Genomic DNA, 57,671 nt, shown 5'->3' with positions numbered 1-57,671 from the left:
GGGTAAGTTTAAAGAAAAGTATCCAGCAATTATCCTTTCTATCGATAATTGCTTTGCAACGCCCTATTTACAGAAACCTCTGGATTACGGATTTGATCTATCGATACATTCTGCGACAAAATATATGGATGGCCAAGGCCGCGTACTTGGGGGTGTTGTAGTGGGTAAAGAAGAATTAATTAAAAAAATGATGTTTTTCATCCGCCATACGGGGCCTGCAATGTCTCCTTTCAACGCATGGATTATCTCAAAAAGTTTGGACACCCTAGCACTTCGCATGGATAGACATTGTTCAAATGCATTGGCATTAGCTGAAGCTTTGGAAAATCACTCTGAAATTGAAGATGTAAAATATCCATTTTTACCGTCGCATCCGCAATATGCCTTGGCAAAAAAACAAATGAAAGCAGGCGGCGGTATTGTTACGTTTGAAGTTAAAGGCGGTAAAGAAAGAGCTTTCCGATTTTTGGATGAATTAAATATGATATTATACACGTCCAACTTGGGAGATTCCAGATCTATAGCAACACATCCGGCAACAACTACTCACGCTAAATTGACCGAAGAGGAACGCAATCACCTAGGTATAAAACCCGGAAGTGTTCGATTGTCCGTAGGTCTGGAAGACAAAGAAGATATCATAGGCGACATTCTGCAAGCATTAGAAAAGACTAAATAAAAAAGACCTGATAAAATCAGGTCTTTTTTATAAATAGAACATAATGTCCTTCCTATTTTCCAACTTTTGTAAAGTTAAAGACTAAGTTACCTTGCTGACCATTATCTAGCGGAATCGGCATCTTCATCACCAACGTTTCTCCATCAGCAAACGATAGGTTCATACGGTATCCCGTCGTCACATTTGTCGCTTTATCACCAGCGTAAATTTTCTTAAATTGAAATTGCGGTTCCTCAAGCGCTGAACCAGGATAGATAGACCATACAATTGTACGTACGGCGCCGTTTGCACACAACGTTCCATCCGCATTGAAGGTGATACTTCCTCTATAATTACCTCCGGGTAGATTCCAAGTACTTCCAACAAAACAATCCACAGGTGCTTCATCAAAAATATTTTTAATAGTATAAGCCGCAGGAATATTTTCCCTTGTAACGGTGTTTAACACCCAGTCACCCTTCACACCAGATCTCCATTGAGAAGCAGAAGGCCCTGAAACAGAAGTCGACGTACCAGAAGAAGAACCTGAAGTTCCTTTTTTTGGAGCACCACACGATGCTAATAATAATACCACTGTAAAGAGTGAGACTATGGACAGAATATGTTTACGCATAAGATAAAATTTATTAAAAATCTATTGATGTATATATTTGCAAACTTAGATATATTTGTCTTTATATTCAATGTAATTATAACCGCGACGAACAAAAAAGAAAATATATCATTTGTCATGACATCCAAAAATCATACCATAAGCATAATTATCAATTCACATATTCTCGTCGGTTACACAGAGTAGTATATACATGGATACACCCACTATTATAAAGAAATCATTACTTTTGCCTACTTAATATATTCAATTTAAATGGACAATAAAAAAGTCTGGAGCATTACGAAAAATATTTTTAAAGTCATCGTGACATCCGGCGCACTCTATTGGGTATCACGAAAGATTGATTTTGTAGAATTAAAAAATGCATTGGTAGACTGCAATTGGTGGTTTCTAATTCTCGCCTTATTAAGTTATATCATTTCTCAGGCTATAGCCTCCTCCCGGCTTAATAGTTTCTTCAAAACCATACGTTTAATACTTTCGGAACGTTATAATCTACGATTGTATCAACTGGGACTACTCTATAATTTTTTTCTACCCGGTGGAATCGGAGGCGATGGGTATAAAGTATATTTCCTAAAGAAAAACCATGATATTTCCGGCAGAAAGGTATTAAGTGCCGTGTTTTTCGATCGGTTAAGTGGGCTCTGGGCTTTAGCTATTATTATTTGTGCGCTGGTTGTATTTATGCCCCGTCTCGCTATCCCCCATGCCGCGACCATTACTGTCGGTGTGATTGGCACGATATCCTACTATTCCTTTTTGCATGTATTCTTCAAGCCTTTTGCAAAGCGATTTTTTCAAACGCATACCAAGGCGTTGCTTGTACAGAGCTTCCAAACCTTATGCGCTATTTTTATATTATACGCGTTAAATTTTGACGGCAAATTCTCACCCTACCTATTGATATTTTTAGTTTCGTCACTTGTAGCAATTATTCCTTCTATAGGAGGTGGAATAGGTCTTCGTGAGCTTTTTGCACTTGAGGCCGCAAAATACATACAGATTGAAGAGCATACAGCAATACTTTTAAGTTTATTTTTTTATGTAATTTCTTTAGTCACTGCCACATCCGGGATCTATTATATATTTAGACCGCAACGTCTAGGAGCCGAAAAACTACCCAGTGTTGCAGAGGTAGAACAAGAAATTGACAACGACAATACAAACGAAGAAATTTAAATGGCAAATATCATCATCACAGGGGCAAGCAGTGGAATAGGTTTCGAAACTGTCTTAGATCTTACAGCAAATAAAGAACACCATGTCATTGCACTCGCGAGGTCTGGCGATAAGCTTCGGAAGCTTCATGAAATTGCTTCATCACTCAACTACGACGGTGGAAAACTATATCCAGCACAATTTGATATCGTATATGACAACTATGCTGACTCGCTGGTACCGTTCATCAAATCAAAGTTTGAAACAGTCGATATTTTGATCAACAATGCCGGCGCCTTAGTAAACAAGCCTTTTTTAGAGACCTCTCCAGAAGAATTCGCCCTGATGTTGCAGACGAATGTATTAGGACATGTAAACATGATAAAACATATTGCCCCACTGATGACAAATGGAGGTCATATCGTAAACATAAGCAGCATGGGCGGATTTCAAGGTTCTGTAAAATTCGCCGGGCTAAGTGCATACTCAGCTAGCAAAGGAGCTTTGGGAATATTAACAGAATGCTTAGCCGAAGAGTTTAAAGATCAAAACATTAAAGTAAACTGTCTTGCGTTAGGATCGTCGCAAACGGAAATGTTTGAAGCGGCCTTCCCAGATCTAGTTGCGGGCACATTAGCTTTTGAGATGGGAAGATATGTCGCCGAATTTGCACAAAATGGAAGCAAATACTATAACGGAAAGATACTCCCCGTTTCTAATACTACTCCTTAGGTATGTATAGACGGGGAGACTTTATAAGTTCGTAATCCAATCTGCCATATCACGCAATACGCGTTCATTAAATGTTTCTTTTATCTGTGCGTATTCGGTGACCTGACCAGTTTTGGCTTGCTGGAATAAATGATTTAGTCCTTCATATTCTTTCAAAACAGACTTCGGATTTTTGGGGAGAAGGCGGTGCAGACTTTCTAAATTTCGAGTAGATGGCACCTGTACATCCAGAGATCCAAAAGCGGCAAATACCGGTATTCTTATTTTTTTTAGATATTTTTCTGGTTCGATGCGTAGGAAGTAACGATATGCTGGACTAACCATAGCTAACAAATCAGGATTTTCTACAAATCCCGGCACCATCTTCATATTCTCCATTAGGCCTTGGTAAGCTTCTTGATTACCTAAGTCACTCTTTACGATAGCGAAATTTTTCTCATTTATTTTCCGAGCAGCTTCCAGCGCAGGTTCACTCATACCCGCAGCTTTTCCAATGGCATATAGTTGATCGACCATCAACTGATCAATAGAAACAGCCGGACCTGCTAATGATACAATAAAAGATAAATCAAGCACATTCTGCCCAGCTAGCAGCGCAGCGATCAAGCCACCCTCACTATGACCAATAAAACCAATTTTATGCACATCAACTTGAGCTTGTTTTTTCAGAAAAGATAATGCAGCAAGCGCATCCTTACTAAAGTCTCCTATCGTGCTATTATCAAATTGCCCCGTACTCCTTCCTACACCTCTATCGTCATAACGAAGTACCACAATTCCACGTTGCGTCAAATAATCCGCGATAACTTTAAAAGGCTTGTGACCTAATATTTCTTCATCCCGATTTTGTGCTCCGGATCCGGTCAACAAAATTACAGCCGGGAAACTACCCCTTTGCTTTGGAAAAGAAAGCGTACCAGCAAGCTGTACATCATCATATGTATTCGTAAACACAACTTCCAATGTATCATATGAATGAGGAACACTGGGATCATGAACAGATTTAGCATATCCTAAACACGAATACACTACCAAGAAAAAGACAAGGTAAAATTGTTTCATATATTAAAGTCTAACATTAATAAAACGGCACAGCAGGTCCGCTAGTAAAACAACTAATACAATAACTACACCATGATGAAACTTCTTCGCATTTATAACAAATTTTAACCCCACGACAATAAGATAGAAAAAATAAAGCAACAGGACTAGGGAAATTAACGAAAAAAATAACAGCAAAAACATATCCGAGGGAGTGATCGTAGACAATTTCATATCACCATCTTCTATAGCCTTTAATATATTATTCGTAAGTTCTTTCGCAAAACTTATGGCAGAGAGTAAACCGATCATGTATATCACAATAAAAGAAATCAATACCACGTTTAACACGTCTATAAATCTTGTTTTTTTGTTAACGGAATAACCGAACGAAAACAACGATAAGGTTAGCACCAGTACATTCACAAGGAGGTGTACAAATGTCGAAAAAAGATCATATGTGTTTGTAGGGATAACCTTCAGTATACCGTGGTAATCAAACTGTCCACAATAAGCTAAAAATCCACCGACAGCAAAGAATATTACACCTGCCGTCAACAGGATGTTTTCGGAATATTCCTCAAATGGATTTACAAATAACCTTCCTACATTATGCTTCATCTTTATTCGGTTTATAGTGATTAAGTAACTCTTGAACATTTTCGGGGTGCTGTGTACCGACCAATATGGCTTTACCATTTTTTAACACGATCCAAATTCCATAAAAACCCTTTGTCGTATATGCCACTCCTGGCCCACCAAATCTCCACCCCCATCCTCCATATTCCCAAGGAGAATATTTTTTAACATAAACCTTACCTATATCCTCCCATTTCCATTTTTTCTTCTTCCATATAAAAGGAATGAACCGAATATGAATTCCCTGCTCGTCTATGCACGTTCTTAATCGCATGAATAAAAACAACAACGCAACGGAGCTTCCTACCCAGAATCCAGCAGAAAAATCACGCCAGCCTGTATAGCCATTAGCTTTCCATCCGGCATATAGTCCAAGTCCGAGAACAAAGACAAAGCCCAAGACTAACCACCAAGTCAAAAAATTCTGACTTTCCCTATACACCCATCTATTCTTCATTTTGTAGCATATTAAGTTTAACTATCAAATCATCTAATTTATTTCGAACAGTAGGATAACTTTTTCCCATCTGATTCGCCATTTCTTTTAAACTACCGGAATTCCGTAGAAACTGAAGAACAAACTCCTGTTCATCCACATTCAACAGCATTAAAACCGGCAGATTATATTTACCTGAAACTTCGGTTTCGCAACTCGAGCAGACCAATTTCGACACGCGCAGTTGTTCATCACAACTTGGACACTTAACGGGAAGCTTTATCATAATACATTTAAATATAAATATTATTAAAACAAATATAAATAAAATTAAAAATACAATCACTATTATTTACAACTATTTATAAATTTATTGACTTTGGGAGTAAGGGGCTAATAAAAATGAAACTTTAAATTAATCAAATTTCTTTTGTCGCTTGGACCGCGACAGGTCCACACTTTTGACCGCAAAAGTGTCCAAAACTCGTCGCTGTGCCGGCTCGACACGACGGTGCACCATTCCTGCTATTGTCGACCCGCCAAGGCGACATTTGTCCAGTTTGTAAGGGTAGTGCATTTATTATATTAACCTTATAATGCAGTACCATTTAAAGGACGACCTAGGTCGATGTAGCGTTAAGAAAGCTTTGGATTTGCGTTAAGAACAGATCCCCTAAGTGAAACGGCTTGGAGCTGTTTAGTAAATCCAAAAGCTTTTAGCGTAACATTGACCAAGTCTTGGTTTTTGCTTCTTTTGGCCAAGCAAACCCTCGAAGAGGTCTCTTGAATACCTTTGAAAACAAACAATAAATGAAAAAAGAAGTCGCCCCGCGCCGGCGAAAGAGGTGCGAAAAAAGGTTCCTTTACATCAACACCCCTTATTAACTAAAATACAAAAGCTAATTTCCTTGATGCTTCGCAATCTGATTTATCTACCCCCCTAAAAAAGTTAATAAATTTTTCTAAGTTTGCGACTTTGTAACATATTATGAGAAAGTTTATAGGCTACTTCTTAACTCCTATTTTTTACACCTGTTTCGCACTGGGACTAATATTATTTCATCCGGTCCAATGGTTATGTTTAAAGATTGGCGGATACACTGCACATAAAAAAAGTGTCGATATCCTCAATTTCTTTTTAGTCGCTTGTAATTATACGTTATTCAACACGGTAAAGTTTAAAGACAATAAAAATCTGCCGACCGGCCAACCGATTATTTTTGTCTCGAATCATCAAAGTACATTTGATATTCCACCTCTTATTTACTTTCTACGCCGATTTCACGGCAAATTCATTTCCAAAGTAGAATTAGTACACGCCAATATCCCAAGCATCTCGTTCAACTTAAAATATGGTGGCGCCGCTAATATCGACCGCAAAGACCCTAAACAGTCTATTGCCGAGATATTAAAATTGGCTAACAACATGAAACAAAAAAGATGGTCTGCATTTATATTTCCGGAGGGTACCCGTACCAAAACGGGCAAAATAAAGACATTCTCTGTTGGTGGAATTGCAACCTTATTAAAGAAGAATCCTGACGCTTTGGTCGTCCCAATCGCGATAAATGGATCCTATTTAATGGTAAAATACGGTCTGTTTCCGCTTCGCCCGTTTACCTCATTATCCTGGGAAGTGCTAGAACCATTACAGACAGCCGGATTAAATGCCGAAGAGATTGTAAAGCTAGCCGAAGACACGATCCGACTCAAAGTGGAGCCTAATTAATTTACGTTTCGACCTTTCCAATCGTATTTACCGATATTTCCGGCAAGGCCGATATACACAATGTAAAAAGCGTGCACAATTGAAAGCAAAGGCAAGAATTTCAACAATGAGGTACGCTCTGCAAATTTTGTAAGGGGGATCATAAACTGAAACTCAGCCGTTATCTTCAGCGCAAAAGCCGTTAATAATATCCAGTTGCAATACGGTAATTGAAAGAGGAAATAGAACAAGGACGTGATTAAAGCCAAGTTAAAAAACCAAATAACTACACCTAGAAAAACAACTTTTTTATCTTTATATTTTGTGCTTTTTGACGCCCAACGTTTACGCTGACTAATAAAAGACCGCAAATCAGGCTTGGCATCGGTATAGACTATAGCTGCTAAAGATTTACAAAAGCCGATCCTGTCGGCATATTTTTCAGCTACTTTATGCAAAAAAAGCTCATCATCTCCAGAAGCCAGCTCATCAATACCTTTAAAACCACCCATTTCATGAAAAACGTCCCGCCGGTAAGCCAGGTTTGCACCATTACACGTGGTAGGAGTTCCATTTCCAATACCCGCAGCACCTAACCCAATCAGATATAGAAATTCCAATGTCTGCAATTCTTCAAAGAAACCCTTCTCTTCAGAATAGATCACTGGAGAAGAAACCATATACAATTGATGTTCCTCAAAATACTGCACAATAGTTTTCAACCAATTCGGGCCCATTCTACAATCTGCATCTGTTGTCACGATGATCTCCCCATGAGACTTTTCAATTGCCTGACTGATTGCATATTTTTTATAAGAATTCATCGTATCTCCAACATTGAGACGAATCAGCTGCACACCCCGATCAGCATACAAAGACACGATATCGGAAGTACGATCGGTTGAATGGTCGTCAACAACAATAATTTCGAAAAGTGACTTTGGAAACTCCTGCGCCAATAAGCAATCAATCGTGCGGGCGATATTTTGCTCTTCATTCCGCGCTGCGATTAAAATCGACACACGTGTACCGACATCTTTTGACGAGTAGAAAAAAGGAATATTCGACCACGCCCTTCGCATGAAGAGAATCAATAACATGTAAATCCCCGCAAATAAGATTAATAAAGAATTAAGAATTGTTGTCACCTAAATAATTTACATTCAACACAAAAAAAGAACCAATAATAGCCGGTAATATCAAATTGACAAACCAAATGCAAGAAACGATCGCCATCACAGCAATCTCCTGCGTGGTAATATAACCGTATAGATTACTTGCTACGAAACTGCGGACACTAAAATCAAATATATCCAAAGATGGGACAGCAGATTGGACAAAGAAAAGGATAAAAATCATCAATACCATAGAAACAAAAGGTAATTCCGGCAAAAAGACCAACATAAGAATTACGTATTGCGAGGTAAAAATAATAAAGCGTGCAGCAGAAATCAGCAACACCTGCAACAATTCCACCTTTGTAAAATCCTCCAATATAGAAAAAAAAGATTTCACCTTATCCAGCACCTTAATTTTACCAACCACATAATCCACCCAATGCACATTAAAGTAAAGGATAATAAAAGCCAAGGCATATATTAGCGCTATAACCCAAATCCCAAAAGTAACAGACACCGGCGTCTCGAGAAAAGTAGAAACAAACCAGGCTATACTCAACGCACCAAAAACACTCGTTAGCACCAACTGACCAAAAAGACCTACCCCCATCGCTACCGCACCTTTAACTCTATTTTCAGGCTTTAGCAATAGAACACGACCACCGTATTCCCCAATTCGATTGGGTGTAAAGATCGCCCAAGTCAAGCCACAGAAGACAGACTTTGTAGCCTTCCAAAAACCTAACTTCTCAATACTGCGACTTAAAAAGATCCATTTCCCTACCTCCAAAAACCAGTTTACCAGCATTAAGACTATTATCGAAGCCATGGTCCAATACATGGTCATCGTATCCACTCCGGAGAGCAAATTTTGAAATTCAGAAAGGTTCTTTTGGTTATTAACTTTACTGTAAATAAACCAAAATGCCAATCCTACGATGGCAATCTTAATGCAATAATTGAGATATTTTTTCTGGCTTTTAGTCAACGCTTTTTCAAATCAAAGCACAATTTTACTAAATTTTATGTAATTAGATGGAGATATTCTAAAACAGCGTATCTATTTACGTAATATTGTATCATGCAAATGGAGAAAGCGAAGGAAAGAATCATATTAGGCATCGACCCGGGAACAGTTGTATTAGGTTACGGTATCATAAAAGAACTGGGAAGTAAAATTACACTAGAGACTCTGGGCGTGATTAAAATGAACCATCTGGATGACCATGGTTTGAAATTACAGCGCATCTTCAAAAAAACAACTGCGCTGATCGAACAATATAAACCCGACTGTGTCGCTTTAGAGGCTCCCTTTTATGGTAAAAACATTCAGGTCATGCTAAAATTAGGCCGAGCTCAAGGAGTAGCTATGGCAGCAGCCTTGAATTTTGACATTCCAATCTTCGAATACTCCCCACGTAAAATCAAACAATCCGTAACCGGGCATGGCAACGCGAGCAAAGAACAGGTCGCAGCCATGCTACAGACACTTCTAGGATTTAAAGAAGCTCCCGAATTTTTAGACGCTACAGACGGACTGGCAGTAGCAGTTTGCCATTCCTTTCAACAAAAAACGGCAACTAAAGGTAAATCATACTCTGGATGGGAGGCCTTTGTAAAAGATAACGAAAAACGCGTACGCTAAAGCTTGACTTGACGAATGACGTTCTTCACATTCAGTTCCACAATATCTGTCATCGTTTTACATTTATGGTAATTTTCATTTTGATGGAATACGGCATATCCCTCTCTAAGCTGCTTAATATTCTCTTCCGTCGACAACTGCTGTGTTTTAGAAGCATCCCGTAAATCTTTAATACGATGACGTTCGCTGCGTACCCGATGTACAATAGAAGATCTTTCTTCCTGTTGATACTGCAATACTGTTTTTTCAGTAAGATGTTCCATAGACAGTTTTACATAGGCGAAATTTTCCTTAAAGAACTGCGGCATATACACCTTGGGATTCCCCTCAAAAAATTGCTGATCAAAGTCGATTGCACGGATTCGAAATTGGAAATCATCAAAATCAGGAGTGATTTGCATAACAAAATTATAAGCGCGCATATCGCCTAACAAAGAAATAATACAGCGTTCGTTAAATTTCACAAACTCTTTCGCAATACGCGTTTGATTATAATCAGGTGTGTACATCCTCCCCTTGCTAAAAAGATCCCCAGGTATACCCACGATATGTTCTTCTACCAGCGTATCCCGATCGTAAATATAGTTCACTTGGTTAGGAGACAGAATTTCCTCCAATTCCAATCCGTATATCCGTGACGCATCGGCCTGTTTAATGTAAAAATAATCGTACACGTCATTCAAGCGATTAATAATTCGGACTCGGAAAGGCCGTGTATTCCCAAAAGCACAATACTCTATACGGTCAATAATTTTATGTTGAACGATCCGCGTATTTCCCGATGCTTTAAGTTGCGCATAAATTATTTTTAAGCCTTCGTACAATTGATCTTGAAGATAAGGCGGATAAAGAGGGGTTTCCCAAAGCGTGTCGTTCCCAAATTTATCCACAACAGGCATCGTCTCCTGAAAATTCAACAGGTCAAAATAAGACATCGGGAGCTTCCCGTCACGCTGGTACAACTTGAGATATTTAAACAACCCAGGTGCTACAGGGTAGATTGGTTTCTTTCTAGATATCTTTACATCTTCAACTTCCATAAAACACAGCGAATTAACTACGTTAAAGATACAAATTAATTAACGGTTAGAATGGGTAAACTAAGCGTCTCGTAAAAAATTTACAATTTTAAAACGTTTTTTATAATAAAATAGAAAACATTTCACAATTTTTGTTGTTATTTTTGCAAAAATCTTAATGACAAATCAGGGCAAACGATTGGTATAAAAAGAAGAAGCTCTCCGGGCGAAGAGCTTCAACGCTAACCAATTATAAACCTATGTTATTTTGAGGGAGTAACATGCTATTTTTAAGAGATTTTTATCATTTCATCTCTTTTGATAAAACAAATATACAGCAAGAAACAATTATTTGCAAATTTTTTATGAAATATTTGTAAATTTTTCATAATTTTTAAAAAAAATAGGATTTTATATAAAAATAAGACCATTTTCATGGAAAAAAACTATACAAATTACGATTTAGACAATTTAGATGTCCAAATTTTATCAATTTTAATGGAAGACGCATCAATTCCATACACAGAAATAGCAAAAAAGCTCATAGTTTCAGGCGGAACTATACATGTTCGCATGAAAAAGATGGAAGAATTAGGAATAATTCACGGATCTAACTTAATTATCAATCCACAAAAGGTTGGATTTGACATAACCGCCTTTCTTGGCATCTATTTAGAGAAGGGATCACAGTATTCCGACGCTGTAGAACAATTACGACAGGTAAAAGAAGTGGTAGAATTACATTATTGTACAGGACAATATAGTATGTTTGCCAAAATAGTATGTCGTGATACCGCACATCTACGTAAAGTATTGAACGAAGATATTCAGGGACTGAAGGGAATACAACGTACAGAAACAATTATATCCCTAGAAGAAAGTATAAAAAGACAAATCACTTTATAAGGCATACATTGACACGTGTCGCAAAAAACCTTCATGAAGCGTTCGTTGCAGTTGGCATTCCCGCTAATCATGAAGGTTTTTTTTGTAACTTCGCAACTGTATGTCTGATATTATACAATTACTTCCAGATTCTGTTGCCAATCAAATTGCTGCAGGAGAAGTCGTTCAGCGACCTGCCTCCGCAGTTAAAGAATTAATAGAAAACGCAATTGATGCTGAGGCCGGCCGGATTAAACTTATTGTAAGAGAAGCAGGAAAAGCCTTGATCCAGGTAATTGATGACGGCCGCGGAATGAGCATAACGGATGCTAGACTTTGCTTTGAACGACATGCTACAAGTAAAATTCGAAAAGCGGAAGATTTATTTGCTATCCGTACGATGGGATTTCGGGGTGAAGCCATGGCATCCATTGCCGCAATTTCACAAGTTGAACTCAAAACTCGCCGCGAAGCAGATGAACTCGGAACAATTATACAGATTGAAGGATCCAAAGTCGTAGACCAATATCCCGAATCTTTGTCCGCCGGCACAAGTATTTCAGTAAAGAACTTATTTTACAATATACCTGCTCGACGTAATTTTTTAAAAAGCAATTCCGTCGAGATGCGTCACATTATCGACGAATTTCAACGCGTTGCACTAGCTCATCCCGAAATATTCTTTAGTTTACACAGTGATGGCAATGAAATTTTCCATCTAACGACCAGCACCTTAAAACACCGTATCGTACATCTTTTCGGCAACAACTACAATCAGCGCCTCGTTCCAGTTGAGGAAGAAACTACTATAATTAATGTAAGTGGTTTTGTAGGAAAACCCGAATTTGCGAAGAAAACCCGTGGTGAACAGTTTTTCTTTGTCAACAAAAGATTTGTTAAAGACCCCTATCTGCATCATGCAATTATGAATGCCTACGAGGAAATCTTACCAGCTGATTCGTATCCTTTATATGTACTTTTTATTGAGATTGATCCCTCAAAAATTGACATTAACGTACATCCCACAAAAACGGAAATCAAATACGAAGACGAGAAAGCAATTTATGCCATTTTAAGATCCGCCGTAAAAAGATCACTGGGAAGATATAATATTGCCCCTTCTTTGGATTTCAATCAAGAAACGAGTTTCAGCAACTTCATCACACAGAAGCCACTAGACGAAATCCAAATGCCTACTATTTCTTTTAATCCGAATTTTAATCCCTTCGAATCGGATAAACCTAGCACAGCTTCCCGATCCAGTAGTTATGCTGCCGGATTGGAAAAAAAAACCGGCATACCCCAGAACTGGGATACACTTTATCAGATAACGGAGCAAGAATCTGCAGAACAACTTCCGTTACTTCCTTTTGACAAAGACCAATCTGAGGAGAAGAACATGTTGAAGTCAGAAAGCAGAAAGCAATTCTTCCAAGTTCACAATCGTTATATCGTTTCTCAAATTCATTCCGGATTCCTCTTGATTGATCAACAAGCGGCGCATGAACGTATCCTATTTGAGCAATACAAAGAACAATTGGACAACAACAAAGGATCTAGCCAACAAAGTCTATTCCCACAAACGGTAGAACTCAGCATTGGAGATTTCGAATTAATGACTGATATTTTACCGGAGTTACATACCTTGGGCTTTCAACTGAGACCTTTCGGAAAAACTACGTATATTGTGGATGGAATTCCGGCAGATTTAGGCAATAATGTAAATGAGGCCAAAATTATTGAACAGCTTTTGGAAGATTTTAAAAACAATAAATCTGAATTAAGGCTTAATAAAAGAGAAAATCTAGCCCGCAGCCTTGCAAAAAGTGCAGCATTGAAAAGCGGAACTGCCCTCGACAATGAGTCTATGGCAGATTTGATTGATAAATTATTTGCCTGTGAAAGTCCAAATATATCTGTTCATGGAAAACCAACGTTAATTACGTATACGTTACAGGATCTTATGGAACGATTCGATAAAATACAATAGAATACTATAATTTATATATGAATAACCTATTTTCAAATTTAACACCGGTTGTAAAAAACCTGCTTATTATAAATATTATCTGTTTCGTGGGATCAATGATTTTCACACCAGCGAATAAATTATTTGGTGTTTATTACCCAGACTCACCCTCTTTTCAAATTTGGCAGATTATCACCTATATGTTTATGCATGGCGGTATTGGTCACATCTTTTTTAATATGTTTGCTTTGGTGATGTTTGGATCTATTCTTGAACGGGTGTTTGGTCCCAAACGATTCCTAAATTATTATATTATTTGTGGCTTGGGGGCATTGGTATTGCAATACGGTGTACAGGCTTGGGAAGTAACGGAAATACTAGGATCTCCGTTTGGCAAAGATCAAATGATCTATTATAGCGGAGGTGACTTTTCCGGATATATACCTGATTCAACGTTAAACCATCTCCCTCAATCAGATTTCAATACACTGGCCTCAATTTATAGCATACCAATGGTCGGAGCTTCGGGTGCTATCTATGGTTTATTGCTCGCTTTTGCTGTGCTTTTTCCTAATTTAGAATTACAATTACTCTTTATTCCAGTACCGATTAAAGCAAAATATTTTGTACCCGGGCTAATTTTGATTGAAATATATTTAGGGTTCTCCCAATCAGGATCTTCCATTGCGCACCTTGCGCACGTGGGTGGCGCGCTGTTTGGCTTTCTGCTAATCAAAATCTGGGGAATAAAAAGGGGTTATTATTAATCGTGCATAAAAAAATTAAAAAGATGAAAGAGAATGTCTTAAAATCCTTTTGGAGAGACACCTATACCACCTCTTCTCCTATTCCATATATCATTACAATTCAAGTTATATTATTTGTCTTGACCCATGTTGTCGATCTACTCAGTTTTTCGGACATCGTTTCGAGCAATTTATATGATGTTGTCGTTTCTAAACTCAGCCTTCCGGTATCATTTGCTGAGTTTTTATCGCAGCCGTGGACATTAATTACACACCCTTTTATTTACCAGGGGTTGTTCAACATACTTTTCGATTGCCTGTGGTTGTATTGGTTTGGAAACATATTTTTAACCTTTCTGAATAGAAGACAATTTTTATATGTTTTCATCTCAGGATTATTGCTGGGTGGTATCTCCTATTTATTGTTTGGTAATATCCCTTTTCTAGCAGGCAATTCCCCAAGCCAATTAAACACCAATACACTCGGACTGGCGGCTCTCATCAGTGCTACAGCACTGCTATTGCCCACATACGAAATACGGGTTTTTATTATCGGCAATATACGGCTCCGCACCATTGCTATCATTTATCTTGGCCTGCAGCTTGGAATTCATGCCATCTCGGACCGAACAGCTGCGATCGCGTATCTGGGTATGATTTTATTCGGTTTAGCGTTTATTTACGAATTAAAAAAAGGTCATGATTGGAGCAGGTTTTTTCATAAAAATCTGACACGACGCAACTTAAAGGTTATCTATAAGAACGAAAACACAAATACACTTTCGCAGAAGAAACAACATTCAGAAATACCGAACCAAGAGACTATCGACCAAATATTAGACAAAATTTCAATGAGTGGCTACGAAAGTCTGACTTCTCGCGAAAAAGAAATATTATTCAAAGCAAGTAAGCAAGATCAATAATGTCGAAAGGAAGAGTTTTTCGTCAAAAACTTGGCTTTTTTAGCAAGTCAATATTTACCGCTAATTTATTAGCAGTATTAGCCTTGCTATTGAGTTATTCCGCAGCTTATATCGATCCGCAGTCTTTTTGGCCAATAGCCTTCTTTGGCTTAGGTTATCTCCCCATTCTACTCATTAATCTAGGCTTTGTCATTTACTGGTTTATACGGAAACAACGTTATATGCTATTGAGCTTACTCCCTATATTGATCGGATGGAATTTGATGAGCAAACATATCAATTTCAAGAACAAAAACGACAAGATCATTCTCAAGGCCGACAGTAATCTCCGCGTCATGAGCTTCAATGTCCACTTGTTTCAAACAACACACAACAATAAAGAAACATTTAAAACAGAGGCTATCGAGCTGGTAAATACCGTAAACCCGGATATCGTATGTTTCCAAGAATTTTACAGCAAAATAAAAGGAAAGACACAATTCTCAAAAACATTAAAAGAAGAAGGCAATTTCGAAGGATACTATTTCGAACCGGCATCACAAAACGATCATGAGGGATATGGCCAAGCCATTTTTTCCAAGTATCCCATTATAAATCATGGCACCATACTCCAAAACGAGTACGGTATCAACCGTATTATCTTTGTCGATATACGTCGCGAAATTGATACCCTGCGAGTTTACAATGTACATTTACGCTCCTTTGCCTTACAGGATGAGGATAAAGAATTTATCCAAAAACCGACGGGTCAAAAAGTTAAAAACGAAGAAACAACAAAGCGTGTAGGAAGAAAGTTAAAGCAGGCATTCACCCACAGAAGTGAGCAAGCAAAATCCCTTCGAGCGCATATTGAGACGTCACCCTATCCCAGTATAGTAATGGGAGACTTTAATGACACGCCAATGTCCTATAGTGTAAATATAGTAGGTAAAAACATGAACAATGCCTTTCAGGAAAAAGGTTTCGGATGGGGTGTCACGCATTATGCCATGCTTCCCATATTTCAAATAGACTATATTTTGTGTGGCAAAAAGTTCAAAATTGATAATTATGGCATTGTGAAGGAACGGTTTTCAGACCATTACCCTATTTGGGCAGATGTTAATCTATAGCCGGATCAGTAGCAGTCAATATATGAATGGCCTGCTCGACGTAATCGTCATACCTATTCTTGACCTTGAAATATGCTTCTCTTCCGAAATAATATTTCCCGACTATAGCTTCGATATCCGATTGGATAAGTTCCAATAAATCTCTCCCTTTTCGATCGTCTATTACAATATTTCTATCCTTTAAATAGGCTAAAAAAGCAATGTATTCTTGTTGAGGCAAGTGATATCCCTGCAAGAAATTTTCAATAGAATAGGCGGGCAACTTTTTTGTAAAACGCTCATAAACAAATTGTTCCAAGTAGCTTGATCGTGCAATCTGTTGGTACAATACACTGACGGCATTCGAGTCGATAGAAATTTCGACATCTGGGTTGATCCCCCCGCCACTAAATAGTTCTCTGCCTGCCAACGTTCTATAGGTTTGTGCGTGCGCAAAAGTAGTATCCAACACCCACAGTCCATTATACATACTCGAATAATCGATCATACTTGACCAATTGGCTGTATATTTTTTTTGAATACTTCTGCCTAAGGGCGTATAATATCTTGAAATACTCAAATTAACCCGTGATCCATCTGAAAAATCAAATTGTTCCTGAACAATACCCTTTCCGTAAGATCGTCTTCCGACAATTGTTCCTCGATCCCAATCTTGTACAGCACCGGCTACGATCTCGGATGCTGATGCAGTATATTCATTTATGAGAACAACCAATTTACCTTTTGCGTAACCCCCATTCCCGTCGGAAAAATACTCTCTCTTATCTTCATGAGCCCCCTTAGTATATACTAATACTTTCTGCTCATCAAAGAATTCACTCGCCAATCGAATGGCAACGTGAAAGTATCCACCACCATTGTCACGCAGATCGAGAATAAGACTTTGAGCACCTTGCTTCTTTAACTCCGTTATAGCCTGTTTAAAATCCTCCGCTGTCTTTAATCCAAATCTACGCACTTTAATGTAACCCACAGCCGGCTTGATGAGATAGGCTACATCAATTGAACTCACACTGACTTGATCCCTTATAACTTTATAAGGAGCGGGCATTAATGCACTATCGCGAATTACATAGAGTTTTACACCAGAGCCCTTTTTCCCACGTATCAACCTATCAACCACTTTTTGCGCGATATTCCTACCCGAAACCTGTGTAGAATCTATGGTAATAATACGATCACCAACCTTCAATCCAGCTTTTTCGGAAGGCCCATTGGTTATGAGTCCAACAATCAACAAGGTATCATTTAGATTAAAATATTCTAGGCCAATCCCTTCAAATGTACCTTCCAAAGCTTCACTTTGGGCTTGAGACTCGTTAGGCAAAAGATAACTAGAATAAGGATCCAAATGCGACACGATGTGATTGATGGCTCCATCCTGAAGGGAATCTAGATTTAGACTATCGACATAGCTATTGGAAAGCAGATCCAAAACCTGTTGGATTTTATACGAATTGTCCGAAAAACCAATAGGTACTAAAGAACTACTGGGATTCTTACCTTGCTGATCGGCATAATTTTGCCCCAAGATAAGCCCAAGCAATAATGCAGCAGCATACGTAGCTGCCACGAAAATATTACGTTTAGTACCTTTTTGCATGTAAACAAATGAGACTGCAAAAGTAATTAGTTATTTTAATTTCTTCAGCAAGAATAATTAACTTTATCCTACAAAATGAGTTCCAAATTATTTTAGCGAATTATATAGTTTGGAATAGTAGAAACTTAATCGAAAAACGATACGTGCACGAAATAGAACCATATTACAATTGGCGTCATGATTATACTTCATCTGAAGACGAGCGTTCACCATTTTATGGAACGATTCATAATGAATTTGAATACGACAAGCAGATTTACAACTTTTTATTGCACCCGCAATGGGATCATTTTGGATCACAAACCCTTTATTTAAAAGTCATTTACGTGGATTACGATCGCGAATATACAGTGATTGAATTAATCGGCGAATGGAATGATACCATTTACAATGATATTATGACCCTCAAACGGGAAGTAATAGACCTTATGATAGGTGAAGGTATCACCAAATTTATACTCATCGGAGAAAATGTACTCAATTTTCATGCTTCGGACGATTCATACTACGAAGAATGGTTTCAGGATATCGAAGATGGGTGGATCGCCGGACTCAACTTTCGAGCGCACGTGATTGAAGAATTTAGAACACATAATATTGACTACTATATAAACTTTGGAGGGGCATTTGATCAAATGCCCTGGCGCACGTTGAAACCCAAACAGCTGTACCACCATGTCAACGAACATCTCTCTAGGCGGCTGGGCACATAATTCATTAATCTTTACGTTTGTATTTTGAATTCAGTAACTTTGCCTAGCATTTTTATTTTTGACTTTTAACTTTTTACTTAACACATATGTCATTCAGAATAGAAAAAGACACAATGGGCGAAGTTCAAGTGCCCGCAGACAAATATTGGGGAGCACAAACTGAACGTTCACGTAACAACTTTAAAATTGGTCCTTCGGCCTCTATGCCCAAAGAAATCATAGAAGGTTTTGCATACTTAAAAAAAGCCGCCGCGTATGCTAATCACGAGTTGGGTGTATTACCTGTCGAAAAACGTGATGCTATTGCTGTCGTTTGTGATGAAATATTAGCCGGAAAGTTAGACGATCAATTCCCTCTCGTAATTTGGCAAACAGGCTCAGGCACACAGTCTAATATGAATGTCAATGAAGTCGTTGCAAACCGCGCCCAGGTATTAGCTGGTAGTAAAATAGGCGAAGGAGAAGCTGTGTTAAAAGCAAATGATGACGTAAACAAATCGCAATCCTCAAATGACACTTATCCTACAGGCATGCACATCGCGGCTTACAAAGCTGTAGTTGAGGTGACGATTCCTGGAGTTGAAAAATTACGGGACACCTTGAAACGTAAATCAGAAGAGTTCATGAACGTCGTAAAGATTGGCCGTACCCACTTGATGGACGCTACTCCTTTGACCTTAGGTCAAGAACTGTCTGGTTATGTCGCACAATTAAATTATGGTTTAAAAGCTGTTAAAAACACGTTAGCACATTTGTCCGAATTAGCTTTAGGAGGAACTGCAGTCGGAACAGGCTTAAACACACCTGATGGTTATGACGTCGTGGTCGCTAAATATATTGCTGAATTCACGGGACATCCATTCGTCACCGCTGAAAACAAATTTGAAGCATTGGCGGCACATGATGCAATAGTGGAATCTCATGGAGCCCTGAAACAGTTGGCTGTTTCCTTAAATAAAATTGCGAATGACATTCGTATGTTGGCTTCGGGACCTCGTTCGGGTATCGGTGAAATTTTAATCCCCGAAAATGAACCCGGCTCTTCTATTATGCCCGGTAAAGTAAATCCAACACAATGTGAAGCACTTACAATGGTAGCGGCACAAGTAATGGGAAATGATGTTGCGATCACTATTGGCGGTACCCAAGGGCATTATGAACTTAATGTATTCAAGCCTTTAATGGCGGCAAATTTTTTACAATCGGCTCGTTTAATTGGCGATGCATGCATTTCGTTTGATGAACATTGTGCACAAGGTATCGAACCGAATTATACACGCATCAAAGAACTAGTGGATAATTCATTGATGTTGGTAACCGCATTAAACACAAAAATTGGATATTATAAGGCTGCCGAAATCGCTCAAACCGCACATAAAAACAACAGTACACTGAAAGAAACTGCAATTTCTTTGGGATATGTTACCGCCGAAGAGTTTGATGAATGGGTAAAACCTGAAGAAATGGTAGGCACCTTAAAATAGTTTAGTGGACAAATACCTAAAGAAATATCTTGTTTTTAAAACATACCTACTTTCTATAGTAGGTATGCTTTTTAGTATAGTAGGTTGCCAACGTCATTCTGAAATGCAAACAGAAGGAACTTCTTATCTACACGGTACATGGGTGCAGGATAGTATTCCTCATCAAGATCAGATGCTCAACTATACATTGCACGAATTTACCTTTTCCTGTGATTCCGTATACACTACTATGCATGTACACGCCAAAACGAAAACCATACCAGATAGCTGTTACAAGAATGGAAAATGGACAGAATACGCTAAAGCTGTTTATGTCGTCCGAGGGGACAGTATGATTGTAGAAGGTATTTATACCAAAGAAAACTGGAAGCAAAAAATTTCAGGATGTTATAAACAAGGCCAATACCTACCACGATTTAAAATTGTTCACCATTCTGCAGATTCTGTTGTATTGGAAAACAAGTTTGATTTGCGACCAATCGTATTGCGTAAAGTCGCAGAACTCATCTGCATTCCTAAAAAAAGGTGGGAAATGTAATAGTAAACTAGAAAAAGCAGCGTTAAGCTGCTTTTTCTAGTTTACTAATTTTGTATCATCCGAAGATTTAAGAATATTTTGTTTTAATTCCGTCTCTGCCTGTAACAATTCCTGTTCTACTACTTTCCTTTTTTCACGACCTTCACGTTGGATCTGTAATACTTGCTCGATCGTCTGAATAATATCGGAGTTCGCCTTTTTAATTGTTTCGATATCGACAATACCACGTTCCGTTTCACGCGCAATATTTACTGTAGACTCCTTCAGCATTTCTGAATTCTTACGCAGCAGTTCGTTTGTCGCATCCGTCACCGCCTTCTGTGCTTCTAATGCGCGCTGTGAATGTGCGATTCCTAACGTCAATACCATTTGATTTTTCCATAGGGGAAGTGTATTCACTATACTCGATTGCACTTTCTCCATTAACGAACTACTGTTACTTTGGATCATACGAATCTGTGGTGCAGTCTGTAATACTACCATCCGCGTCAGTTTCAGATCATGTATCTTCCGTTCGAAACGTACCACATGTTGCTCCATATCCTTATAAGCCTGAACCTTATGCTGATCACCTGTCTCTTCAGCTTCCTGTTTCATCTGGGGCAATACATTGGTATGTACGTCTTGCAATTTCTCTTCTCCCGCCGCAATATGTAATGACAATTCTTTAAAATAATTCTGATTCTCTACAAACAGCTTGTCAAAGATATTGACATCTTTTAATAAGGTTTTGTAATGCCCCTCCAATTTCAATTCAATCTGATGGATATTTTTCTCCACCGAAGCATACTCCGTACGCATACGTTGGATTTTTTTCTTCATGTTATCAAAGAATGGGATCAACGGTTTCTTTTTCAAATTTTCATCAAAAGACTTAATATCTGAACGAAGATTCAATAGGATATCCTCCGCTCCACCCATATCTTTTGTCCTAACCTGTTTCAGTATCTCGTTTGAAAAATTACTCACCTTCGTTTGACTCGATACGCCGAATTGGATAATATCAGTCGTTGAATTCAGGTTGATCTTATCTTTATACTGCTTGATAAGTGCCTTTTCTTCGTCCGTAAAATTAACTTGAATTTCATTGTTTTTATCGGCATTATCATCGTATGTCGTTAAATCTATTGTAGCCATAGTTTTAAGTTTCTTATTCTTTTAATAGGTTTCTGTTTTTTAATGTTTGGATATAGACATCCGATTCAGCAGATACATCCAGCAAGCTTGATTTTATAATGTTTGTGACATCTTGTTCGATAGCCATAGCAGCTTGAGCCAATACGCTTTCCAATTTAACTTTCGAATCAATAGTCACTTGATTATGTAACCGCGTGTTTTCAAGTTCATCATATTGACGGAGCACATTAATCACTGTACCATGACGCACCAAAAATTTTTCCGCTTCCATTATATCTCTTTGTTCCAATAAATGGAAAAGACGTATTATTTTATCAATATGCTGATGAATATTTGTATTATTAATTTCCTTGCGGTAATGCAGCATTTTAGTCACAAAAGATTGTGGGGTTTCCATACTCGCCTGTGCCAATTCAAGGCGTTGCTGCTTTTCTACACTTCCGATCCAGGTAAGCGGTCTGACTTCACCGAGTTCCAATCTTTTCAGATAAGGTTTCGCCTGATTTAATAATAGACCATTCCCTAAAATATAAGAAACTACCGAACCGCCCAAAGTTAGCAACATCCCCTGAGACATGGCTCCCCAAAAAAGCAAAAAAGATCCGAAGAGCGCCACCTCAACCATTAATAAAGCCCAGGCCATTATATACCAAGAGCGTACTTTACTTTTAGACGCTTGGGACATCATGACAAAGGGGTGAATATGAACGGGTAAGGGGAAAAATAGGATAATAGATGTAAATGTCCACATCAGATGCCTCAGTTCCCACGTTTTGTTCTTTTTAGTTGCCCAACCCATTCTGCAATTTAATTATTTTTTTATTAATACATCGCAAAAATTAGGCAACATATCGTTTTTATTCGGTGAATGGATATGTGTCTTAGTTTAAGGAGGGTTTTTCTTAATTTTGTTTGATCCGACAGAAGAGAGAAAATCCGGGATCGTAAACCGACAAACGACAGACGGCTAGTTATTAAAACAGCTGTCTACCTAGATAGACAGCTGTTTAATGAAATATTATAGTATTCTTTCGAGATCAGAATAACACCTTAATTAGAAAGGCAAATCATCGTCATCTGAACCCGAAGATGTAATATCTACTGGAGCAGGCATTTCAGCGAATCCTGGTGCTGAAGCTGCAGCACCCGTATTAGCCAATTTTGTCACACGCCAAGCGACTAATGAGTTGAAGTAAGTTGTTACTCCATCTTTATTTGTCCACGGACGGCCGCGAAGATTGAAAGAAACTTCAATTTCGTCTCCAATAGCTAAATTGTCAAAGATGTTCACCCTATCTTGTGTTGATTCAAAGCGAATATATTCTACAAACTGTGGATTCTCTGCGTAAGCAACGATTAAATCTCTCTTTTTAAAAGATTCTGTAACTTGTTGTATCGCACCGATTTCGTGCACTTTTCCTCTAATTTCCATAATCAAAAATATTAAACGATAAAATTACACATTTTTTGCGTTTTAGATTAGTTAACTTTGTAGAAATATGACAGAAGTTTTCAACACCCCGAGTAAAGTTATCATAACGTGTAATAAAAGGCTTTCGCCTTACTTACAAGAAGAAGTCAAAAGTTTAGGCTTCGAAATCAAACGTGCATTTAATACAGGCGTAGAATTATTCCTTTCTGTAAATGACTGTATCAAATTGAACCTCAACCTAAGAACGGCAAGTCAGGTATTATATGAATTAAAATCGTTTAGGGCGAATGATCCAAAAGAACTTTATGACAATTTGGTAAAGATTGCATGGGAAGACATTATACCCTTCGATGGTTATTTTTCGGTCACCTCTACGGTACATAATGAGACCATTACCACACCCTTATTTGCGAATGTAAAGGTAAAAGATGCGATTGTCGATCGTATCAAAGATAAAAAAGGAGTGCGTCCAGATTCGGGACCTGATTACCATAAATGTGTGATCCACCTGCATTGGATGGAAGAACGTGCAGAAATATTCCTAGACACTTCGGGCGAGACACTGGCAAAACATGGTTACCGGAAGCATCCCGGTAAAGCTCCCATGCTTGAGGCGTTGGCAACCTCCACTATCATGGCGACAAAATGGGATGGCAAATCTCCATTTATAAACCCAATGTGTGGATCAGGAACCCTCGCTATTGAGGCGGCTTTATTAGCACAAAAACGAATGCCCGGCTTGCAGCGTATGAATTACTCCTTCATGCATTTTATCGGATATGATGAAGAAGTATTTTTTGAAGAACGAAGACAAATAAAAGACATTGCCGATAAGACTATTTTACCTCAGATTGTTGCTTCAGATATTTCCGATCAGGCGATTGAAATTGCGAAGATGAACGCCCGTACCGCGGGGGTAGAACACTTAATCACATTTGAAATCTGCGATTTTGCAGACACTACAGTTCCACAAGAACCCGGCGTGATCATGTTCAACCCTGAATACGGCGAACGTCTGGGCACCCATTCCAAACTAGAAGTTACCTATAAGCGAATCGGGGATTTCTTAAAGCAGGAATGTAAAGGATATCGGGGATATGTATTTACTGGGAATCCAGAATTAGCGAAAAAGATCGGATTGAAAGCATCCCGAAGATTTGAATTCTTTAACGGAAAATTAGATTGTCGGTTATTGCAATACGAATTGTACGACGGTTCAAAAGATAATTAATCTATGCAGTATCAGGAATTCATCGACAAAACAGCTTGTTTTGTCCAAGATCGACTAAAAGATGCTGAATCAGGGCATGACTGGTGGCACATTCAACGTGTATGGAATAATACAAAGTTGATTCTACAAACAGAAGAGGCAGATGCGCTGGTATGTGAACTTACTGCGCTATTGCACGATATCGCTGATAGCAAATTTCACAATGGGGATGAAACCATCGGTCCGCGTATAGCTGGTGACTTTTTAACATCTATAGGCGTCGATCCTTCAATTATTCAACATGTGCAACAGATTATTTTAAACATGTCTTTTAAGGCTTCGTTAGGTGCGATCAACTTTCACAGCAAGGAATTGGAGATTGTACAAGATGCCGACCGACTGGATGCCATTGGCGCGATCGGTATAGCTCGAGCATTCAACTATGGCGGGTACAAAAATAGAGAGATCTATAATCCAAATATCCCTTTTATCGAAAACCAAAGTAAGCAAGCGTATAAAAACACCACTGCTCCTACCATAAATCATTTTTACGAAAAACTCTTGTTGCTGAAAGATAAAATGAATACAGACGCCGCCAAGCAAATCGCAGCGACCCGTCATCAATTTATGGAACAGTTTCTTGAGCAATTTTACGGAGAGTGGAATGGAGAAAAATAAAATGTAATATTCTCTTAATATTAAGATAAGTAACTTAGGCATTACTATGAACAATAGGGGTGCTTTCATTCTAAGGCGTCCTATACAAATATTCAAGAATATATGTTAAGTATGAACAAATTAAGTATTTTAGGAATTATGCTCTGTTTATCGGTTTTAGTACAGGCGCAAGAAACTCAAATCATAGCACATCGAGGTGCTTGGAAAAACACAAAATCTCCCCAAAATTCTATCGCTGCACTCCGCGACGCGATTGCACAGGAAGTCTGGGGAGCTGAATTTGATGTCCACCTTACAAAAGATGATGTATTGGTTGTCAATCATGACAATGATTTTCAGGGAATAGACATTGCTACTTCTACATATCAAGAGTTATTAGCAAAGCAGCATCCCAACGGCGAACAAATAGCTACGGCAGAAGCATATCTGCAAGAAGGTATCAAGCAAAGTAACACAAAGATGATATTTGAGTTGAAGACCAATCGCTTAGGTTTAGATCGCACGCTTAAATCGGTAGAAATCGCTTTCGATCTCGTAAAAAAACTTCGAGCGGAGTCCCTAACTGAATTTATCGCTTTTAGTTATGATGCCTGTCTGCATTTCAGAGCTTTGGACAAAAACATTCCTATACATTATTTAAATGGTGATAAAAGCCCTCAACAAATAAAAGACGCGAACCTAACGGGAATCGACTACCATCTTTCCGTTTTCAAAAAAAATACCGATTGGATTACTGCTGCAAAAAACTTAGGTCTGAAAACGAACGTATGGACAGTGAACAAGGAAGAGGATATGAACTATTTTATAGACAGCGGAATTGATTATATCACGACAGATGAGCCCGAGCATCTGCATACTTTAATAAAAAAATAAGACAAAATCTATACAGCGATGAAACCATTATCTTTGATACCCTTCTTTTTCCTTTTTATATTATATGTGTCTGCACAAGAGATTAACGTGGCTACCTTCAATATCCGCTTGAAAACGGATGGAGATATCGGCAACCTGTGGCAGGATCGAAAAGAGGCTGTTTGCAATCTGATTACTTATCATGAATTTGACATCTTCGGCATACAAGAGGGCTTTAAAGATCAGGTTAACGATATGAAACAATTGCTTCCCAACTTCGACTATGTGGGTGTGGGACGCGATGATGGTGCTGAACTGGGAGAACATTCCGCAATCTTCTATAATAAAAATCGTTTTGAGGTGCTTAAAAGTGGAACTTTTTGGCTCTCGGATACGGATACGGAAAAACCCAATAAAGGATGGGATGCCGCACTTCCCAGAATCTGTACCTGGGGTGTTTTTAGAGATAGAAAAAACAACAAGTCTTTTATACTAATGAATACCCATTTCGATCACGTGGGCGTACAGGCGAGAAAAGAAAGTGCAAAGTTGATACTCCGCAAAGCCACAGAATTTGCGACGGAACTCCCGCTTATCCTTACTGGAGATTTTAATGTAGATGAAACAAACGAGGCCTATTTTACCCTTGCAAACGGTGGAGTGGTAGAGGATGTACTCACTAAATCTAAAATCGTCTATACCCCTAATTCTACCTTTAATAATTGGGGGAAAAGTATAAAACCTACCGGTAGGATAGATCATATTTTTATTACTCCTCATTTTAAAGTAGAGAAATACGGCATCTTAACGGATACCTACATGGGTAAATACCCTTCAGACCATTTCCCGGTTGCAACACGATTGGTGTGGCAATAGTAATTATGCGTTCGGAAGTAATTCTATTCTATTATTTGGGTAAAAAATCTGAAAAATGCATTAGTATTGGTATGTTTGTAACAAACAGAAAGTCATGAATAGAAAAACCGCTCAATTACTTGCCATAGGCGTAGTCTCCTTTCCTTTATTTTTGGGTTGTGAAACCATGAGCCAAATTGCAAGCAATACGCCAAATACTACTGTAGGAACTACTTCTCCCTCGACAACAGGCTCTGTTACCCAGACCGAAGCGGTTACAGGTATCAAACAAGCATTGGGTAACGGATTGAATAATAGTATCAACGCGTTATCCATCAAAGATGGTTTTTTGGGAAATGCAGCCGTAAAAATCTTGATGCCCGCAGAAGCACAGCAAGTAGAGAAAACGTTGCGTTCTATAGGAATGGGATCATTGGTCGATAACTTTGTGACAAGTTTGAATCGCGCTGCCGAGTCGGCAGTAAAAGAGGCAGCCCCTGTATTTGTCAATTCGCTATCCCAAATGACGGTAACCGATGCATTTAGTATTTTACTCGGTGCACAACAAGATGCTGCAACAACTTTTTTCAAAAGAACGACTTCTGCTACACTGGCTTCAAAATTTAGTCCTATTGTTGAATCTGCATTGGGCAAAAATAATGTAAGTACCTATTGGACCCAGTTAACATCAGCTTATAACAATCTGCCCCTTACTTCCAATAAAGTAACCACAGATTTAAATGCTTACGTAACTCAAAAAGCGATAGACGGATTGTTTGTAAAAGTTGCAGAAGAAGAACTAAAAATCAGACAAAATATAGGAGGATCCCGCAATACCGGTGTACTGCAAAAAGTATTCGGCTGGGTGGATACACAGAAATAAATTGAAGGGTTAATCACCTAATCCTTCAATTTATTTATTTATATCGTTCATTTGTTCTTTTGGTATCCAATTGTTCATATGGGATAACACCGACACGCTCTGCCCATTTGTCGTAGATACCTACCATCTCTTTAAGAACCGTGGGATGCTTACTTTTCAGATCTGTTTGCTCCGCTCTATCAGACGATAGATCATACAAAAACCATTCATTTTGCGGGTACTCCGCTACTATTTTCCATTTTCCTTTCCGAACGGCTTTGTTGCCTTCGTGCTCAAAGCAAATCGCACGTTCTTTCGCTTTTTCATTAGCTGTCCACGAAGAAACCAGAGAAATTCCTTCCATCGTCTGGATCGAATTGCCCTTGTAAGTTTTAGGATATGTTGCGCGGGCATATTCAATGATTGTCGGCATGATATCTACCAAGTGTGCAGGGCTTTCTATGCGCATTCCTTTTTGAATAAACTGCGGGCCATATGCAATAAATGATGTCGCATTGCCTCCTTCAAACTCCCAATGTTTATATTTTCGAAAAGGTGTATTACTAACTAACGCACCTTCCAAGCCATATGCCGTAAACGATTGTGGATGGCTCGCCGGAAAGTCATTGGCAGCTAAAATTTCAGGCGTAAAACCTGCATTGGCGATCTTTTCACTACTTGCTCCATTATCGGATAGAAATATAAAAATGGTATTCTCTAACTCGCCTATTTCCTGGAGTCGTTTTTTGATCTTGCCCACATTCTGGTCGACCCTATCCACCATTGCCGCATAAACTGCCATTTGTTCATCCCATTTCACTTTTTCTTCCCAAGAGCAATCCGCCCACTTTCGTATATTTTCATCGATTTTCGGCAAGGTTGTACCAGTGGGAAACAATTCTAATTCCATTTGTTTATCGAATCGTTTCTGGCGTAAAGATTCCCATCCTTCCATATATTTGCCCTTATATTTCGCAATATCTTCCGGTAATGCATGTAACGGCCAGTGGGGAGCCTGATAGGCGATATACATAAAAAAAGGGTCGTTATTTCGCTTCTCCACGTGTTGGTTTATAAATTCCAAAGCATAATCGGTATAGGCATCAGTCGAATAATATGTTGCTGGAGGTACAATTTCCTCGTTATCCAATGCTATTGTCAATTTTTGTTTGGGTCTATAGGATCTATTCTCGAAATAACTATTGGCCCCATCTATTAATCCATAATAGCGCTCAAAGCCACGTTGCAAAGGCCAATTTTCCTTTGCCTGTCCGACATGCCATTTGCCCGACATGTACGTGCCATATCCGACTTGCTGTAGAACCTCTGCTAATGTAACCGTTTGGCGATTCAGATACCCTTGATATGCCGGATAGGGCCGAGTATTCATCATATCACCCACACCTGCTTGATGGGGATACACCCCTGTCAATAAAGAGGCACGCGAGGGACAACAGCGAGAAGCATTATAGAAATTAGTCATCTTAACTCCGTCCTTGGCCATAGTATCCAAATTGGGCGTATTGATTTCTGAACCAAAACATCCCAAATCCGAATAGCCCATATCATCGACAAGGATTAATACAAAATTAGGTCGGGTCTGTACCTGACTAAAAACGGTATTCCCACCCAATAGTACGAACAATACATATGCAAGTAACTTTTTCATCTGTGTATAATTTGTCTTTAAAATCTGATAGCTTCATTGACTGACTGAGGAAATCCATATTCTATTTTAAATATTTTCGTAATTCCAATTTTGACTGAGCCGAAAGATATTCCGCCACCAACTTGGCATTGAGCTCTGCACCTGCTTTAATCGTATGCGTACCATCTTTGTCCCCAAAATAGTTACCCGCTACCTCTGCTTGACCAATTCGTTCATACACTTCAATAACTTTATCGTGAAGCGGAATAAACAGCGCATTAGATTGCGTTGCAGCTTCTTGTGCCCACAATGCATAGTCTGAACGGCGCACCTTCTCTCCTTCCCAGGCATTACGGGGTATCGGTGAGCAGATAACAGCCGTAGCACCTTTATCCTGTACGTTTTTAACAAAGCGACGTAAATAGAATCCATAACTGTATACCATCTCCCGCTGTTGAAGGAGCGGATTATACACTTCTTGATATTCATCCCCATTACCTTTTATCGTTCCTCTTGCACGTAACGTATCCACAATCGGACTGGAGTCATTGTGACCAAATTGCATCATGACGAAATCACCGGGCTTAATCTCATCCAATACTTTTTGCCAAAGCTTAGGATTGTTGTAATAGGTACGGGTACTGGTGCCTCCTAAAGCTCGATTTTCCACAGAAATTTTATCCAGATCAAAGTAATCGGCTATAAAACTTGCCCATCCCCATTGGCCGTTTGATCCGTTGCCTTGACCATTTTTTACCGTCGAATCACCAATTACAAAAAGTGTCGGCTTTTTGTAATTGGCAATGAACGAAAAACTAAGGATTGTAATACACAACAATCCAACAACGCATATTATATTCTTTAATGTCATCATATTTAGTTTAAATAGTTGGTAATGGGATGGTTTAGCGCCTTTAACCCCTCTACTACAGACGCTGCATTCAGTTCAGCACCAGCTTTATTGGTATGTGTATGATCTCCTGGAAAATACTTGGATTTCACTTCATCGGGCCCCATTTGTTGGTATTTGTCGGCTGTAATACGATTTAAATCGACAAAAGGTACCTCTTGCTCTTCGGCGATCTGCCTCGCCCAAAGTCCAAAATCCTGATCTGCCCGTTTCACGTTTCCATCAGCATCCCATTGATTCCGTGGAATCATGGATAAGACCACGGGCTGTACACCTTTAGACTTTGCTTGAATAATAAATCGCCGCAGGTTTTCCCCATAACTTCTAACTACCTCCGTTTTTGCTTCGCCCCAATCCAATACAACAGAATCTTGACCAATCCCTCGCAATACACCCCTATATCCCTGACGTGAGGTATCCGGCTTACTCCCTTCGTTATGCCCGAATTGGATCAACAGATAATCTCCAGGTTTAAATAGGGAATCTAACCTCGTCCACCGTCCTTCCTTAACAAAAGTACGGGTACTCCTTCCCGCCATAGCATGATTAGCGACACTAATTTCAGTTGTATCCAGAAAATTTGACAATAGTGTACCCCAACCCCAATATTGATCATTACTATTGCGTACTGTTGAATCTCCAATGAGGTAGATAGTCGGTTTATGCTGTAGTTCAAATGAGAGCAGTATTACACTCAACATTACCGCTACCCATTTTATCGTATCTTTTTTCATCTATAAATAATTTAATTCACCTTAGCTCCTAATATCTGTTTCCTATTGTCCCATTCTGGTTTTTACTTATTTAAACTCATGAACAGTGCTTGATCCCTATAACAGGTAATTTTCCCGTTTTCCAGAAACAACTCTGCCACTTGAATGCTACTTCTCCTTTGTTCAAATCCATCTTTCCCTGCATTTTCAGATGTTTTCCCAGGGTGTGTAAAATAGTAGATAAAAGCACGACCTTCGTGTATAAGCACATCGGGATGACCTCCAACCACTTGATCGTCCACCCCTTTACCCGGACTCTCCAGAATTAGCTCATCTTGCTTTTTCCAGTTCAGTAGATCAGCAGTTTGAAAAATTGCTAACCCCTTCCAGGTGTCCACCACCATCCAATAAGCATCCTGCCATTCAAATACCTTAGGCCCTTCACCACGTGTAGCCAATGCCTTCCCCTTATCCACCCAATGATACAGATCTTTACTATCTGCGTAATATACCGATTTTCCGTCCATCTCATTGTTGTACCACATACGCCAGCCCCCTGAAGGGAGCTTGAACACACAGGCGTCTATTACCTTTTCGTTGGCCAATGCCAACGTAGAAACATATTGCCAATTTAACAAATCTTTACTCGTGAAGTGTTGAATGTTCCGCGGATGTTTCCAATCCGTAAAGATACCAGGTACTACGGTCAGGTACATATGGTATGTGCCATTATCCTCAACAATATCGGGTGCCCATTGCGTTTCTATAAGGTGTGGCGCCTGCATAGCCGCCACACCTCTATACTTCCAGGTGACACCATCTAGCGATTCTGCGATCCCTATAGCCGTTCCGTGCACCCAACTTACTCCCGGCAATTCCGTAGCCTTAGCGCGTCTATTGGTATAGAACATAAACCATTTACCTTCCGCTTTATTCCAAACTACAACTGGATCCGCTGCTCCGTCATAAATGGTATCCCTGAAGAGAGGCTTTGGCACCTTTTTATCCGCTATTCGATTCGCCCCGACTATGCGGATATCTGGGCGTGTTTGCTCGTTCATACCCGTCCCTAGATAAAATCCCGTGTGTGGTGGCTGATTGTACCCTACATTCTGCCAAGCAATACTTAACCGGTACTGCGGATCATGCATCAAGGTGTACAGTCTATGGTTTGTCGGAATTGTAGTTGTATAGATGCGTAGGGATTGGTTATCGTCCGCGCGAAGGATCAACTCCTCCCGCCAGTCACCAAATATATCTGCACTTAGATTAGGCGTACTTTTAGTTCCATTGATTGAACCGGCACCTTCAGCCGTAAAAATTCTACCTTGCTTGTACTTTTCAATATAGTTGCTATTCAGCAATTCCCTACTGAGATCAGCGTCCCACCAGATCAAAAAATTAGCGGTTCTCGGGGCTGGCCCTACTGCTTTTCCCGCCGTATTATAGACCTGTTTAGATCCTGACCACCACATATAAGCCCCTTTAGTTTCGGGATCGATATTCGCAGCCGCTCCGCGACCGATATCTTCATCGATCCCCCCTTTGAAAAGAATCTTGCCACTTTTTGCATCAAATAACGCAGCACCAATTTTTTTACGTTCATGAATACCAAATACTTCTAGACCTGGGTTATCCAAATCAAGATCCGTTACGTGTAAAGCATCACCATGCCCCAATCCAGTAGAATATAATCCAGTTCCATCATCGTCAATACACATTGACCCGAAAATAATCTCATCTTTACCATCTCCGTCGACATCTGCGACAGCCAAACCGTGGTTACCCTGTCCTGAAAACGGATTTTTGCTATCTTCAGAATCAAACATCCAACGTTTCACGAATTTTTTATCTTTAAAATCCCACGCTACCAACACCGACCTCGCATAGTATCCTCGGGTCATCACTACACTCGGGTTCTCACCATCTAAATAAGCTACACAAGCCAAAAAGCGATCGGCCCTATTTCCATTATTATCTGTCGACTCTCCTGTCGCTAAGCCACCCCAAGCACGCAAATCATCGCCACGGCCGGGTTCGTATATCACCGTATGAATTTCTTCTCCGCTAAGACCGTCAAATACAGTCAGGTATTCTGGTCCCTGTAGTATACGGCCAAATGTCCTTGACGAAGGGACGGTGTCACGCCAATCCGCAAGCGGATCACCAATATAATTACCTTTCCCATCCTTGGTACCATCAGCCGTCTTACACACTACCTCGGCGCGACCGTCATTATCGAGGTCGTATACCATGAATTGCGTATAATGTGCCCCTTCACGGATATTTCTACCGAGATTAATCTCCCATAAAAAAGTACCGTCCAATTTGTAAGCCTGTAAAATAGGTTCGGATGTCAATCCATTCTGCGAGTTGTCGGCACCTCTTCCTGTTTGGTGGACAATGATCTCATATTCGCCATCTCCATCCAAATCCCCTACGGAGACATCGCCCGGCGTATACCTCTGCGGTGTTTTTAACTTTAATTCAAGGTACTGTTGCACAGGATCTCTGGGATTGATTACAAAACGTGATTTATGATCTTCAGTTGCACCACTGATCTTAGCGACATAATACGACACTTCTTTCGCAAAGTCCACCTGTTCGTCGACAAAATTTGTCCCTTTGTCCAACGGAGCTTTATTTAGCTTCACGTGTGGAGCATTGCCATATTGACGATAGATGTTAAAACTCGTATGCGGCTCTTCATTACCTAATAACCGCCAACTGATGAAAGCCGATTTTTCGGATGTTTTTACCGCGACCACCCCTCTATTAAGAAATTCCATCTTACGTTGGGCGTACACTCCATTTATCAATATAAATAGGAGGAACAAGGTAATTAATTTACTGTTCATAATCCGTTAAATTATAAGGCTTGCAAGTTATTTAAGCTTTTTGCCATTTACCGTTACATTTTTGAGCTTGAAATTGGAAATATATTCCTGATGGATTTCCGGCTTTTTACTAGCTGTGATCGCCATATTTTCAAACGTAAAATCCGATAGGACATATTGATCCGAGTTATTCACATCAAATACGATCTCACAATCCAATTTGATGTTGCGCATCGTTATATTTTTTGCATACGATAATTTAATCCCTGTTTCACCTTTCAGGTCAAAGAACTGCGTCCATGGTTTGATGTGAAGAAAACTTGCCGCATTACCGGTGATATCTTCCACCAAAATATTTTCATACAGCTGAGGGGTATCCGGACGCATCTTTAACTGCAACACTTTTTTTGCCTTATCTACGGTGTTACGTCTGAATATAATATTATAGCTGTGAATCGACTCACTACCACAAGTTAGTGTACTGTGACAGAATCCAAAGGAGCAGTCTTCAATAATGATATTGTAATTGGGACCATTATTTTCATCTTTGTCTGCTGTTGGACCTTTGCCCCCCTTTAAAGCAATTGCATCATCGTTGACAGACATGTAGCAATTTTTGATATGTACATTATGGCAGGCATCAAGATCCACTGCATCGGAGCTTGGTGCTTTGACTGGCTTTTCAGGAGCAGAAATATGTAGATCCACCAGTTTTAAATTTTCACATCTATAGAAGTGGGAAGTCCAAAAAGGTGAATTCATCATTTTTATACCCGAAATACGGACATCCTTGCTATTGGACACATACAATACCCGTGGGCGCATTTCGTCCATGTTGGTACATTTTGGATTAAATGCCCGACGCAACCAGAAAGCTTTCCAATACCGCAGTCCGTTTCCATTCAAGGTACCCTTGCCCGAAACCGTAAAACCATCTACCGCATCGGCATTAACCAATGCTGCAAAATATTTCAGCGTTTGTCCTTCCATACGTGTAGTCAGTAAGTCAAAATTACTGATATCATCGCTTCCTTTCAGTACCGCGCCTTCTTCCAAATGCAGGTGCGTCATCGGTTTAAAGAACAATGAACCACTTAAATAGATTCCCTTTGGGATAACGATCACGCCACCACCTGCTTGATGTGCTTGATCGATGACCGACTGTATTTTCTTAGTCTGGAGGACCGTACTGTCGTTCACGACGCCAAAATCGGTAATTCGATAGGATTTTCCTAAACTATTAATGTCGGTGGAACTGTCCTGACGAAACCAGTCGGACACCATTGTTCCATCTGGAAAACGATCTTGTGCTTTTAATTCCTGAACTAAACAGATGGCAACTACGGCCATTACAACTATTAGGATTTTACTTTTCATCTATTTATTTTTCGTTAATCGGTGGACGAGAACTCGATATGACAATATTATCTTGATCTCGGTTTCATATACTTTAACATCTAACGTTATCGGTCTCACCGCTCTCTAAAAATGATAGCCACTGATTTTTGGTTGATAACTTCTGATTTATAATTTTTTTGACTTATCAATAAAACTATCAACTATATCCGGCAGGAGCAACCTGTGGCGTCCTGCTCTAAAGAAATTTTATGGTTAAAAAATAGATAGAGGAGGCTTTATTACAATGCAGGCTATTGTAGTCGGCTTTTCGACTATTGTAAAAAATTTGTTATCACTGGTTTTAGGCTTTGAAGTTAGCGATGCGGGGCAGCATTTCTAATTCCGCTAAAGTACCAATGACGGATTGTCCAATCGGGATGACGACACATTGCAATAAAGGCATTCTTAAATAAACAAGCTATTTCATAACGTTAATCCGTTAAGATATTCTCTTTTGGCATTTCGAATTGATTATTCTCTTTCTCAGCTTTTGGAATTCCAAAGTAAAAATAGAGTGTCCGTTCTATTGGTGTATGAATTTTATTAGTCTCGCCACTAGGTCCATTTACCCCCGGACGGTTATTAATTCCCATGGCTAGCTTCGTACCTACTGCCGGTATGGCATCCAGGAACGACACATCTCCAGTCGGCAAATCCGGATAATTTTTAGGACCTGAGATACCATAAAACTCAAACAACCGTACATACATATCCGGCTGATCCGTGGCTACTAAGAATTTTCCTTGGGTGGTGTTAAACTCCATCCAGGAGACATCAGAAAAATATCCTTTGAATTCCGGGAATACCCACGGGCCAATACCCGCCTTAGCATCATTGTACATACTTTCCCAGGTATTTAAAGTCACACCCTGTAATCTGTTTTTCCATACACGGTACGGACCATTACCTAACCATTTAGCACCAATAATATAATTTTCAGGATAATTAAAACTCACCCCGGCAAATGCATAATCACCGTTCAGGTTGTATTTATAGTCCAGCTTCAACCAACCATCAGGATGCATAGTCCATCTCAGATAATCCAAATTACCTTCAAAGTCACATTCCACGACTTGATTCCCCCCCTCTTGGTAGGTCTTGACATCCTTAAAAATTGCATCGCCACTCACGAGTATCGGTCCATTATTGAAAGCTAATTTCATACTGTATTCATTGGCTAGGTCAGAAAGTAAGCCCGTTTGCTTATCAATAGAAACACTGATGCCATTTGCTTTTAATACATACGCTGCAGAATCTTCTTGGAGTTCGACAGCAGTAGACGTTTTTACGGCCAATATAGATTGCGTAATGGCGACATTGGATTTAATACGCCATGTCCATGCATAGATCTCCTCGCCATGTGGATCTACAGCTTTGAAATACAGTGCGTCATAATTTTTCCAGTCCGCGGGTAAGCTCAAGTTTAATATACCTTTTTCATGGGGTTTTATATCTCCAGCCGTAACCGCAGCGGCATGCTTCACAGTAAAACCAGACTCACTATCATATGGTTTCTTATAATCAATCAATTGGTATTCGAAAGAGCAGTCTGAAAGATTGGTGTGATGGTAGCGATTTTCCACCTGTAACGTACCCGTAAAATCTGCAGGTAACGATTTCATCTTGATATGTACAGGCGAGAAAATTTCACGAATCGCATAGAAGCTTCCCTCCTTTTCGCGATGTGGCCCTACGATACCATCCGGAGCATTAACCTTGTTGACATCAATAATACCGTTGAAATCCGTTCGTACTATGCCTTCATCCGCAAAATCCCAGATAAAACCACCGCCACCTAGTTTGGCTTGCCAATGCAGCTCCCAAATGTCGGCCAAGCCAGCCGCTGCGCCGCCATCATCCTGCGCGTGCAGAAATTCGGTGGTCATATAGATATTTGGGCCTTCCAATATCTTTTGCGTTGAATAATAATCTTCATAATGATTGCCATCGATGCCATTGATCGCATTTCCCGGTCTATGATGCGCATGCATAACGACGCGATCAGATAGATCGTATTTACGGTACTCATCGACCAATTCTTTGTTGTGTCCTCCCTCATTTCCGTTACTCCACATAAAAATCGAAGGATGGTTAGCATCCCGAATTACCATCTCCCTTACCAATTTTTTACCCACGGGCGTTGCGTAGGCTTTTTGCCATCCGGCGAGTTCATTCAATACGTACAGCCCTAAAGAATCACAAATATCCAAGAAGGACTTATCTGGCGGATAGTGAGAACAGCGAACCGCATTCATATTCATTTCCTTAATCAACTTGACATCTATCAAATCCAGACGTGCGTTGACACTTCGTCCCGTCTCCGGCCACCACACATGCCTGTTAACCCCTTTCATCTTAACCTTCGTACCGTTTACATATATCCCATCCCCCTGACGTACTTCTATTGTACGAAAGCCGAAACGTTCTTTTGTTTCATACACCTCTTTCTTATTAGACTTCAACGTAAAATGAGCATAGTAAAGATTAGGGGTTTCCGCCGTCCATAATAGAGGCTCTTGGGTTTTAACAGCAATATTTTTAAATGTATCCTTCTCTCCTACTTTGACAGTAGAAGACCCTATTATCTTATTGTTTCGGTCTTTGATCTCGACAGAGATCTCAGCATTTCTGCCGACATTCTCCAGATAAACATTTGCTTGGAACGTTCCGTCGGCTTTTGCGTCAATCGCTGTCCAGGCAATATGACTTTGTGGAGTTGCTTCTAGATAAACAGGACGATAGATTCCTCCCAAGATCCAATAATCTGCCAAACGCTCCGCATTATTAACCGAATTGTCGGCAGACATTTTGGACACGAGAACTTCAATCTGATTGTCCTTGCCGTAAAATACCTTATCGCTGATATCATACTTAAAGCGGTAAAAAGAACCTTGATGCATATCTCCGGCAAGTTTACCATTTATCTTCACTTCGGTATCGGTCATAGCGCCTTCGAAAACGATGGATATCTTTTTACCTTGCCATTCTTTTGGCACCGAGAAGGTGTGTCTATAGATACCTTTCTCGTCGTTGAATTTAAAATTCTTACCATAGGTCACATAATCCCGTCCGTAGTTATACGCGCCGAAACCTTGTTGTTCCCAATGACTAGGTACTTCTATCGTAGACCATTTGCCTGCCTTCCGGCCACCATTGACCCAAAAATCCCAGGTAACGGTATTTTCATTGTCGGTACCCGACAAATATTGAATTTCCTTTGTCTGACTAAGACCAATCGAAAAGGATAAGAAATAAACTGCTACAGCAAAAATATTAAAACGCATAAAATACAAGGTTTAGTAAAAATGGGCGACCCGAATATAGGTATCTTTCACGAAGATCGTATCCTGCGCTATCCTGAGGCGAACCAAAATACACTATCCTAACGCACTTCGATTACAGAGAAGATCTGAGGTTCGTATAAAATGGAACTTCCATATGTTCACGCGAATTGTCAAGAATACATTGTGCAGCATATTTCCCCATCAGCTCAAAATCTGCTGAAATCGTCGTGATCCCGTTAAGCATATATTTTTTTAGTGGAGTCTCGTTATAGGATATGACGCCAACATCTTTACCAATTTGATACTCTTTTGCAATAATTTTATCCAAGAGCAGCACAAGATCATCTTCTGCTAAATTAATGTAGCAGACTTCCCTTTTGATACTCTCTTTGTCTAGGTTATCCACCAAAATATGATCGAACGCATACTCTTGGCAGAATTTATAGAACCCCTTAATAATTGCTTTGGGATAATCACTTTTGTCCGGGAATACCAGCTTCAATGTCTTATATTTCGAAAGCGGTTCCAAGATTCGCTCCAAGGCTTCATAGATATCTTTTTCATAATCCTCATAAATAACAGCATACTTACCCTCCAAGCCATCTACAGTTTTCCCCAACAACACGATTTTTTCAGGAGGAATCAGCGAGAGCACTTCAGCGGCCTGATCTCTTCCTTCTTTAAAATGTGGGAATACGACATATCGATCATACGATTTAGATAGGTTTTTAAGCAAACTCCGAAGGTGACTAATATCGCTGTTATACACAAATAGATCCAACGAGGCTTCACTTCCTAATGTCTGGGCGAAGGAATCGTACACTATTTTTTTATGTACACTCAGTTTGTTCAAAAAAATAGCAATGCGTTTTCGATCCATTTCTCTTTTTAAGATGAAATACCCCTTTCCCGGATTAGCCTTGATCACTTCCTGCTTTTTCAAGAAATTATATCCTTTTTCAACGGTATCACGTGAGACTCGCAACTGCATACTAAGCTCATTGATGGAGGGGAGTGGATCCCTAACTTTCACAATATTATTTTTCACCGCTTCGATTACACCATCTGCAAGCTGCATGTACATGGGAATTGAAGAGAAATTATTAATGTGGATACTGTTGATTAGCGCTGCACCTTTCATCGTTCAAAAAATTACTGGTTAGAAATATGGGTTTATAACAAATAATGTCTTACATCACCGTATCGCAAACTTATCCCTATTGCACTTTTAAATGCCAGTAAAAATCACTCAAATTACATGTAAAAATGGCTCATACATGCGAAAACTGGCCTAATCAACCCTACATCAGCAAAAACATGGATCAATATTTCGTTAAGAATCAGCTTTAAACTTCAAACATGATGGTACAGGATACGATTTCACAATAAATTTGGTTAAATTAGGAGCGTTATAGAGCCCATGTTTTAAGAGTTGACCAATGTATAGACAGGTAAGTTTGTTAATCGTGCTGTTGTTTTTCCTCTCCGGATCGCATTCTTATAGTCAATTCCTTAATTTAAAATTTGATCATATTACTTCGGAAGACGGTCTCCCTCACAGTACCATACATGGTATTACCAAAGATAAATATGGGTTCATGTGGTTTGGCACCTGGTCGGGTTTAGCACGTTACGATGGGTACAAATTTCGGATCTACCGTTATGATGCCCAAGACCCAAAAAGCATCATTAACAATAGGATCCACAATATTCTCACCGATGCGGACGGCATGATCTGGGCATTGACGTTCGATGAGAATTTCCTTTGCAAATACAATTATGACACCGATAACTTTGAACGGATCCCGAGAGAAAAGGTTCCAGACGAATTGTGGCAACGAATAATAAGAAGAAACCATCGGCTCAGTGTCAATTACACCTACAAACAACACCAATGGTATCTTGATAGTTATACGAATGCTGTGGTCGAAACACACCTGCCTACGGGCCTTCGCAAACAGTACGGCACCGACCCCATAAATATGTGGTCTATCAACGACAATTACGTAAGCGATATCTATCTAGACAATCAACGGATCCTATGGCTGGGCACCTACAGCAATGGTATCAATAAAACCTATCTTGAAGCCACCCCATTTCATTATTTGCATCATGATCCACACAATCGCAATTCTATTATCGACAACACCATCCGTTCCATATGTGAAGACTTGGAAGGAAACTTATGGATCGCCACCCGAAGCAAGGGCATCACTGTCGTACCAAAAAACGGACAATACCGGCACTTTCAGCATGATGAAACGGACATAAATTCTCTTAGAAGCAATTACATTAAAAAGATTTTCTGCGATTCGAAGGGTTACATCTGGATCGGGGGGCAGCGTGGGCTAGATCGATACGACCCACAGATTAAAAAGATAACACGAATAGAACATCCATCACTCTCTAACACGACCGTATTTGGGATTATGGAAGACCATCAGCACAATATATGGCTGGCAACCTGGAATGGGATTTTCAAATACGTAAGAACCACGGCTACATTAATCCATTTTGACCCCGCTAAGACATTACCTCAGGAGCATGTATGGACGATCTTTCAGGACAGCAAACATCAAATATGGGCAGGCACGGAGGGAAGCGGAATTGTAGTTCTTAAAGAGCAAAGCAACGGAGATCTCTCTAGGGTAATGCATTTAAAGCACGACAGCAGCGCTATCAATACTTTGAGCGACAACCGGATTTACAGCATCTATGAAGATCAAGAGCGCAACGTGTGGATCGGCACCGGAAACGGGCTGGATCGCTATGATCCTCAGACAAAATCGATAAAACATTTCTCAGGTCCTTCCCATATGCTACCGAAAGGAACAATTGCAGGTATAACCGAAGACCGGGGAGGGTTCCTCTGGGTAAGTCACAAACAAGGCATCTCAAAAATAAATAAAAAGACGTTTTCCATACGCACTTTTTCACAACAAGATGGTCTTCAAAGCAACGAGTTCGCGGAAGGTGCGGTTTATAAAAGTCCGTTTTCAGATCTTCTTTTTTTTGGTGGTAATAAAGGTGTTAACAGCTTTCATCCAGATAGTATAAAGACAGACACGATCCCACCTCGCGTAGTGTTCACAGAAATACAAATATTAAACGAACCTGTTGAAGTCAATGGCACTGTAAACGGGAGGGTATTGTTACATAAACCACTCTACCTAACTACAGCTCTCGATCTCACACACGATGATAAAAGTATAGCAATCGAGTTTGCTGCATTGCATTACACCAATCCGGCAGGAAATAAATACGCGTACATGCTGGAAGGATTTGACAAAGACTGGATTTACACGGATGCAACAAAGCGATCTGCGACTTATTCTAACTTAGCACCGGGTAAGTATACTTTTAAAGTTAGAGCCTCTAACAGTGATGGTATATGGAACCCCGAGCCGACGGTATTGCGTCTCAGTGTAGCACCACCAATATGGGCGAGTACAGCTGCGTACATCTTCTACACCTTACTCTGTTTGAGTTTATTATATGCCTACTACTATTATATCGTACGCTATGCAAGACTAAAAAGCAAGCTTACCTACGAAGCTATCCTTCACGAGAAAGAACGGGAACTGCACGAAAGTAAGGTGCAGTTTTTTACCAATATTTCGCATGAAATAAAAACACCTTTGACGTTGATATTAACACCCATACAGCAATTGCTACAACTATGCAAAGATAATTTGACGATCCAAAGCCAGTTAAAAACCATGGAAAACAATGGGAATAGGCTTTTAAAAATAGTAAACCAACTATTGGATATCCGTCGGTTTGAAACCGGCCATGAACATCTGACCCTTGAACATCTGGATCTCATTGTCTTTGTACACCGTATCGTGGATTCTTTCCAACAAGCAGCCCAATCAAAAGACATAGTCCTACAACTGGAAACCAGTCTCGCCTCCTATCCAATTGATTTCGACCCCGACAAGATGGAAAAGGTCTTATATAATCTGCTATCCAATGCTTTCAAATTTACACATGAAGGCGGAAATATAACAGTATCGGTATATACCAGTACCGATATGGGTGCTGAGCACATTACGATTGACGTAATAGATAATGGTATAGGGATTTTGCAGGAAGATATATCCCGTATTTTCCAGCCCTTTCAACAAGGAAAATCAACGGTGTCGGGTGGATCAGGACTAGGCTTAACTTACAGCAAATCGCTTATTGAATTGCATGGCGGTACACTTTATGCGACAAGTACCCGAGTAGCTGACGATCAGAATCGTACTGTTTTCCGCTTAACGTTACCCATCGAAAAAAACAATGGCTTCGAACAGTCGAAACAGATATACCTCGAATCTTCGCGGCAGACAACAATCCATCCAAGTATAAAAGCGCAACAACAGGAAATCGATATACCCGTTGCTGTATTGCCTAGAAAATGTACCTTATTGATTGTAGAAGATAATTCGGAAATGCGGGGATATCTCAGCGATTTCTTTTCGGGTACATATCACATCCTTGAAGCCGCGGATGGAATAGAAGGTATAGCAATAGCGCGAAAACATCTTCCTGACTTGATTATTAGTGATGTGATGATGCCAAATATGGACGGAATCACATTTTGTGCTCAGGTAAAATCCGATCTCTTACTCTGCCATATCCCCGTTATTCTATTGACGGCAAAATCCCTCGTCGAATACGAGATAGAGGGGTTGGAAATGGGTGCAGATGATTATATCGTTAAACCCTTTCATCTCCCATCTTTGGCTTTAAAAGTCAGAAATCAATTGTTCAGTTATTTTCGCTTACAGGAGAAATTTAAACAAAAAGTCTCCTTGGAACCCGCAGAGATTAATTTGACATCTCCGGATGAATCTTTACTTCAAAAAGTATTAAGCTACGTGGAAGAGCATATCGCAGATTCTGACTTAAAAATCGATGCCGTATGTAATTCTGTAGGACTTAGCCGTGCTCAGCTCTATCGGAAGATGAAAGCGTTGACGGGGTATAGCATGGCAGATCTGATCAAAGAAATTAGATTAAAACGTGCGCAACAGTTGCTTCGGGAGAAGAAATTCCACGTTAGCGAAATTGCTTATATGGTAGGTTTTACGGATTCCGATTATTTTAGGAAGTGCTTTAAAGCCAAGTTTGGAGATTCCCCCTCTGCCTATGCAAATAGCTATTCAGATAAGGGTTCTACTCCTCTTTAAGCTCCAGCTGTTGCAATAAATCGTGGAGATTTGCCTGAATTGCTTTTGCGATTAAATGAAGTTCGTCTGTAGGGATAAATGGTCGAGATTGTATCCATAAAACATTCGCACCGACAATTGCTCTGTCAACAAAGCAATTTTATACAAAAACGCTTTTCTAGTAGAGCGTTTTTTTTAGTATATTTGCTTTATCAGTAGAGCAAATATTATTCAACATGGAAATACTTAAAGAGAAATCGGCCATTGTATTAGCTCAGATAGGCATGGATTTTCAGCGTGATTTTTTAAAAAAAATAAACTGGCAGAGCCGGCTGATCGGGTTATTAGGTGCGCGGGGGGCGGGAAAAACAACCTTATTGCTACAACGCATGAAAAGCTTAGATTTACCCGCTGATGAATGTCTTTATATCACACTCGATGATCTGTATTTTGCAAATCATACCTTAGCCGAAACGATTGAGTCATTTCGTAAATCTGGCGGAAAATATTTGTTTATTGACGAAGTTCACAAATATGACGGTTGGGCGCGTGAAATCAAAAACGTTTATGATTTCTATAAGGATATCCATATTGTATTTACGGGATCTTCGATCATCGAAATGCTTGACCTCGAAGTGGATCTAAGTCGACGCGCACATGTATACCAACTACCCGGACTTTCCTTTCGGGAATTTTTGGCATTTGAGCATGAATTGATATTTCCTGCACTCTCATTGGACGAGCTCCTAAAGCAACATGAAACTGTCGGTCGAAAGATGAATGCGCACAAGCCGTTAAAGCTATTTGACGAATATCTTCTATATGGATATTATCCCTTTTACAAGGAAGATAGGCAAAGTTATCTTGTCCAATTAACAAATGTGGTTAATCTTACCATCTCTTACGATCTTGCTTTCATAGAAGACATTGACAAACAGCAGGTACACAAAATCAACCAACTATTGTCTAGCCTATCCATGCAGGTACCCTTTAAACCCAATGTGACCGAATTGTCCAAAACTATCGGTATGGGAAGAAATACCTTAATCCAATACTTCCATTATCTGGAAAAAGCAAAATTGATACAAATGGTTTATCTGGAGGGAAAGGGACTTGGACCACTAGAGAAACCCGGGAAACTACTATTGGACAATCCAAACCTATTTCATGCCCTTTCTACGAAGCCGAAAAATGATGGAAGTATCAGAGAAAGCTTTTTTGTAAACCAGCTACGAAATGCGGGATACACCGTTGATTTGGCCAAAAAAGGCGATTTCGTCGTCAACGGAGAGCATATTTTTGAAGTCGGAGGAGCCAAAAAGCGCTTTGATCAAATTGCTGATATAATTAATGCCTATATAGCTGCAGATGACATCGAGATTGGAACCGGAAATAGAATTCCGCTTTGGCTATTTGGATTCCTGTATTAGAAAAATGAATAAGATTTGTTATTATTCTAACGACGTAAATTCGTATCTTTATTCACAAACCTCTCCTCAAAAATAGCTGATATGGATATTTTTGATGAAGATCAATGATCGTTTTTAAAATTATGAAGAAACTCAATTTATTAGCTCTACTCTTATTAACCCTTACCCTTAGCTCCTGCAAAATTGGACGCTATATCGTCTATAATTTTGCGGATATTAACGACCACAAAAAATTTCCATCCCGCACCATCAGCCGAGGAGACAGCGCCTTCCACTTTGCTGGCGCAACGGAAGGACACTACCCCAAAAAGATAGATTATAGAGAGCAAAGCCACGACTTTGATACTTTTCTAGCAGAACATGAATCTGTCGCTTTTATGATTATCCATAACGACAGCATTAAATACGAGAACTACTTCAGGGGCTATGATCAATCGTCCGTTGTTCCCTCCTTTTCGATGGCCAAATCGGTAACATCAATACTGATTGGTTGTGCATTAGAAGACGGGCTCATTGGATCCGTCGACGAGCCCATCACTAAATATATTCCTGAACTTTCCAAAAATGGATTTGATGAGGTTACTATCGAGCACCTGTTGCAAATGACTTCCGGATTGAAATTTAACGAGGGATACTACAATCCGTTTGGAGAAGTCGCGACCTTCTACTATGGTATTAATCTACGTAAAGCGATCAAAAAGCTAAAACTAAAAGATACACCCGGCAACAAATTTGAGTATGTCAGTGGCAACTCGCAGTTACTCGGATTGGTATTGGAACGTGCACTTGCCAATAAAACAATTAGCCAGTATTTAGAAGAAAAAATCTGGCGTCCATTGGGAATGGAATACGATACAAGTTGGAGTCTGGACCGCAAGAAAAAGGGCCTTGAGAAAACATTCTGTTGCATCAATGCGGTTGCCCGCGATTATGCAAAAATTGGAAGTCTTTACCTCCACAGAGGTAATTGGAATGGCAAGCAGCTTGTTCCGGCCGATTGGGTAAAGACCTCTACCAGAATAGATACAACAGCCGGTAGTGCCTCATACTATCAATACCAATGGTGGCTGCCGTCGAAAAGTGGTGACTTCATGGCGCAAGGCATACTAGGGCAATATATTTATGTCAACCCCGATAAAAACCTCGTGATGGTACGTCTTGGAAGAAAAGTCGGTGATGTAAATTGGGCAAAGGTATTTACGACTATTGCTGACGGATATTAATGTAATATACATCGCTTGCACTCAACCAGTATTTTTATTGGAAGAAGTTTGAAGGGCCCGTATCAAAATTTTGAAATCACAAATTCCAAACCCAAAGAAAGGGTTTTTGGAATTTGTGATTCAGCCCTATCCTAGCCCTTTAAAATTTTAAAAGGTTTCGCTTGTTGTCTCACTTTAATATATGCATAAGCACATGCTACTGCAATACCCAGGAATAAAGCATCTATGAAAAAGATATCCAAAGCGCCTGTCCTCAAGGTATTCCACATCCATAATCCGGTAAGAATACCGTTGGCTAATGGCACACCTAAACATAGGATCGCCGACAACAATAATGTCTGTCTATTTATTGTAGGAAGGTTTCTCCACGCAATAAAATAAACAGATAAGACAAGCCAGCTATAAAAATAAACACTATAAATAACGGACTGGTTAATCTGGGGAAGCACCTTGAGCATAATAAATGTAAAAGCTGTAACCGGTAGCATGGCCAAACAGGTGGACAAGAAAACATTCGATGCCCAAAAGTTAAACTTACGTTTATACGCCGGTATATTTTTCTTGTCTCTCGCTACCAACCAAATCATAATACCTGATATAATGACCACGCATCCCACTAATCCCAAGATAAAAAAGATGATTCGAAGAGGTTTTCCACCAAAATCGCCAAAATGCAGATGGTAAATTAAACTCTTTACGCCATCGATATAATTTGCATCGGTATTCGGCGATTTAAGCTGCAGCAGTTTGCCCGAAGCAACTTCCACCTGCACGAAACCAGATCCCGCAAAATTAGCTTTAGGCAACGGCTTGGCTTCTAGGGTTATCTGCATGCTAGCATCTTGATAATTGCGGATATGGATTCGCGAGATTTGACTATCTGTCCATTCCTCTTCCCAATGTTCTACAAATTTGTTCAGATCAAAGGAATCCTCCATAGGCTCATAAGTGTATTCGACCTTCATGCTCCGATTATACTGTAAGTCCTCATAGAGCTGTTCTTGATTCCCTTTATAAAGTAATTTACTAAAAGGAGAAATAAGCACAAAATTGACAATTAATATCACGCCAGTAATAGCGAAGAGTAACTGAAATGGAAATCCAATAACGCCCAATACCGTGTGCATATCTGTCCACACTGTTTTCCATTTACTCCAGGGGCGAAAAAGAAAGAAATTGGACTTGATCTTATCCCAGTGCAGGAGCAATCCTGTAATCAATGCAAAAAGAAAAAGAAAGGAAACAACACCTGCTAAGAGATAACCAAAAGGCGTACCTATACGGATTGGTACTTGGTTCAATTGCGCTAGGAAATGAAGACGGTAGAGAAACTCTCCCATATCATAACTGTCGGCATAGGACCCCGTTTTTTTATCGGCAAAGAAATAGGTGAAGTAAGCAGAATCCTCATCTCCACCACGACCTCTTCCCCTTCTTTGTCCTGCTTCCTTGGGTTTGGGCTTCGAAACCGTCGTATCCTGCGAAGTACTCATGTTCACATAAGTGCCGTGTCCTTGACGGAGTAGATAGAAATCAAAATTACGTCCCAGCAGATTATGCTTTTCGGAAAGGGAATCCAATATGTAATTGTAGTCGGGGTTAATCTCCTCTGCTACGGTAGATTTACCCTTTTGCCAGGCCGAAATATCATCCTTAAAAAAGGAAAAGGATCCCGCAAAGAAAATAACATACAGAATGGCAGCAACAATAATCCCACTGATCGTATGCGTATGAAAATAGATATTGTATTTTCTCTGATCCATGATTAGGTTAAATGTTCAAAAAAATAAGGTAGCATAAAGAGTATGGCAAATGCGATGTAACTAAGCCATACGCGCCAAACATTCCGTGCTAAAAATGCTACAAGCAACAAAATTGCCCATAATAGATAACCCGTAAAAAAAGAAGTAGCAATTACATCCTGTTTCGGCAGAAATGCAGACAGAAATAGGTGAAAGCTAAGCATTACAATATAGCCTCCCACCGTCCCGGCGAGAATCTTGCTTAAGCGTAGCCAGGGTGATTTGGTTAAATATTTTTTATTAGCTGGCATACAATTAACGAATTAGATATTCCATCAAAAAACAAACGAGATACGTTCCAATGATCCACGGAAATCCCGCATAACGGAATGGAAAAAATAACACGATCAGACTTCCCATGCACATCAGTACGAGGATGGCTGCAAATAACCCACTTCCAAACCCAAGCTGAACGACGCTCAGTGAAGTCGCCATCAGCATGAGAACGGAAGAGATATATTTAGATCTCACAGAGTCTTTAGCAAGACGTTGAAGCAACTCCGGCTTCTCCTGCCAAGTGATACGTTTAGACGTGTTCATCCAAAGGATAAATGCTACAAAAAATAAAAGGCAAATAGTACTGAACATTGAAAAACGGTTTTACTCCACTCTTGATACAGCCGTAATTGATCCGCCTTCTACACGTACGCCTTGTGTAGCTGTTGCACTAGCAGCATTTACTTTGTACACATAACTTACACCATCCGTCAAAGCAATACCCACATACGCGTTCCCATCTCTAGCGGTGTAGTTGTTATATGTAATTGCCTTAATCGTACTTATTTCAGGAAGACCAGCCACGTCTTTGAACGTCTTATTATACACATCGAGTATACCTAAACGTTTACCATCGGCATAAGCTCCTTTTTCTTCCTTTGTCGTCGTCTGTACAACAAATTTCCCCTGTCCCACGTAGATCCAATTGGTGATATTTTTACCTGCACTCACTGCTTCTACATCGAAGTAATATGATTTATCAAATTCCGTTGTTCCTGCGGCTATACGTGTTACAGCTGACGGTTTTGTAGAATTAAACACACCGCCCAATGCCGCTACAGAAGATGAGAAAGCATAAACATCGCCCTTTTCATCTTCTGCAAGTCCATCCCTAAAATAACGTCCAATAAAACTTGTACGGTCGTCTTTTATTACTTTTTCCAATTTCATATCCGGATAAGAAAACACCGCGATCCATGCATTATTGGGGAAAGCTGTCCCAAAAGCATCACTACAACAAGCCTGAATAGACATATACGGTGCATACACCTTATTGCCTACCTGCTTAATCCATGTAAAAAAAGCAGATTCGCCATTGTCCGCCACTTTCTGAACATCAATGGTGCCTTCATTGGTTATCAACAAGCTATTCGTATTTACCTGATAAAAATTAGCTAGTGGATTGGTAATAGCTCTCGGAATTTTCAACAACAGTAAGTCCTCATTCACAGGGGCAAACGCCTGTACCGTTTCCGTTTGAAAATCCGACAATTTATTCAGTTTTCCTCCCACCATGCTGTAGGTTGTCACGGCACCTGGATTACCTTGTCCATACAGCATACTGAAGAATTTATTATTATGCATTACATAGTAACGGTATGTTCCGTCCTGTTCGATTCCATTTCCCTTGATCGAAACAGTGCCCGATTCCAAGTCATCGGTCGTCAAAAGATAATCGGCCACACCAGTAGAGGCTATAGGTGTTACAGCCAATACAAAATTCCCTCCTATTGGTGCAGGATCAGCACCATCATCTTTACACGAATAAGCACCTAATGCTACCATACTTGCAAGTGCAAGACTTGTCCATTTGTTATTTTTCATCATTAATGTATTTTGGATATTTAAAATTATCTATTTAGCCTTTTGGATATAATATCTGAGGTTTACCGTGAAAGATCTACCCGGTTTTTGCAAGCTGAAATTATCAAACAATTGGGTATCGGCTAGGTTCCGCATTTCTAACCCAATATTGTAGCGTCCGTTGTGCAAACTGTACACCAGAGAAACATCATGGCTCAACTGCTCTGGAATTTCCCGTTTCTCATCGGAAAGACTAGTTCCGCCCAAACTGGGCCAGTACAACCAGAACCTGTGCACATACAATAAGTTATAGTTCACATTGAGCACATTGCCTTTACCTCCTAGGTTACGAAATGTCAAACCTAAATCTGTATTTCCAAAGAGGTAAGGGATATTTGGCATCTGATCATTATAAACCGGGCTTATACCTGTGTAATCGGGTTCGTATTTCTGTTTGTTCCGTAACAACTGATACGTCAATGATCCACCAAAAGTCAAGAAGTTCTTGTAGGAATAATGAAGATCTGCATCTGCTCCACGTGTGCTTACACCCTCTCTGTTATCTGCTACCAATTGTGACTGATTGTTGTTCAAGCGGTTAAATATAAAATCAAAGGCATGGCGATAAATCAAGTTACCACCCAGATTAAAGCGGTGATCATCCCCGGATTTCCAACCGTAATTAGCTCCGAGATTCACATTATGGCTTCGCTCAGGCTTTAAACTGAAGTTCCCTTGCTGATTTTCCACGTCACCAAAAATTTCGTAAGCCGTTGGCATCCGGTTAGTCAACTCATAAGACGCTTTCAATTGCAGGTTAGGATCGATAAAATAAGTGGAGGCGATACCATAGCCAAATCGGTCCATTGTGTTTGATATTACATCACCATTTTCGTTATTCTGGTGTATATATTTGACAAACACCGTTGAGCTCCAAACACCCTCTACGTCATAACTATAACCAATCCCCATTATATTTTTAAAGGTTTGTTTACCTACCTCATAACTACTTGATTGTGGATCTAGTTTATTTTCACCCTTTCTATCAAATGTAGTTGCCACGTTACTTAACGCGACAGACTGCCGCTCTGAAAGCCGATAGTTAGCCGCAAGCGTAGCGATTCCTTCATTATTTCGATATTCATACAGTTGTTTACTGCGTTCGCCATTCGAACCATTCGATTTAAATGTTCCGAACCAATCGTATCTTCGATCCAAAGTATCAATGTTCTGTTCAGACCCTAAGTTAAAATTGGCATTTAAGGTAACATCCAGACCTTTGATTAAATCTCTCTTTTGATATTTCAGTGTCGGCATCAATGTAGTTCCCCTTCTATGCCAACCTCCGAATACAGTAACCATTCGTGCGCCAGTCTGTATTTCTTTATAATTCTGTCCAACTGTCATACCTACCAACAAGCGATCAGCATATGGTTTATTGACCACACCTACCTGCGCAACAACTGCTTCGTTATGATATTGGTCATGGAATCTTCTTACCGTTGCATTCTGCGTATAGGCTCCGGTATTGATATCCGCGGCATTTACAGTCACTTTATAATTGTTATCAGAATAGTTTTGATATGCACTCAATTGAACTGTAAAGCCCTTATCGGTAGTCCATCCTGAATTGATCACCGTTCGATGGGTATTGAACGAACCATAACCATATGACACATCGAGATAACTTCTATCTTTTGTAGAGGTCACGATATTGATTGCCCCACCTAAGGCATCCGAACCCAGCCAGATCGGCACCACACCTTTATAGACCTCCACACGTTCCGCCATATTGATTGGAATATTGTTGATCTGAAAGGAGGATCCGAAATTGTCCATAGGAATCCCGTCGATAAAATAGCGGATATGATTACCTGAAAAACCATTCAGTGATAGGTTGAAATTAGACCCGACGCCGCCAGATTCACGCACGCGTACACCAGCTACGCGATCTAGCGCGCTCGAAATATTTAAGGTTGTATTATGCAGCTTAGTCGCATCGATAGCCGTAACGTTATAAGCTTGCCGGTTTATCTCTTTAACCTTGGTAAGCCCGATAACTTCCACCTCTTCAATTTGCTGATCGGCTCTTTCCAGTGTAAAAATCCAGGGAGTACTATCGGTTGATTCGAGTAAAATCCGTTGCTTCAATGTATGCAGACCTACTGCAGTAATCTGAATATTGATGGTCGATCCTATTATAACGGGTATACTAAACAATCCCTGATCATCGGTATGGAGTACTTTCTTATCGATTTGAATATTAGCATTGGTAACAGGTCGGCCTTCGGACAAGACCTGACCACGGAAGATAGGGGTAGTTTGCTGTGCATCGGTATGAAATACACCTAGCAGCATGCAAATAATAAGAATAATTTTATTATTTTGCTTCATCTTTTAATTGTAACACGTTAGAAGGTAACTACGCGCTTAACGTAGTGAAAAGGGTAGCCTAATTACCGTTAGACTACCTAAGGCGCCATAATTGAATTGCCGTTCATTATGGCGCTGTTTTTTTAGCCCTTATTCAACCAAAAAACTAGTTGTTAAACCTTGCCAATTCTTTTTATACGGTTTATCATGCCATACGCCTTCCTGCTGTTGCATATGGCTATACTCGACCACATATTTACCAGGCCATAGCGCTTCTATCAAGATTTTACCCTCTTGGTCCGTTTTATAAGACTTGCTCCATCCTTCAGACGACATCACCAAGATTTCTTTTTCTACAACTGGATTACCATCTTTTATCAGCAAAAGAGGTATTCTGGCGCCAACCGGAGATATTTTAGCATCAATAGCAAATTGGTGTCCCAGCGGAATTTCCGGAATAGCTTGACCTTCCCCAACTTTTACACGCGTTTGAGAAACAAATTCATAGCGGGTTTCGCCACCTAGGTCTTTCGCTGCATGAGCGGTGAACACTTGGTAAAGACCATCTTTACTGGGTATGAATGCCCCTTCCAAAAAGTCACCCTTGTCTTCCAGCGTCAATGTCTGCACCTTTTGATTAGGTCCTATAAGTTGTACGGTAAGCCCTTTCAGATCAGAATACCAACCAGCTGTAGGTTCTATTTCCCCTGTAGCATATTCACCGTAGAAAACGCGAATAACGTGAGAGGTATTTTTTGTACCAACGGGATGGCTTTCTAGCCAGACGGCATGGGCTTGTGTTACTTGGTTGCCGCCAAGTAACACCATAAGTAATAAAATAATGCGCTTAACTGTTTTCATTTTTATTTAGACTTATTATAAACAATGCAAATGTAGCTATTCTGATTATACTTGCAAATATTTAGCATAGGAAATTTAATTTTCTGTAGGTGTGTCACTTTTGTTTGTTGCTTTGTACACAAATGTTGCGTAGCAAATATTATATTTTACGATTTAGAAATAGTACATATCTGCTTAAAAACATCTGTATGACATGATTGTCTACAGCTTTGTTTAAATTTGTACTTTGAACACGTGAAATGATTACAAAAGAACAAATTTTACACGCCCTTAGTCATGTCGAAGATCCCGATCTTAAAAAAGATTTGGTGACCCTTCACATGATTCAACATATTGAAATCCTTCCCAATAAAATCAAGTTTGACGTTGTACTGACTACGCCGGCTTGCCCGATGAAAGCACATATCGAGCATGCCTGTCGCAACGCAATTGCCTTATTTGTCGATAAAAACATTGAAGTAGAGATTAACATGACCTCCAAGGTGACGAGTGTTGATAGTAATCAATTATCCGGCATCAGAAACATTATATTGGTATCTTCTGGAAAAGGCGGGGTAGGCAAATCTACCGTAGCAGCTAATTTAGCATTAGCATTAGCCGACAAAGGAGCTAAAACAGGTTTGCTTGACGCCGATATATATGGCCCGTCGCTACCGATAATGTTTGGTCTAGAGGGCGCAAAACCACAATCGGTAGTAGCAGCAGACGGTAAAACAAAGATATTACCTATTGAGAAATTCGGACTTAAACTTTTGTCTATCGGTTTTTTTACCGATCCCAACCAACCTATTCCGTGGCGCGGCCCTATGGCCACGTCAGCAATTAAGCAGTTGTTTAATGATTCGGATTGGGGCGAATTGGATTACTTAATTGTAGATATGCCTCCCGGCACAGGTGATATTCACATCACCGTGTCGCAGTCCTACCCTATTTCGGGAGCGGTTATTGTTACTACACCGCAACATGTCGCGCTCGCAGATGCGATCAAAGGCATGGCGATGTATCAGATGGAGGGCATCAATGTACCTATCTTGGGCATCGTAGAAAACATGTCCTACTTTACACCTGCCGAATTGCCAGAAAACAAGTATTATATTTTTGGAAAAGACGGGGGTAAGCAGCTCGCAGAAAAAAACAAAGTACCGTTCTTAGGTGAAATTCCCCTTGTGAAATCTGTTGCAGATGCGGGGGATAATGGCTTCCCGATATTATTAGATGCAGACGATGCAGTAGCACAATATTTTGTGGATATTGCGGGAAGAGTAGCGCAGGAGGTAAGTATATTGGCGAATAGGTAAACACTAATATGAAGAAGCTCCTGTGTGGGATCACCTTCCTACTATTTGCGAGTTTTTGCTACGGACAGCAGATCGACCACCGCGACATGAAAAATGGTGATTTGGCTTTTGTTGGAGCAGAAAAGGAAAATCTTTCCGGTGCCATTAATAGGGTTACACAACAGAGTAAGCATATTGCCTTCGACCATGTGGCTTTATTGGAGATCAATAACGACTCTTTATTTGTATTACACGCTTCTGGGAAAAAAGGAACAGTTCGAGAAAATTTTTGGGATTTTGTACGCAATCAGAAAAAAGATAGCCAACAGCTTGCAATCTTTCGGTTAACAGAAGAGTACGCAACAAGTATTCCTACAGCTATCCAACAGGCAAAGAAGCTCCTGGGTAAGCCCTATAATTACACGTATGTTTTAAATGATAGTAGTCTCTACTGCTCCGACTACATCGAACGGATTTTTCGAACGAGGAATGTTTTTACGTTACAACCGATGACCTTCGTGAATCCGGAGACAGGCACTACGGATGCATACTGGAAAACGTTTTATGAGAAACAGGGAATGGAAATACCAGAGGGTAAATTAGGCTGTAATCCGAATGGATTAGCGCAATCGCCGCATGTTTCTTTTATCGGAAATATTACACTACATAACAACTCACCAAGTCGCTGTAAATTCGGGCAGGGTCGGCGGCAACATATGCTACCCTGAATTCATATTCTGCAAACCTTTCCAGATTTTCAATGGTACATCTTGATTTCACACTAAAATAAATCTCCCAATCGCCTTGTTCTTCTTTTTTGCGGTATTCAAACTGGTACATCCGAGCCGATTTCCAAGGTTTTACACGCAACTTTATCTGATTGGTGCCTATCTCTGGAATTGCCATTAGATTTTCAGCTTTTGGTGTCGCTCCAGCCGGCTGAGGCTCTTTGGACGGTATAAAACCAGCCGCAAGTATGATGCTTTCATTACCTTTGGCTATCTTACTTACGTAGAAAGACAGCAAACGAATAATATCCTGCAATGCTACCTGCTTTTGACCACGCACCAACATCGCCCTTTTATCACGATAGCTGGCATCAGACACAGCTTGCCTGAATTCATTTAGCGCATGCTGCAATTTATCCAGACTTGGATCGGGCGTTTCAAAAATATCTACATTCTTGCCCATGCTAGTCAGGATCTGCTCCGCATACATATCCAGACGGGAGGGGCTAATGTTGTGAAATCGTAAAGTTGGTTTTGACATATTGCTTTGTTCTCGTGGTTTATAAATAAGTTCTATTAAAGATAAGAAATATAAACAAATAATGAAACTGTAGCATTATATATCTAAAAATTCTAAATGAATATACAACTGATATATTCATATGTTTTATTAAAATAGATTTATAAATTTTATATATAAATTCATTATTATAAATAGTTCATATATATTTTATATAAATCATCTAATTAATTATCAATATAAATTAAAATATAAAATGTATCGTCTTATATATAATAAATCTATTTCTATTAATTATTTATATATATTGATATAAAATAGAGTTCAACTGATATATATAAAATATGCTTAATTTAATTATTGGTATATAGTAATATATAAATAATATCACTATATATTTTATATAGATAAAATTATAAAGATTAAATATCAATATATATTAAAAACAATAACCTCTTATATTAGTAAACTATAAATTAATAAATATAAAATGAACGGCCGCCTGCACGCAAACGTTCTGAAGAAAATATCGATATCCAGATTCGCTAGCAGTAATTATTCTGCCATACACTTTCGATTATATCGGCTTTTGGCGGTGCTGATACTCCTCTTCTGTCCATTTCGTAATGTGATAGCCTCCGCAATGCATGCAATAGTAAGCACGTCGTTGTTTAGGCTTACCTTTATTTCTTCTCTTTATATGGCTGCCATCAGCCCGGTGTGGCCGGTGCTTAAAACGATATTTAAGCCAGTAAATAAAGAACACCGCCGCTGCCTTCGAGCCGAAGCTGACCTTGCCGGTCGCTCTGCATTTCGAACGCTCTATAGCCTCGTTAATATCTATGTTATTAAAGATGCTATCTGAAAACCTGCTATTTCCACTCATTGTGCACGCTTCTCTCTGATTCATGATCTAGGTAAGGTTTGCCCACATCGTTTGATTGCTTAAATACCACGCGGCGATTGTTATCCTCAGCACAAAAGCTGATCATCCCATTCTCTTCATACAATAAAACACCGGCTTTACGGATAGCAGCATACACCTCTTGCCTATCATTAAGATAGCACACCGACACATTGATCTTCTTATCCCGGGGTATACATCTCCAGTCCTTTACCGTGAACCCCTCCCATCGACTCATTTCATCGACAAATGCCCTGAGGGGGATATCTTCATAGGAACCATAGAATTTTTTATCGTCTTTGAAAAAGAGATATTTTCTTAGATCATGATCTTTGTATTTGTTAATAAATTCTTCTGTCACCACGCCATTACTTTGTATATAACCTGCCGAAGTATGGCAATAGAAGAGAATTTCAGGATTTAACAGTCCTCGATTCATATTTTCAAAAGAATAAAGACCGGCATCGTCAAAGTCGTTAAAATTTAATAAATCAAGTTTCCTTTCCAGCACATATTGTACACTGGCAAGAGCCTCATCCCATCTATCCATTTCCCGATATACCCTTGCGAGTAAAGCATAAGTAGCAAGTCTTGAAGGCCGGTAATTATTTTCCTGGAAATCCGGAAGTAGATCAACCGCGGTAGTCAGGTCTTGTAATATTTGCGCGTAGACTTCCTTCAAAGTTCCTCGATCAACAGTAACAGAAACATCATAATCCAACCTCAGAGGTATTCCCGGATCGGTTTCGGCACTACCAGGGTTAAAAGGTTTACAGAAAGCCTGTACCAACTGGTAAAACGTAAATGCGCGGTGGAACATCGCCTGCCCCCTGACATTGTTGCGATTATTCTCCTGATCCGGTGAAACCTCAAGCTTGTCCACATCCAGTGCTAAATTTGCGTACATAATCCGTTGATATGCCCAATTCCAGTCATTTACTTCCTTTCCTTCATATACATCATCTGCCCATATATATCCATTTTTCACGTGTGTGTAGTACACAGGGCTAGCTG

Annotated in this window: 50 protein-coding genes (2 of these 50 cut by a window edge); 23 read left to right on the top strand and 27 right to left on the bottom strand. The window is 39.7% G+C overall.

The annotated features are described in order from the left end of the window. Nucleotides 1-679, top strand: the 3' portion of a protein-coding gene (locus FAZ15_RS11255) for a trans-sulfuration enzyme family protein (protein WP_136901414.1). Its footprint begins 494 nt before the window's first position; only the last 679 of its 1,173 coding nucleotides appear in the window; its start codon lies off the left edge, out of view; it ends in the stop codon at nt 677-679. Between the two features lie 52 nt (nt 680-731). On the opposite strand, the gene FAZ15_RS11250 is transcribed toward FAZ15_RS11255, so the two are convergent. Beyond that, nucleotides 732-1,292, bottom strand: coding sequence for a hypothetical protein (locus tag FAZ15_RS11250; protein WP_136901413.1), 561 nt, complete (start codon nt 1,290-1,292; stop codon nt 732-734). Between the two features lie 255 nt (nt 1,293-1,547). On the opposite strand from FAZ15_RS11250, the gene FAZ15_RS11245 reads away from it, so the two are divergent. Next, nucleotides 1,548-2,477, top strand: coding sequence for a lysylphosphatidylglycerol synthase transmembrane domain-containing protein (locus tag FAZ15_RS11245; protein WP_136901412.1), 930 nt, complete (start codon nt 1,548-1,550; stop codon nt 2,475-2,477). Then, on the top strand, nt 2,478-3,188 hold the full coding sequence (locus FAZ15_RS11240) for an SDR family NAD(P)-dependent oxidoreductase (RefSeq protein WP_136901411.1): 711 nt from the start codon (nt 2,478-2,480) through the stop codon (nt 3,186-3,188). It abuts the gene before it with no gap. Nucleotides 3,189-3,209: 21 nt separating this feature from the next. Here FAZ15_RS11240 and FAZ15_RS11235 read toward each other — a convergent pair whose 3' ends face one another. Genes FAZ15_RS11235 through FAZ15_RS11220 form a run of 4 tightly spaced genes read right to left on the bottom strand, consistent with a single transcriptional unit; the run spans nt 3,210 to nt 5,590 of the window. Continuing rightward, a complete protein-coding gene (locus FAZ15_RS11235; RefSeq protein WP_136901410.1) occupies nt 3,210-4,250 on the bottom strand; it encodes an alpha/beta hydrolase family protein in 1,041 nt (346 codons plus the stop codon). A gap of 3 nt (nt 4,251-4,253) precedes the next feature. Beyond that, nucleotides 4,254-4,850 (bottom strand): hypothetical protein, encoded by a 597-nt coding sequence (locus FAZ15_RS11230; RefSeq protein ID WP_136901409.1) that lies wholly within the window; start codon nt 4,848-4,850, stop codon nt 4,254-4,256. Beyond that, complete coding sequence (locus FAZ15_RS11225) at nt 4,840-5,325, bottom strand: hypothetical protein (protein ID WP_136901408.1); 486 nt, start codon at nt 5,323-5,325, stop codon at nt 4,840-4,842. The genes FAZ15_RS11230 and FAZ15_RS11225 overlap by 11 nt, the downstream gene beginning before the upstream one ends. Then, nucleotides 5,315-5,590 (bottom strand): DUF2089 family protein, encoded by a 276-nt coding sequence (locus FAZ15_RS11220; protein ID WP_136901407.1) that lies wholly within the window; start codon nt 5,588-5,590, stop codon nt 5,315-5,317. The genes FAZ15_RS11225 and FAZ15_RS11220 overlap by 11 nt, the downstream gene beginning before the upstream one ends. Before the next feature lie 702 nt (nt 5,591-6,292). Here FAZ15_RS11220 and FAZ15_RS11215 point away from each other — a divergent pair. After that, entirely contained in the window at nt 6,293-7,033 is a 741-nt protein-coding gene (locus FAZ15_RS11215) for a lysophospholipid acyltransferase family protein (RefSeq protein WP_136901406.1), read from the top strand. Here FAZ15_RS11215 and FAZ15_RS11210 read toward each other — a convergent pair. Together FAZ15_RS11210 and FAZ15_RS11205 are read right to left on the bottom strand one after the other, a co-directional pair. Beyond that, nucleotides 7,030-8,160 carry a glycosyltransferase family 2 protein gene (locus FAZ15_RS11210; protein WP_238387223.1) on the bottom strand — a complete coding sequence of 377 codons (1,131 nt, stop codon included), beginning with the start codon at nt 8,158-8,160 and terminating at the stop codon, nt 7,030-7,032. The two genes, FAZ15_RS11215 and FAZ15_RS11210, sit on opposite strands and share 4 nt — an antisense overlap. After that, a complete protein-coding gene (locus FAZ15_RS11205) occupies nt 8,144-9,118 on the bottom strand; it encodes a lysylphosphatidylglycerol synthase domain-containing protein (protein ID WP_136901405.1) in 975 nt (324 codons plus the stop codon). Before FAZ15_RS11205 ends, FAZ15_RS11210 begins: the two co-directional genes overlap by 17 nt. 93 nt (nt 9,119-9,211) lie before the next feature. Here FAZ15_RS11205 and ruvC point away from each other — a divergent pair, with 93 nt between their 5' ends. Then, nucleotides 9,212-9,775 carry a crossover junction endodeoxyribonuclease RuvC gene (gene ruvC, locus FAZ15_RS11200; protein WP_136901404.1) on the top strand — a complete coding sequence of 188 codons (564 nt, stop codon included), beginning with the start codon at nt 9,212-9,214 and terminating at the stop codon, nt 9,773-9,775. Here ruvC and FAZ15_RS11195 read toward each other — a convergent pair. Continuing rightward, nucleotides 9,772-10,815: a hypothetical protein gene (locus FAZ15_RS11195; RefSeq protein ID WP_136901403.1), complete on the bottom strand. Its 1,044-nt coding sequence runs from the start codon at nt 10,813-10,815 to the stop codon at nt 9,772-9,774. The two genes, ruvC and FAZ15_RS11195, sit on opposite strands and share 4 nt — an antisense overlap. A gap of 414 nt (nt 10,816-11,229) precedes the next feature. Here FAZ15_RS11195 and FAZ15_RS11190 point away from each other — a divergent pair, with 414 nt between their 5' ends. The 5 genes from FAZ15_RS11190 to FAZ15_RS11170 all read left to right on the top strand — a co-directional run bounded on the left by FAZ15_RS11190 (nt 11,230) and on the right by FAZ15_RS11170 (nt 16,429). Beyond that, nucleotides 11,230-11,700, top strand: a complete 471-nt coding sequence (locus tag FAZ15_RS11190) for an Lrp/AsnC ligand binding domain-containing protein (RefSeq protein ID WP_136821493.1) — start codon at nt 11,230-11,232, stop codon at nt 11,698-11,700. 100 nt (nt 11,701-11,800) lie between these two features. Continuing rightward, nucleotides 11,801-13,669, top strand: a complete 1,869-nt coding sequence (gene mutL, locus FAZ15_RS11185; protein WP_136901402.1) for a DNA mismatch repair endonuclease MutL — start codon at nt 11,801-11,803, stop codon at nt 13,667-13,669. A 17-nt stretch (nt 13,670-13,686) separates the two neighbouring features. After that, a complete protein-coding gene (locus tag FAZ15_RS11180) occupies nt 13,687-14,415 on the top strand; it encodes a rhomboid family intramembrane serine protease (protein WP_136901401.1) in 729 nt (242 codons plus the stop codon). A gap of 23 nt (nt 14,416-14,438) precedes the next feature. Next, nucleotides 14,439-15,317 carry a rhomboid family intramembrane serine protease gene (locus FAZ15_RS11175; RefSeq protein WP_136901400.1) on the top strand — a complete coding sequence of 293 codons (879 nt, stop codon included), beginning with the start codon at nt 14,439-14,441 and terminating at the stop codon, nt 15,315-15,317. Then, nucleotides 15,317-16,429: an endonuclease/exonuclease/phosphatase family protein gene (locus FAZ15_RS11170; protein WP_136901399.1), complete on the top strand. Its 1,113-nt coding sequence runs from the start codon at nt 15,317-15,319 to the stop codon at nt 16,427-16,429. Before FAZ15_RS11175 ends, FAZ15_RS11170 begins: the two co-directional genes overlap by 1 nt. On the opposite strand, the gene FAZ15_RS11165 is transcribed toward FAZ15_RS11170, so the two are convergent. Next, on the bottom strand, nt 16,419-18,032 hold the full coding sequence (locus tag FAZ15_RS11165; protein WP_136901398.1) for a S41 family peptidase: 1,614 nt from the start codon (nt 18,030-18,032) through the stop codon (nt 16,419-16,421). The genes FAZ15_RS11170 and FAZ15_RS11165 overlap by 11 nt on opposite strands. Nucleotides 18,033-18,175: 143 nt before the next feature. On the opposite strand from FAZ15_RS11165, the gene FAZ15_RS11160 reads away from it, so the two are divergent. From FAZ15_RS11160 to FAZ15_RS11150, 3 genes are all read left to right on the top strand, one after another. After that, nucleotides 18,176-18,745, top strand: coding sequence for a hypothetical protein (locus FAZ15_RS11160; protein ID WP_136901397.1), 570 nt, complete (start codon nt 18,176-18,178; stop codon nt 18,743-18,745). Between the two features lie 86 nt (nt 18,746-18,831). Next, nucleotides 18,832-20,229, top strand: a complete 1,398-nt coding sequence (gene fumC / locus FAZ15_RS11155) for a class II fumarate hydratase (RefSeq protein WP_136901396.1) — start codon at nt 18,832-18,834, stop codon at nt 20,227-20,229. A 4-nt stretch (nt 20,230-20,233) separates the two neighbouring features. Further along, nucleotides 20,234-20,767: a fumarate hydratase gene (locus FAZ15_RS11150; protein ID WP_136901395.1), complete on the top strand. Its 534-nt coding sequence runs from the start codon at nt 20,234-20,236 to the stop codon at nt 20,765-20,767. Between the two features lie 36 nt (nt 20,768-20,803). Here FAZ15_RS11150 and FAZ15_RS11145 read toward each other — a convergent pair whose 3' ends face one another. From FAZ15_RS11145 to FAZ15_RS11135, 3 genes are all read right to left on the bottom strand, one after another. Continuing rightward, entirely contained in the window at nt 20,804-21,904 is a 1,101-nt protein-coding gene (locus FAZ15_RS11145) for a toxic anion resistance protein (protein WP_136901394.1), read from the bottom strand. Nucleotides 21,905-21,917: 13 nt separating this feature from the next. Beyond that, a complete protein-coding gene (locus FAZ15_RS11140) occupies nt 21,918-22,703 on the bottom strand; it encodes a hypothetical protein (RefSeq protein ID WP_136901393.1) in 786 nt (261 codons plus the stop codon). A 255-nt stretch (nt 22,704-22,958) separates the two neighbouring features. Continuing rightward, nucleotides 22,959-23,336: a DUF3127 domain-containing protein gene (locus tag FAZ15_RS11135; RefSeq protein WP_136901392.1), complete on the bottom strand. Its 378-nt coding sequence runs from the start codon at nt 23,334-23,336 to the stop codon at nt 22,959-22,961. Nucleotides 23,337-23,403: 67 nt separating this feature from the next. Here FAZ15_RS11135 and FAZ15_RS11130 point away from each other — a divergent pair, with 67 nt between their 5' ends. The 5 genes from FAZ15_RS11130 to FAZ15_RS11110 all read left to right on the top strand — a co-directional run bounded on the left by FAZ15_RS11130 (nt 23,404) and on the right by FAZ15_RS11110 (nt 27,814). Then, nucleotides 23,404-24,567: a THUMP domain-containing class I SAM-dependent RNA methyltransferase gene (locus FAZ15_RS11130; protein WP_136901391.1), complete on the top strand. Its 1,164-nt coding sequence runs from the start codon at nt 23,404-23,406 to the stop codon at nt 24,565-24,567. Nucleotides 24,568-24,570: 3 nt separating this feature from the next. Next, a complete protein-coding gene (locus FAZ15_RS11125; RefSeq protein WP_136901390.1) occupies nt 24,571-25,224 on the top strand; it encodes an HD domain-containing protein in 654 nt (217 codons plus the stop codon). 111 nt (nt 25,225-25,335) lie between these two features. Then, entirely contained in the window at nt 25,336-26,097 is a 762-nt protein-coding gene (locus FAZ15_RS11120) for a glycerophosphodiester phosphodiesterase family protein (protein ID WP_136901389.1), read from the top strand. A gap of 18 nt (nt 26,098-26,115) precedes the next feature. After that, entirely contained in the window at nt 26,116-26,952 is an 837-nt protein-coding gene (locus tag FAZ15_RS11115; protein ID WP_136901388.1) for an endonuclease/exonuclease/phosphatase family protein, read from the top strand. A gap of 94 nt (nt 26,953-27,046) precedes the next feature. Then, on the top strand, nt 27,047-27,814 hold the full coding sequence (locus FAZ15_RS11110) for a DUF4197 domain-containing protein (protein WP_136901387.1): 768 nt from the start codon (nt 27,047-27,049) through the stop codon (nt 27,812-27,814). 34 nt (nt 27,815-27,848) lie between these two features. On the opposite strand, the gene FAZ15_RS11105 is transcribed toward FAZ15_RS11110, so the two are convergent. The 7 genes from FAZ15_RS11105 to FAZ15_RS11075 form a co-directional block, all read right to left on the bottom strand. After that, nucleotides 27,849-29,462: an arylsulfatase gene (locus tag FAZ15_RS11105; RefSeq protein WP_136901386.1), complete on the bottom strand. Its 1,614-nt coding sequence runs from the start codon at nt 29,460-29,462 to the stop codon at nt 27,849-27,851. A 61-nt stretch (nt 29,463-29,523) separates the two neighbouring features. Beyond that, nucleotides 29,524-30,315 (bottom strand): rhamnogalacturonan acetylesterase, encoded by a 792-nt coding sequence (locus tag FAZ15_RS11100; RefSeq protein WP_136901385.1) that lies wholly within the window; start codon nt 30,313-30,315, stop codon nt 29,524-29,526. 2 nt (nt 30,316-30,317) lie between these two features. Then, nucleotides 30,318-31,085 (bottom strand): rhamnogalacturonan acetylesterase, encoded by a 768-nt coding sequence (locus tag FAZ15_RS11095; RefSeq protein ID WP_136901384.1) that lies wholly within the window; start codon nt 31,083-31,085, stop codon nt 30,318-30,320. A gap of 62 nt (nt 31,086-31,147) precedes the next feature. Then, nucleotides 31,148-33,922 carry a rhamnogalacturonan lyase family protein gene (locus FAZ15_RS11090; RefSeq protein WP_162304925.1) on the bottom strand — a complete coding sequence of 925 codons (2,775 nt, stop codon included), beginning with the start codon at nt 33,920-33,922 and terminating at the stop codon, nt 31,148-31,150. A 27-nt stretch (nt 33,923-33,949) separates the two neighbouring features. Beyond that, nucleotides 33,950-35,278 (bottom strand): rhamnogalacturonidase, encoded by a 1,329-nt coding sequence (locus FAZ15_RS11085; protein ID WP_136901383.1) that lies wholly within the window; start codon nt 35,276-35,278, stop codon nt 33,950-33,952. A gap of 452 nt (nt 35,279-35,730) precedes the next feature. Beyond that, entirely contained in the window at nt 35,731-38,583 is a 2,853-nt protein-coding gene (locus FAZ15_RS11080; protein WP_136901382.1) for a glycoside hydrolase family 2 protein, read from the bottom strand. Between the two features lie 112 nt (nt 38,584-38,695). Continuing rightward, nucleotides 38,696-39,724, bottom strand: coding sequence for a GntR family transcriptional regulator (locus FAZ15_RS11075; protein ID WP_136901381.1), 1,029 nt, complete (start codon nt 39,722-39,724; stop codon nt 38,696-38,698). Between the two features lie 298 nt (nt 39,725-40,022). Between FAZ15_RS11075 and FAZ15_RS11070 the strand changes: the two genes are divergently transcribed. The 3 genes from FAZ15_RS11070 to FAZ15_RS11060 all read left to right on the top strand — a co-directional run bounded on the left by FAZ15_RS11070 (nt 40,023) and on the right by FAZ15_RS11060 (nt 46,392). Beyond that, nucleotides 40,023-43,760 (top strand): hybrid sensor histidine kinase/response regulator transcription factor, encoded by a 3,738-nt coding sequence (locus FAZ15_RS11070; protein ID WP_136901380.1) that lies wholly within the window; start codon nt 40,023-40,025, stop codon nt 43,758-43,760. A 215-nt stretch (nt 43,761-43,975) separates the two neighbouring features. Then, nucleotides 43,976-45,169, top strand: coding sequence for an ATP-binding protein (locus tag FAZ15_RS11065; RefSeq protein WP_136901379.1), 1,194 nt, complete (start codon nt 43,976-43,978; stop codon nt 45,167-45,169). Nucleotides 45,170-45,291: 122 nt separating this feature from the next. After that, on the top strand, nt 45,292-46,392 hold the full coding sequence (locus FAZ15_RS11060) for a serine hydrolase domain-containing protein (RefSeq protein ID WP_136901378.1): 1,101 nt from the start codon (nt 45,292-45,294) through the stop codon (nt 46,390-46,392). A 131-nt stretch (nt 46,393-46,523) separates the two neighbouring features. Here the strand turns inward: FAZ15_RS11060 and FAZ15_RS11055 are convergent, their stop codons facing one another. The 5 genes from FAZ15_RS11055 to FAZ15_RS11030 all read right to left on the bottom strand — a co-directional run bounded on the left by FAZ15_RS11055 (nt 46,524) and on the right by FAZ15_RS11030 (nt 53,195). Further along, nucleotides 46,524-48,155 carry a PepSY-associated TM helix domain-containing protein gene (locus FAZ15_RS11055; protein ID WP_136901377.1) on the bottom strand — a complete coding sequence of 544 codons (1,632 nt, stop codon included), beginning with the start codon at nt 48,153-48,155 and terminating at the stop codon, nt 46,524-46,526. A gap of 294 nt (nt 48,156-48,449) precedes the next feature. After that, nucleotides 48,450-48,734 (bottom strand): hypothetical protein, encoded by a 285-nt coding sequence (locus FAZ15_RS11045; RefSeq protein ID WP_202912376.1) that lies wholly within the window; start codon nt 48,732-48,734, stop codon nt 48,450-48,452. 60 nt (nt 48,735-48,794) lie between these two features. Further along, the gene (locus FAZ15_RS11040) at nt 48,795-50,018 is read right to left on the bottom strand and encodes a DUF4374 domain-containing protein (RefSeq protein WP_136901374.1); all 1,224 of its coding nucleotides are present in this window, start codon (nt 50,016-50,018) and stop codon (nt 48,795-48,797) included. Between the two features lie 27 nt (nt 50,019-50,045). Continuing rightward, on the bottom strand, nt 50,046-52,388 hold the full coding sequence (locus FAZ15_RS11035) for a TonB-dependent receptor domain-containing protein (RefSeq protein WP_136901373.1): 2,343 nt from the start codon (nt 52,386-52,388) through the stop codon (nt 50,046-50,048). Between the two features lie 129 nt (nt 52,389-52,517). Further along, the gene (locus FAZ15_RS11030) at nt 52,518-53,195 is read right to left on the bottom strand and encodes a DUF4198 domain-containing protein (protein ID WP_136901372.1); all 678 of its coding nucleotides are present in this window, start codon (nt 53,193-53,195) and stop codon (nt 52,518-52,520) included. A 272-nt stretch (nt 53,196-53,467) separates the two neighbouring features. Between FAZ15_RS11030 and FAZ15_RS11025 the strand changes: the two genes are divergently transcribed. Both FAZ15_RS11025 and FAZ15_RS11020 read left to right on the top strand, forming a co-directional pair. Next, nucleotides 53,468-54,526 (top strand): Mrp/NBP35 family ATP-binding protein, encoded by a 1,059-nt coding sequence (locus FAZ15_RS11025; protein ID WP_136901371.1) that lies wholly within the window; start codon nt 53,468-53,470, stop codon nt 54,524-54,526. Between the two features lie 8 nt (nt 54,527-54,534). After that, nucleotides 54,535-55,233: a YiiX/YebB-like N1pC/P60 family cysteine hydrolase gene (locus FAZ15_RS11020; protein WP_136901370.1), complete on the top strand. Its 699-nt coding sequence runs from the start codon at nt 54,535-54,537 to the stop codon at nt 55,231-55,233. Here FAZ15_RS11020 and FAZ15_RS11015 read toward each other — a convergent pair. From FAZ15_RS11015 to FAZ15_RS11005, 3 genes are all read right to left on the bottom strand, one after another. Further along, nucleotides 55,163-55,774 (bottom strand): hypothetical protein, encoded by a 612-nt coding sequence (locus tag FAZ15_RS11015; RefSeq protein ID WP_136901369.1) that lies wholly within the window; start codon nt 55,772-55,774, stop codon nt 55,163-55,165. The genes FAZ15_RS11020 and FAZ15_RS11015 overlap by 71 nt on opposite strands. A gap of 556 nt (nt 55,775-56,330) precedes the next feature. After that, a complete protein-coding gene (locus tag FAZ15_RS11010; protein WP_136901368.1) occupies nt 56,331-56,663 on the bottom strand; it encodes a hypothetical protein in 333 nt (110 codons plus the stop codon). Then, nucleotides 56,626-57,671, bottom strand: partial view of a RagB/SusD family nutrient uptake outer membrane protein gene (locus FAZ15_RS11005; RefSeq protein WP_136901367.1) — the 3' portion only. The gene runs 229 nt beyond the window's last position; 1,046 of the gene's 1,275 nt are visible here — the last part of the coding sequence; its start codon lies beyond the right edge, outside the window; it ends in the stop codon at nt 56,626-56,628. Before FAZ15_RS11005 ends, FAZ15_RS11010 begins: the two co-directional genes overlap by 38 nt.

Origin of the sequence: Sphingobacterium olei, assembly GCF_005048855.1 — a bacterium.
Classification (GTDB): Bacteria; Bacteroidota; Bacteroidia; order Sphingobacteriales; family Sphingobacteriaceae; genus Sphingobacterium; species Sphingobacterium olei.
The sequence above is the reverse complement of the archived record's forward strand: the minus strand, read 5'-3'. Positions and strand labels throughout refer to the sequence as shown.

Excerpts from the sequence above, each read along its gene's own strand:
- FAZ15_RS11250 (WP_136901413.1), bottom strand. The coding sequence starts at position 1,292 with ATGCGTAAACATATTCTGTCCATAGTCTCACTCTTTACAGTGGTATTA.
- FAZ15_RS11245 (WP_136901412.1), top strand. The coding sequence starts at position 1,548 with ATGGACAATAAAAAAGTCTGGAGCATTACGAAAAATATTTTTAAAGTC.
- FAZ15_RS11240 (WP_136901411.1), top strand. The coding sequence starts at position 2,478 with ATGGCAAATATCATCATCACAGGGGCAAGCAGTGGAATAGGTTTCGAA.
- FAZ15_RS11235 (WP_136901410.1), bottom strand. The coding sequence starts at position 4,250 with ATGAAACAATTTTACCTTGTCTTTTTCTTGGTAGTGTATTCGTGTTTA.
- FAZ15_RS11230 (WP_136901409.1), bottom strand. The coding sequence starts at position 4,850 with ATGAAGCATAATGTAGGAAGGTTATTTGTAAATCCATTTGAGGAATAT.
- FAZ15_RS11225 (WP_136901408.1), bottom strand. The coding sequence starts at position 5,325 with ATGAAGAATAGATGGGTGTATAGGGAAAGTCAGAATTTTTTGACTTGG.
- FAZ15_RS11220 (WP_136901407.1), bottom strand. The coding sequence starts at position 5,590 with ATGATAAAGCTTCCCGTTAAGTGTCCAAGTTGTGATGAACAACTGCGC.
- FAZ15_RS11215 (WP_136901406.1), top strand. The coding sequence starts at position 6,293 with ATGAGAAAGTTTATAGGCTACTTCTTAACTCCTATTTTTTACACCTGT.
- ruvC (WP_136901404.1), top strand. The coding sequence starts at position 9,212 with ATGCAAATGGAGAAAGCGAAGGAAAGAATCATATTAGGCATCGACCCG.
- FAZ15_RS11195 (WP_136901403.1), bottom strand. The coding sequence starts at position 10,815 with ATGGAAGTTGAAGATGTAAAGATATCTAGAAAGAAACCAATCTACCCT.
- FAZ15_RS11190 (WP_136821493.1), top strand. The coding sequence starts at position 11,230 with ATGGAAAAAAACTATACAAATTACGATTTAGACAATTTAGATGTCCAA.
- mutL (WP_136901402.1), top strand. The coding sequence starts at position 11,801 with ATGTCTGATATTATACAATTACTTCCAGATTCTGTTGCCAATCAAATT.
- FAZ15_RS11180 (WP_136901401.1), top strand. The coding sequence starts at position 13,687 with ATGAATAACCTATTTTCAAATTTAACACCGGTTGTAAAAAACCTGCTT.
- FAZ15_RS11175 (WP_136901400.1), top strand. The coding sequence starts at position 14,439 with ATGAAAGAGAATGTCTTAAAATCCTTTTGGAGAGACACCTATACCACC.
- FAZ15_RS11170 (WP_136901399.1), top strand. The coding sequence starts at position 15,317 with ATGTCGAAAGGAAGAGTTTTTCGTCAAAAACTTGGCTTTTTTAGCAAG.
- FAZ15_RS11165 (WP_136901398.1), bottom strand. The coding sequence starts at position 18,032 with ATGCAAAAAGGTACTAAACGTAATATTTTCGTGGCAGCTACGTATGCT.
- fumC (WP_136901396.1), top strand. The coding sequence starts at position 18,832 with ATGTCATTCAGAATAGAAAAAGACACAATGGGCGAAGTTCAAGTGCCC.
- FAZ15_RS11145 (WP_136901394.1), bottom strand. The coding sequence starts at position 21,904 with ATGGCTACAATAGATTTAACGACATACGATGATAATGCCGATAAAAAC.
- FAZ15_RS11140 (WP_136901393.1), bottom strand. The coding sequence starts at position 22,703 with ATGGGTTGGGCAACTAAAAAGAACAAAACGTGGGAACTGAGGCATCTG.
- FAZ15_RS11135 (WP_136901392.1), bottom strand. The coding sequence starts at position 23,336 with ATGGAAATTAGAGGAAAAGTGCACGAAATCGGTGCGATACAACAAGTT.
- FAZ15_RS11130 (WP_136901391.1), top strand. The coding sequence starts at position 23,404 with ATGACAGAAGTTTTCAACACCCCGAGTAAAGTTATCATAACGTGTAAT.
- FAZ15_RS11125 (WP_136901390.1), top strand. The coding sequence starts at position 24,571 with ATGCAGTATCAGGAATTCATCGACAAAACAGCTTGTTTTGTCCAAGAT.
- FAZ15_RS11120 (WP_136901389.1), top strand. The coding sequence starts at position 25,336 with ATGAACAAATTAAGTATTTTAGGAATTATGCTCTGTTTATCGGTTTTA.
- FAZ15_RS11115 (WP_136901388.1), top strand. The coding sequence starts at position 26,116 with ATGAAACCATTATCTTTGATACCCTTCTTTTTCCTTTTTATATTATAT.
- FAZ15_RS11110 (WP_136901387.1), top strand. The coding sequence starts at position 27,047 with ATGAATAGAAAAACCGCTCAATTACTTGCCATAGGCGTAGTCTCCTTT.
- FAZ15_RS11105 (WP_136901386.1), bottom strand. The coding sequence starts at position 29,462 with ATGAAAAAGTTACTTGCATATGTATTGTTCGTACTATTGGGTGGGAAT.
- FAZ15_RS11100 (WP_136901385.1), bottom strand. The coding sequence starts at position 30,315 with ATGATGACATTAAAGAATATAATATGCGTTGTTGGATTGTTGTGTATT.
- FAZ15_RS11095 (WP_136901384.1), bottom strand. The coding sequence starts at position 31,085 with ATGAAAAAAGATACGATAAAATGGGTAGCGGTAATGTTGAGTGTAATA.
- FAZ15_RS11090 (WP_162304925.1), bottom strand. The coding sequence starts at position 33,922 with ATGAACAGTAAATTAATTACCTTGTTCCTCCTATTTATATTGATAAAT.
- FAZ15_RS11085 (WP_136901383.1), bottom strand. The coding sequence starts at position 35,278 with ATGAAAAGTAAAATCCTAATAGTTGTAATGGCCGTAGTTGCCATCTGT.
- FAZ15_RS11080 (WP_136901382.1), bottom strand. The coding sequence starts at position 38,583 with ATGCGTTTTAATATTTTTGCTGTAGCAGTTTATTTCTTATCCTTTTCG.
- FAZ15_RS11075 (WP_136901381.1), bottom strand. The coding sequence starts at position 39,724 with ATGAAAGGTGCAGCGCTAATCAACAGTATCCACATTAATAATTTCTCT.
- FAZ15_RS11070 (WP_136901380.1), top strand. The coding sequence starts at position 40,023 with ATGTATAGACAGGTAAGTTTGTTAATCGTGCTGTTGTTTTTCCTCTCC.
- FAZ15_RS11065 (WP_136901379.1), top strand. The coding sequence starts at position 43,976 with ATGGAAATACTTAAAGAGAAATCGGCCATTGTATTAGCTCAGATAGGC.
- FAZ15_RS11060 (WP_136901378.1), top strand. The coding sequence starts at position 45,292 with ATGAAGAAACTCAATTTATTAGCTCTACTCTTATTAACCCTTACCCTT.
- FAZ15_RS11055 (WP_136901377.1), bottom strand. The coding sequence starts at position 48,155 with ATGGATCAGAGAAAATACAATATCTATTTTCATACGCATACGATCAGT.
- FAZ15_RS11045 (WP_202912376.1), bottom strand. The coding sequence starts at position 48,734 with ATGAACACGTCTAAACGTATCACTTGGCAGGAGAAGCCGGAGTTGCTT.
- FAZ15_RS11040 (WP_136901374.1), bottom strand. The coding sequence starts at position 50,018 with ATGATGAAAAATAACAAATGGACAAGTCTTGCACTTGCAAGTATGGTA.
- FAZ15_RS11035 (WP_136901373.1), bottom strand. The coding sequence starts at position 52,388 with ATGAAGCAAAATAATAAAATTATTCTTATTATTTGCATGCTGCTAGGT.
- FAZ15_RS11030 (WP_136901372.1), bottom strand. The coding sequence starts at position 53,195 with ATGGTGTTACTTGGCGGCAACCAAGTAACACAAGCCCATGCCGTCTGG.
- FAZ15_RS11025 (WP_136901371.1), top strand. The coding sequence starts at position 53,468 with ATGATTACAAAAGAACAAATTTTACACGCCCTTAGTCATGTCGAAGAT.
- FAZ15_RS11020 (WP_136901370.1), top strand. The coding sequence starts at position 54,535 with ATGAAGAAGCTCCTGTGTGGGATCACCTTCCTACTATTTGCGAGTTTT.
- FAZ15_RS11015 (WP_136901369.1), bottom strand. The coding sequence starts at position 55,774 with ATGTCAAAACCAACTTTACGATTTCACAACATTAGCCCCTCCCGTCTG.
- FAZ15_RS11010 (WP_136901368.1), bottom strand. The coding sequence starts at position 56,663 with ATGAATCAGAGAGAAGCGTGCACAATGAGTGGAAATAGCAGGTTTTCA.